The 55744-nt window shown below is 58.9% G+C and carries 58 protein-coding genes, 1 tRNA gene and 3 pseudogenes (1 of these 62 cut by a window edge); 23 read left to right on the top strand and 39 right to left on the bottom strand.

Features of this window, described 5'->3' with window-relative positions; genetic code table 11:
- Nucleotides 1-822 carry the 5' portion of a hydrogen peroxide-inducible genes activator gene (locus LC334_RS20065; protein WP_085802110.1) on the bottom strand. 111 nt of this gene lie to the left of the window's left edge, so 822 of the gene's 933 nt are visible here — the first part of the coding sequence; its start codon is at nucleotides 820-822; its stop codon lies off the left edge, out of view.
- A gap of 142 nt (nucleotides 823-964) precedes the next feature.
- Between LC334_RS20065 and LC334_RS20060 the strand changes: the two genes are divergently transcribed.
- The 3 genes from LC334_RS20060 to folP all read left to right on the top strand — a co-directional run bounded on the left by LC334_RS20060 (nucleotide 965) and on the right by folP (nucleotide 3633).
- Nucleotides 965-1195: a YdcH family protein gene (locus tag LC334_RS20060; protein ID WP_085802111.1), complete on the top strand. Its 231-nt coding sequence runs from the start codon at nucleotides 965-967 to the stop codon at nucleotides 1193-1195.
- Between the two features lie 420 nt (nucleotides 1196-1615).
- Nucleotides 1616-2545, top strand: coding sequence for a dihydroneopterin aldolase (locus LC334_RS20055; protein ID WP_085802159.1), 930 nt, complete (start codon nucleotides 1616-1618; stop codon nucleotides 2543-2545).
- Nucleotides 2546-2619: 74 nt separating this feature from the next.
- Nucleotides 2620-3633, top strand: a complete 1014-nt coding sequence (folP, locus tag LC334_RS20050) for a dihydropteroate synthase (protein ID WP_085802112.1) — start codon at nucleotides 2620-2622, stop codon at nucleotides 3631-3633.
- A gap of 314 nt (nucleotides 3634-3947) precedes the next feature.
- Here the strand turns inward: folP and LC334_RS20045 are convergent, their stop codons facing one another.
- Together LC334_RS20045 and ilvC are read right to left on the bottom strand one after the other, a co-directional pair.
- Nucleotides 3948-4865, bottom strand: a complete 918-nt coding sequence (locus tag LC334_RS20045) for a DMT family transporter (RefSeq protein ID WP_085802113.1) — start codon at nucleotides 4863-4865, stop codon at nucleotides 3948-3950.
- Between the two features lie 83 nt (nucleotides 4866-4948).
- The gene (ilvC, locus tag LC334_RS20040) at nucleotides 4949-5971 is read right to left on the bottom strand and encodes a ketol-acid reductoisomerase (RefSeq protein ID WP_085802114.1); all 1023 of its coding nucleotides are present in this window, start codon (nucleotides 5969-5971) and stop codon (nucleotides 4949-4951) included.
- A gap of 128 nt (nucleotides 5972-6099) precedes the next feature.
- Between ilvC and LC334_RS20035 the strand changes: the two genes are divergently transcribed.
- From LC334_RS20035 to LC334_RS20025, 3 genes are all read left to right on the top strand, one after another.
- Nucleotides 6100-6555 carry an Lrp/AsnC family transcriptional regulator gene (locus LC334_RS20035; RefSeq protein WP_085802115.1) on the top strand — a complete coding sequence of 152 codons (456 nt, stop codon included), beginning with the start codon at nucleotides 6100-6102 and terminating at the stop codon, nucleotides 6553-6555.
- Nucleotides 6552-7010 carry an Lrp/AsnC family transcriptional regulator gene (locus LC334_RS20030; protein ID WP_085802116.1) on the top strand — a complete coding sequence of 153 codons (459 nt, stop codon included), beginning with the start codon at nucleotides 6552-6554 and terminating at the stop codon, nucleotides 7008-7010. Before LC334_RS20035 ends, LC334_RS20030 begins: the two co-directional genes overlap by 4 nt.
- A gap of 99 nt (nucleotides 7011-7109) precedes the next feature.
- On the top strand, nucleotides 7110-8237 hold the full coding sequence (locus tag LC334_RS20025; protein ID WP_085802117.1) for an aminotransferase class V-fold PLP-dependent enzyme: 1128 nt from the start codon (nucleotides 7110-7112) through the stop codon (nucleotides 8235-8237).
- Nucleotides 8238-8240: 3 nt separating this feature from the next.
- Here LC334_RS20025 and LC334_RS20020 read toward each other — a convergent pair whose 3' ends face one another.
- The 3 genes from LC334_RS20020 to LC334_RS20010 form a co-directional block, all read right to left on the bottom strand.
- The gene (locus tag LC334_RS20020) at nucleotides 8241-8921 is read right to left on the bottom strand and encodes a M50 family metallopeptidase (RefSeq protein ID WP_085802118.1); all 681 of its coding nucleotides are present in this window, start codon (nucleotides 8919-8921) and stop codon (nucleotides 8241-8243) included.
- 3 nt (nucleotides 8922-8924) lie between these two features.
- Entirely contained in the window at nucleotides 8925-10124 is a 1200-nt protein-coding gene (locus LC334_RS20015) for a UbiH/UbiF family hydroxylase (RefSeq protein ID WP_176237768.1), read from the bottom strand.
- 61 nt (nucleotides 10125-10185) lie between these two features.
- Entirely contained in the window at nucleotides 10186-10830 is a 645-nt protein-coding gene (locus LC334_RS20010) for a pyrimidine 5'-nucleotidase (protein ID WP_085802119.1), read from the bottom strand.
- A gap of 109 nt (nucleotides 10831-10939) precedes the next feature.
- Between LC334_RS20010 and LC334_RS20005 the strand changes: the two genes are divergently transcribed.
- Entirely contained in the window at nucleotides 10940-11584 is a 645-nt protein-coding gene (locus LC334_RS20005) for a GntR family transcriptional regulator (protein WP_085802120.1), read from the top strand.
- 332 nt (nucleotides 11585-11916) lie between these two features.
- Here the strand turns inward: LC334_RS20005 and LC334_RS20000 are convergent.
- Nucleotides 11917-13191, bottom strand: a pseudogene (locus LC334_RS20000) (glycosyltransferase); the annotation flags it as partial.
- 364 nt (nucleotides 13192-13555) lie between these two features.
- Nucleotides 13556-14701 (bottom strand): glutamine-hydrolyzing carbamoyl-phosphate synthase small subunit, encoded by a 1146-nt coding sequence (gene carA / locus LC334_RS19995; RefSeq protein ID WP_085802121.1) that lies wholly within the window; start codon nucleotides 14699-14701, stop codon nucleotides 13556-13558.
- A gap of 184 nt (nucleotides 14702-14885) precedes the next feature.
- Here carA and LC334_RS19990 point away from each other — a divergent pair, with 184 nt between their 5' ends.
- The gene (locus tag LC334_RS19990; RefSeq protein WP_085802161.1) at nucleotides 14886-15344 is read left to right on the top strand and encodes a GatB/YqeY domain-containing protein; all 459 of its coding nucleotides are present in this window, start codon (nucleotides 14886-14888) and stop codon (nucleotides 15342-15344) included.
- A 76-nt stretch (nucleotides 15345-15420) separates the two neighbouring features.
- Here the strand turns inward: LC334_RS19990 and LC334_RS19985 are convergent, their stop codons facing one another.
- The 6 genes from LC334_RS19985 to LC334_RS19960 form a co-directional block, all read right to left on the bottom strand.
- Complete coding sequence (locus tag LC334_RS19985; RefSeq protein ID WP_085802122.1) at nucleotides 15421-15918, bottom strand: DUF2244 domain-containing protein; 498 nt, start codon at nucleotides 15916-15918, stop codon at nucleotides 15421-15423.
- A gap of 118 nt (nucleotides 15919-16036) precedes the next feature.
- Nucleotides 16037-16645 (bottom strand): cell wall hydrolase, encoded by a 609-nt coding sequence (locus tag LC334_RS19980; protein ID WP_085802162.1) that lies wholly within the window; start codon nucleotides 16643-16645, stop codon nucleotides 16037-16039.
- A gap of 165 nt (nucleotides 16646-16810) precedes the next feature.
- On the bottom strand, nucleotides 16811-19387 hold the full coding sequence (locus LC334_RS19975; RefSeq protein ID WP_176237769.1) for a putative PEP-binding protein: 2577 nt from the start codon (nucleotides 19385-19387) through the stop codon (nucleotides 16811-16813).
- 71 nt (nucleotides 19388-19458) lie between these two features.
- On the bottom strand, nucleotides 19459-21684 hold the full coding sequence (glyS, locus tag LC334_RS19970; RefSeq protein WP_085802123.1) for a glycine--tRNA ligase subunit beta: 2226 nt from the start codon (nucleotides 21682-21684) through the stop codon (nucleotides 19459-19461).
- 5 nt (nucleotides 21685-21689) lie between these two features.
- Nucleotides 21690-22217, bottom strand: coding sequence for a DUF6446 family protein (locus LC334_RS19965; RefSeq protein ID WP_223413095.1), 528 nt, complete (start codon nucleotides 22215-22217; stop codon nucleotides 21690-21692).
- Nucleotides 22214-23143 carry a glycine--tRNA ligase subunit alpha gene (locus LC334_RS19960; RefSeq protein WP_085802125.1) on the bottom strand — a complete coding sequence of 310 codons (930 nt, stop codon included), beginning with the start codon at nucleotides 23141-23143 and terminating at the stop codon, nucleotides 22214-22216. Before LC334_RS19960 ends, LC334_RS19965 begins: the two co-directional genes overlap by 4 nt.
- A gap of 166 nt (nucleotides 23144-23309) precedes the next feature.
- Here LC334_RS19960 and LC334_RS19955 point away from each other — a divergent pair, with 166 nt between their 5' ends.
- Nucleotides 23310-25076 carry a serine protease gene (locus tag LC334_RS19955; RefSeq protein ID WP_085802126.1) on the top strand — a complete coding sequence of 589 codons (1767 nt, stop codon included), beginning with the start codon at nucleotides 23310-23312 and terminating at the stop codon, nucleotides 25074-25076.
- A gap of 191 nt (nucleotides 25077-25267) precedes the next feature.
- Nucleotides 25268-25687: a hypothetical protein gene (locus LC334_RS19950; protein WP_085802127.1), complete on the top strand. Its 420-nt coding sequence runs from the start codon at nucleotides 25268-25270 to the stop codon at nucleotides 25685-25687.
- A gap of 14 nt (nucleotides 25688-25701) precedes the next feature.
- Here LC334_RS19950 and LC334_RS19945 read toward each other — a convergent pair whose 3' ends face one another.
- Entirely contained in the window at nucleotides 25702-26064 is a 363-nt protein-coding gene (locus LC334_RS19945; protein ID WP_139836515.1) for a hypothetical protein, read from the bottom strand.
- Between the two features lie 201 nt (nucleotides 26065-26265).
- The gene (locus LC334_RS19940) at nucleotides 26266-27228 is read right to left on the bottom strand and encodes an IS1595 family transposase (RefSeq protein ID WP_085802129.1); all 963 of its coding nucleotides are present in this window, start codon (nucleotides 27226-27228) and stop codon (nucleotides 26266-26268) included.
- A gap of 100 nt (nucleotides 27229-27328) precedes the next feature.
- Between LC334_RS19940 and LC334_RS19935 the strand changes: the two genes are divergently transcribed.
- A complete protein-coding gene (locus LC334_RS19935) occupies nucleotides 27329-27550 on the top strand; it encodes a DUF6471 domain-containing protein (RefSeq protein WP_085802130.1) in 222 nt (73 codons plus the stop codon).
- A complete protein-coding gene (locus LC334_RS19930; protein ID WP_223413094.1) occupies nucleotides 27511-28452 on the top strand; it encodes a hypothetical protein in 942 nt (313 codons plus the stop codon). The genes LC334_RS19935 and LC334_RS19930 overlap by 40 nt, the downstream gene beginning before the upstream one ends.
- Before the next feature lie 85 nt (nucleotides 28453-28537).
- Here LC334_RS19930 and LC334_RS19925 read toward each other — a convergent pair whose 3' ends face one another.
- The 7 genes from LC334_RS19925 to LC334_RS19895 all read right to left on the bottom strand — a co-directional run bounded on the left by LC334_RS19925 (nucleotide 28538) and on the right by LC334_RS19895 (nucleotide 35941).
- Entirely contained in the window at nucleotides 28538-29314 is a 777-nt protein-coding gene (locus tag LC334_RS19925) for a methyltransferase domain-containing protein (protein ID WP_085802132.1), read from the bottom strand.
- A 111-nt stretch (nucleotides 29315-29425) separates the two neighbouring features.
- Complete coding sequence (locus LC334_RS19920) at nucleotides 29426-30535, bottom strand: hypothetical protein (RefSeq protein WP_085802133.1); 1110 nt, start codon at nucleotides 30533-30535, stop codon at nucleotides 29426-29428.
- A gap of 83 nt (nucleotides 30536-30618) precedes the next feature.
- Entirely contained in the window at nucleotides 30619-31374 is a 756-nt protein-coding gene (locus tag LC334_RS19915; RefSeq protein WP_085802134.1) for an SDR family NAD(P)-dependent oxidoreductase, read from the bottom strand.
- Between the two features lie 3 nt (nucleotides 31375-31377).
- Entirely contained in the window at nucleotides 31378-32463 is a 1086-nt protein-coding gene (locus tag LC334_RS19910; protein WP_085802135.1) for an ABC transporter ATP-binding protein, read from the bottom strand.
- Nucleotides 32464-32558: 95 nt separating this feature from the next.
- The gene (locus LC334_RS19905; RefSeq protein ID WP_085802136.1) at nucleotides 32559-33926 is read right to left on the bottom strand and encodes an SLC5/6 family protein; all 1368 of its coding nucleotides are present in this window, start codon (nucleotides 33924-33926) and stop codon (nucleotides 32559-32561) included.
- 101 nt (nucleotides 33927-34027) lie between these two features.
- Nucleotides 34028-35155 (bottom strand): hypothetical protein, encoded by a 1128-nt coding sequence (locus LC334_RS19900; RefSeq protein ID WP_085802137.1) that lies wholly within the window; start codon nucleotides 35153-35155, stop codon nucleotides 34028-34030.
- Nucleotides 35156-35161: 6 nt separating this feature from the next.
- Entirely contained in the window at nucleotides 35162-35941 is a 780-nt protein-coding gene (locus LC334_RS19895; protein ID WP_085802138.1) for an SDR family oxidoreductase, read from the bottom strand.
- A 150-nt stretch (nucleotides 35942-36091) separates the two neighbouring features.
- Here LC334_RS19895 and LC334_RS19890 point away from each other — a divergent pair, with 150 nt between their 5' ends.
- The 5 genes from LC334_RS19890 (at nucleotide 36092) to LC334_RS19870 (ending at nucleotide 39875) form a co-directional block, all read left to right on the top strand.
- The gene (locus tag LC334_RS19890) at nucleotides 36092-37105 is read left to right on the top strand and encodes a Hint domain-containing protein (RefSeq protein ID WP_085802139.1); all 1014 of its coding nucleotides are present in this window, start codon (nucleotides 36092-36094) and stop codon (nucleotides 37103-37105) included.
- A 194-nt stretch (nucleotides 37106-37299) separates the two neighbouring features.
- Entirely contained in the window at nucleotides 37300-37524 is a 225-nt protein-coding gene (locus LC334_RS19885; RefSeq protein ID WP_085802140.1) for a twin-arginine translocase TatA/TatE family subunit, read from the top strand.
- 7 nt (nucleotides 37525-37531) lie between these two features.
- Nucleotides 37532-38137 (top strand): Sec-independent protein translocase protein TatB, encoded by a 606-nt coding sequence (tatB, locus tag LC334_RS19880; RefSeq protein WP_085802141.1) that lies wholly within the window; start codon nucleotides 37532-37534, stop codon nucleotides 38135-38137.
- Nucleotides 38134-39042, top strand: a complete 909-nt coding sequence (gene tatC / locus LC334_RS19875; RefSeq protein WP_085802142.1) for a twin-arginine translocase subunit TatC — start codon at nucleotides 38134-38136, stop codon at nucleotides 39040-39042. The genes tatB and tatC overlap by 4 nt, the downstream gene beginning before the upstream one ends.
- Before the next feature lie 38 nt (nucleotides 39043-39080).
- Nucleotides 39081-39875, top strand: a complete 795-nt coding sequence (locus LC334_RS19870) for an ATP-binding protein (RefSeq protein WP_085802164.1) — start codon at nucleotides 39081-39083, stop codon at nucleotides 39873-39875.
- Nucleotides 39876-40088: 213 nt separating this feature from the next.
- Here the strand turns inward: LC334_RS19870 and LC334_RS19865 are convergent, their stop codons facing one another.
- The 4 genes from LC334_RS19865 to LC334_RS19850 all read right to left on the bottom strand — a co-directional run bounded on the left by LC334_RS19865 (nucleotide 40089) and on the right by LC334_RS19850 (nucleotide 43508).
- Complete coding sequence (locus tag LC334_RS19865; RefSeq protein WP_085802143.1) at nucleotides 40089-41240, bottom strand: peptidoglycan DD-metalloendopeptidase family protein; 1152 nt, start codon at nucleotides 41238-41240, stop codon at nucleotides 40089-40091.
- A 64-nt stretch (nucleotides 41241-41304) separates the two neighbouring features.
- On the bottom strand, nucleotides 41305-41961 hold the full coding sequence (locus tag LC334_RS19860; RefSeq protein ID WP_085802144.1) for a protein-L-isoaspartate(D-aspartate) O-methyltransferase: 657 nt from the start codon (nucleotides 41959-41961) through the stop codon (nucleotides 41305-41307).
- The gene (surE, locus tag LC334_RS19855) at nucleotides 41958-42740 is read right to left on the bottom strand and encodes a 5'/3'-nucleotidase SurE (RefSeq protein ID WP_085802145.1); all 783 of its coding nucleotides are present in this window, start codon (nucleotides 42738-42740) and stop codon (nucleotides 41958-41960) included. Before surE ends, LC334_RS19860 begins: the two co-directional genes overlap by 4 nt.
- A 111-nt stretch (nucleotides 42741-42851) precedes the next feature.
- Nucleotides 42852-43508: an SDR family NAD(P)-dependent oxidoreductase gene (locus LC334_RS19850; RefSeq protein ID WP_085802146.1), complete on the bottom strand. Its 657-nt coding sequence runs from the start codon at nucleotides 43506-43508 to the stop codon at nucleotides 42852-42854.
- A 286-nt stretch (nucleotides 43509-43794) separates the two neighbouring features.
- Here LC334_RS19850 and LC334_RS19845 point away from each other — a divergent pair, with 286 nt between their 5' ends.
- On the top strand, nucleotides 43795-44256 hold the full coding sequence (locus LC334_RS19845; RefSeq protein WP_085802147.1) for a hypothetical protein: 462 nt from the start codon (nucleotides 43795-43797) through the stop codon (nucleotides 44254-44256).
- A 298-nt stretch (nucleotides 44257-44554) separates the two neighbouring features.
- Here the strand turns inward: LC334_RS19845 and LC334_RS23140 are convergent, their stop codons facing one another.
- A complete protein-coding gene (locus LC334_RS23140) occupies nucleotides 44555-44677 on the bottom strand; it encodes a hypothetical protein (RefSeq protein ID WP_263286586.1) in 123 nt (40 codons plus the stop codon).
- A gap of 272 nt (nucleotides 44678-44949) precedes the next feature.
- Nucleotides 44950-45366, bottom strand: coding sequence for a SufE family protein (locus LC334_RS19840; protein ID WP_085802149.1), 417 nt, complete (start codon nucleotides 45364-45366; stop codon nucleotides 44950-44952).
- Nucleotides 45367-45495: 129 nt separating this feature from the next.
- On the opposite strand from LC334_RS19840, the gene LC334_RS19835 reads away from it, so the two are divergent.
- On the top strand, nucleotides 45496-46008 hold the full coding sequence (locus tag LC334_RS19835) for a hypothetical protein (protein ID WP_085802165.1): 513 nt from the start codon (nucleotides 45496-45498) through the stop codon (nucleotides 46006-46008).
- A gap of 25 nt (nucleotides 46009-46033) precedes the next feature.
- On the opposite strand, the gene rnd is transcribed toward LC334_RS19835, so the two are convergent.
- From rnd to purM, 3 genes are all read right to left on the bottom strand, one after another.
- Nucleotides 46034-47191, bottom strand: coding sequence for a ribonuclease D (gene rnd, locus LC334_RS19830; RefSeq protein WP_085802150.1), 1158 nt, complete (start codon nucleotides 47189-47191; stop codon nucleotides 46034-46036).
- 82 nt (nucleotides 47192-47273) lie between these two features.
- Nucleotides 47274-47867 (bottom strand): phosphoribosylglycinamide formyltransferase, encoded by a 594-nt coding sequence (purN, locus tag LC334_RS19825; RefSeq protein ID WP_085802151.1) that lies wholly within the window; start codon nucleotides 47865-47867, stop codon nucleotides 47274-47276.
- Nucleotides 47864-48910: a phosphoribosylformylglycinamidine cyclo-ligase gene (purM, locus tag LC334_RS19820; RefSeq protein ID WP_085802166.1), complete on the bottom strand. Its 1047-nt coding sequence runs from the start codon at nucleotides 48908-48910 to the stop codon at nucleotides 47864-47866. Before purM ends, purN begins: the two co-directional genes overlap by 4 nt.
- Before the next feature lie 107 nt (nucleotides 48911-49017).
- Here purM and LC334_RS19815 point away from each other — a divergent pair.
- The 3 genes from LC334_RS19815 to LC334_RS19805 all read left to right on the top strand — a co-directional run bounded on the left by LC334_RS19815 (nucleotide 49018) and on the right by LC334_RS19805 (nucleotide 50700).
- A tRNA-Ile gene (locus tag LC334_RS19815) sits at nucleotides 49018-49094 on the top strand.
- 92 nt (nucleotides 49095-49186) lie between these two features.
- Complete coding sequence (locus LC334_RS19810; protein ID WP_085802152.1) at nucleotides 49187-49660, top strand: DUF6538 domain-containing protein; 474 nt, start codon at nucleotides 49187-49189, stop codon at nucleotides 49658-49660.
- A gap of 140 nt (nucleotides 49661-49800) precedes the next feature.
- Nucleotides 49801-50700: an HNH endonuclease gene (locus LC334_RS19805; RefSeq protein ID WP_176237770.1), complete on the top strand. Its 900-nt coding sequence runs from the start codon at nucleotides 49801-49803 to the stop codon at nucleotides 50698-50700.
- Nucleotides 50701-50893: 193 nt separating this feature from the next.
- Here LC334_RS19805 and LC334_RS19800 read toward each other — a convergent pair.
- From LC334_RS19800 to LC334_RS19770, 7 genes and pseudogenes are all read right to left on the bottom strand, one after another.
- A pseudogene (locus LC334_RS19800) lies at nucleotides 50894-51097 on the bottom strand (recombinase family protein); the annotation flags it as partial.
- A 299-nt stretch (nucleotides 51098-51396) separates the two neighbouring features.
- Nucleotides 51397-51846 (bottom strand): DUF3299 domain-containing protein, encoded by a 450-nt coding sequence (locus LC334_RS19795; RefSeq protein ID WP_223413092.1) that lies wholly within the window; start codon nucleotides 51844-51846, stop codon nucleotides 51397-51399.
- A 53-nt stretch (nucleotides 51847-51899) separates the two neighbouring features.
- Complete coding sequence (locus tag LC334_RS19790; protein ID WP_223413091.1) at nucleotides 51900-52370, bottom strand: DUF3299 domain-containing protein; 471 nt, start codon at nucleotides 52368-52370, stop codon at nucleotides 51900-51902.
- 50 nt (nucleotides 52371-52420) lie between these two features.
- Nucleotides 52421-53671 carry an ABC transporter permease gene (locus LC334_RS19785; RefSeq protein WP_085802156.1) on the bottom strand — a complete coding sequence of 417 codons (1251 nt, stop codon included), beginning with the start codon at nucleotides 53669-53671 and terminating at the stop codon, nucleotides 52421-52423.
- On the bottom strand, nucleotides 53668-54399 hold the full coding sequence (locus tag LC334_RS19780) for an ABC transporter ATP-binding protein (protein WP_085802157.1): 732 nt from the start codon (nucleotides 54397-54399) through the stop codon (nucleotides 53668-53670). The genes LC334_RS19785 and LC334_RS19780 overlap by 4 nt, the downstream gene beginning before the upstream one ends.
- The gene (zrgA, locus tag LC334_RS19775; protein ID WP_085802167.1) at nucleotides 54365-54991 is read right to left on the bottom strand and encodes a zinc uptake protein ZrgA; all 627 of its coding nucleotides are present in this window, start codon (nucleotides 54989-54991) and stop codon (nucleotides 54365-54367) included. The genes LC334_RS19780 and zrgA overlap by 35 nt, the downstream gene beginning before the upstream one ends.
- A gap of 31 nt (nucleotides 54992-55022) precedes the next feature.
- Nucleotides 55023-55409: a Fur family transcriptional regulator gene (locus tag LC334_RS19770; protein WP_085802158.1), complete on the bottom strand. Its 387-nt coding sequence runs from the start codon at nucleotides 55407-55409 to the stop codon at nucleotides 55023-55025.
- 183 nt (nucleotides 55410-55592) lie between these two features.
- Between LC334_RS19770 and LC334_RS19765 the strand changes: the two are divergent.
- A pseudogene (locus LC334_RS19765) lies at nucleotides 55593-55744 on the top strand (IS5/IS1182 family transposase); the annotation flags it as partial.

The raw sequence follows: 55744 nt of genomic DNA, 5'->3' as shown, positions 1-55744 counted from the left end.
GACCGAACGGGTAAAACGATCGCGCCGGAACCGAAGCACCGCCACATCGCCATGCTCCGCCGGGATTTCCGATAGCACATAAAGCGACGGCAGCAGGCACAGGCCCATATCCAGCGCCGTCATCTGCCGCAGCGCATCCAGGCTGGTGCCCTCATAATCCTGCCGCAGCGTCGCCCCCACCTCGTCGCACAGGCTCCGAATCTGCTCGTGCAGCACATATGCGCTGGACAGCGCCAGCATGTCCTGACCGGACAGATCCGCATCTTCGGCGGCATCGCACGACGCCAGCGGATGATCCTGCGCCACCACCAGCTTCAGTGGTTCGCGAAACAGGCGTTCCACCTCGACATCGCCGGAATTCACTGGCAGTTGCGTCAGGATCAGATCGTGACGCCCGGCCAGCAATTCATCGCGCAGGACCAGCGGCGCGGCATCCCGGATGATGATCTTAAGGCCGGGAAACTCCCGCCGCAGCCGCCGCACCACATAAGGCAGGATGTAGGGGCCCAGCGTCGGGGTCGAGCCCAGCCGGATCGTACCCCCGGCCCCGTGCCGCAGCGCCTGCGGCAGCGCCTCAAGCGCCGACACCTCGTCCAGCACCCGGCGGGCATTGGCCAGCACCTCGCGCCCCGCCGGGCTCAGCACCGCCCCGCGGCGCCCACGCTCGACCAGCTCCAGCCCCATCGTCGCCTCCAGGTTGACGATCTGCTGGCTCAGCGATGGCTGGCTGACCCCCAACCGCTCCGCCGCACGTCGGTAGTGCCGCGCCTCAGCCAGCGCCGCAAAACAGCGCAATTGGCGCAATGTGATCTCATCGGTCATCCCTGGCCTCCGTTCACTTGCACCTTAGATAGCTTTTTCCGATCAAAATTTCATCTTCAATAGGATTAAAAAATTCAAAATACCCCCGATATGTAAGGCACAGCGGCGCAATCCCGCGCCCCGCCAACCCAGGAGACTGCCGATGCCCGAGAGGAAAATCTCACACCGTTCCCTTGCCATGCGGATCGAGGCGCTGCGCCGCCGCCACCGCGAACTGGATGACAAGGTCTCACGCGAACAGGTGCGAAACTGGTGCGACCCCTCTCTGATCAAACGCCTCAAGCAGGAACGCCTGCACCTGCGCGACGCGATCCGGGGCGCCCAGGCGCTGTTGTCCCGCGCCGGATCACACCGCCGGCAAACGACCATCTGACCCGTCCATCAGCGAGGACGACACCGATGATATGGCCCTTTTACTTGGGTGTGATGTCCGGCCGCTTCTTTCAAAGCCGCGATATTGACGGCCTGGCTGAAGCGCTAACAGACCCGCCCGACCCGCCGCCCGGCAAGATGTAGCCCCCTCTTCCTCAAACCCGGGCTGCCGGCGCGGGCGCTGACACTTCTTGCGGACATTGCTCCGTCAGCCGGACGATCCGGCACCTCATGTCAGCGCCCGCGCATCCGCCTCACAACACGATCATGCCCCTTGTGCCCCCGGTCCGTCCGGCGGGTGCTCTTTGTCGTGCAATCGGCCAAAACAGCCGCAGACACCCCCGAACCTGTCGGAAATCTCCTTTTACGTGCCCCCCGGCCCATGTTAAGCCGCCAAGACACCCGGATTGGAGTGGGCAAGATGAGCAACGAAATCAGACTGGCGTTCGAGCACCCTGCCGAACGCGCCGATGCCACGGCCCCCGACGGACCGCTGGATCGCATTTCGTTGCGCGATCACATTGTTGAGGTCGAAATCGGCGCGTTTCAGGCCGAACGCGGCACCACACAGCGCATCTGCTTCAATGTCGTGGTCGAGGTGCGCCCGATCACCGGCGCCGTCGATGACGATGTGGACCGCATCCTGTCCTATGACCGGGTGACCGAGGCGATCGCCGCCGAGCTGGCCGAAGAACGCCTGAACCTGCTTGAAACCCTCGCGGGCCGCATCGCCGAACGTATTCTGCAGGAACCGCAGGCCGTGCGCACCTTCGTACGGATCGAAAAACTGGATCGCGGCCCTGGTGCGCTTGGGGTCGAGATCGTCCGCTCGGTCGATGATCTTGCAACCAAGCCGATAGCGCATCATGCCGATACGACCCCGCACCCGCATGTGGTGTTTCTGACCAATACCGCTATCCGATCGCCCAACCTGCCCCGCTGGATCGACCAACTTGAAGCCCGGGCCGAGCCGGTGATCCTTTGTGTGGGCCGCCCCGATGTCGACAGCCCCAAGACCGGCCACAAGATGACCCAGCGACGGGTTGATCTGCTGGCGATCGAACAAAACACCTGGGTGTTGGCCGGGCGCGATGATCGCTGCGTCGTGGTCGATACCCGGACCGAGCTCGACTGGGCGATGAAGAACGGTCAGATCAGTGTCTGGGCCCCGTCCAAGATCGTGCTGGATGCGGTTGACGGGCCGTCCGTGGGGCCCAACGATCCGGTGGCGCTGGCGGCGTGGTTCTCGGGCCATATCGACGCGTCCGACCTGCTGTTGATCGGTGAACATCCCCCCTCGCATTCTCCGGTTCCCGTGCTGGTGCAGGACATCGCGCAATCCGGGCTATGAGAAATACATCAGCGCCAATGTTGCCCGGCGACGCCGGGCAGCGCCTGGCCCTCTTCTATGATATCTACTAAGAAATGACCCGCTACTATCGCCCTGTCGCTCGCACTGATCATGTCCGACCCAATGGTGCCATGCCGCTCGCCGGCGGCTGGTGCTGGTTCGACATGGCCGAAGAAATCACCCGCGACGGAACCTCTCGCCTGATCCACGCGTCGAACCTGCCTGAAGATGTTCGAGACCGCCTGACCGCCCCGCGTGTGTCGATCTGCGGCCTCAGCTTCGATCAGCCCCGACTGATGGGCATCCTCAACGTCACGCCCGACAGTTTCTCGGATGGTGGCCGCCATAACGCGCCGGACCAGGCTATTGTCCATACCGGCGCCATGATCACGGCCGGGGCCGACTTGATCGACGTGGGCGGCGAGTCCACCCGCCCCGGGGCCGAACCCGTGCCCATAAATGATGAGATCAGCCGCACCGTCCCGGTTATCACGGCCATCCGTGCCGCACATGATGTGCCCATTTCAATCGATACCCGCAAAGCCGCCGTGGCGCAGGCAGCCCATGATGCCGGTGCTGCGCTGGTCAACGATGTGGCAGGGTTCACCTTTGACGCAGCCCTCGCGCCCTATTGTGCGGAACATACCCTGCCCGTCTGTGTCATGCATTCCCAGGGACGCCCCGAGACAATGCAGCACGATCCGCGCTACGATCACCCCGCGCTGGATATCTATGACTGGCTCTCGGAACGGGCCGAGGCGCTGATGGAGGCCGGCATCCCCCGCCATCAGATCATCGTCGATCCCGGCATCGGCTTCGGCAAGACCCGCGCCCATAATCTGGTGCTGCTGCAGAACCTCTCGCTCTTTCACGGGCTCGGCTGCCCGGTTTTGCTGGGCGCGTCGCGCAAACGGTTCATCGGTGATCTGAGCGGAGTTTCCGAGGCGTCAGAACGGGTTCCCGGCTCGCTGGCCGTGGCGTTGGCAGGCGTGGCCCAGGGCATGCAGATCCTGCGTATTCACGATGTGGCCGAAACCGCAGCGGCGATCAAGCTTTGGCGTGCGGCGACCGAGGGCGAAGCGGGATAATGTTAGTACGACGCACCTTGTCTTGATAGAGTTTGGCCTGAAGCTGCCCTTCAATCTTAATCTCCGCGCGGAATCAAGGCCCGTAGGGCCGCCGCGCGATCGCCAGACCGCCCGCAAGGGCTGGCGATTTGGAGAGGTGGCGCAACGCTCGGAAGTTCTTCGGATTTGGCTGGGATAAAGCGCATCCAACCTCCGTCGGATTGCCACCTCGCGGTCTGGCTACCGCGCGGCGCAGTACTTCTAAGGCGCAAGGTCCGTTCAGGGCCAACCTTGCCAATTAAACCCAACCTATTATCGGGGCGCGAAACCCGCCATCATCCCTTACCAAAAAGCCGCCGGAGCGCGCCCAGCTGGCTCAGCGCAACACCAGCCAAAATCAACGCACCACCGACAAGCAGGCTGGGCGGCAGAGGCTCGGCCAAGATGAGCGCACCCAGAAAGATTGACCAGAGCGGCACCTGATAGTTGACCAGGCTCAGAAAAACCGGCCCCGCATCACGAATGACCTGCGTCAGCACCAGCTGCGCCACGCCCGTTGGCAAAAGCCCAAGGTAAAGCAGCGCGAACAAGGCCTTCGCATCTAAACCGTCCGGCAAACCTTCGAGATACAGCGCCATCGGTAAGGTCACCACACTGCCCACGCATAATGCGCCCGCCGCCAGAGACAGCAAGTTGACCTTGGGACAAAGCCGTGTGGCGATGGCGCCCATCGAATAGCATGCGGCGGCGGCCACGCAAGCCAATCGCGCCAGTGATTCCAACTCGTTGCCGGTCGACACGAAAGCGGATTTACCGATCAGAACGATCACTCCGGTGGTGCCGATCGCGAAACCAATCAGCCGACGCAGCACCATGGTTTCCCCCGGGACGAACACATGCGCCAGCGGCAGCACAAAAAGCGGCACAATCGCCATGCAGACCCCGGCAAACCCCGACGCAACGGAAAGCTGCGCCCAGGACAAAAGCGAAAAAGGAATCGCGTTGGAAAAGAGCCCCATCACAAGAATGAACATCCAGATTTTCGCGCCGTTTTCCTGCCGAAGCGACGGCAAGCCTATGCCCCTGATCCTGCACAAGACCAAAAGCAGGATCGCCCCGAGCGTCAACCGCGTGGCCACCAGCGTATAGGGCCCCACCCCCGTGAGCGCGATGGTCACGAACATGAAGGACGCCCCCCAGATCACGCCGAGGATAATCAGCTTTAGCCAGTTAATGGGATTGATCGGGGTCATGTGCACCGCCTTGCCTTTGAAACGTAAAGACCCCAGCCGATGGCCGGGGTCAATCGAATTAGGGTAAATTTTTTACCGCCCGGTCAGTTCTTTTCCTGATCCACCAGCTTGCCAGCGGAAATCCACGGCATCATCGCCCGTAGCTTGCGGCCGACCTCTTCGATCTGATGCTCATCGTTCAGACGGCGCGTGCCTTTGAAGAACGGTTGCCCGACCGCATTTTCCTGCATGAAATCACGCACAAACGCGCCTTTCTGAATGTCGGTCAAGATGGCTTTCATCTCTTTCTTGGTCTGCTCATAGGGCAGCACCCGCGGGCCGCTGACATATTCGCCATATTCGGCGGTGTTCGAGATCGAATAGTTCATGTTGGCGATGCCGCCCTCGTAGATCAGATCGACGATCAGCTTCACCTCGTGCAGACATTCGAAATAGGCCATTTCCGGCGCATATCCCGCCTCAACCAGAGTTTCGAAACCGCAGCGGATCAGTTCGACCAGACCGCCACACAGAACTGCCTGCTCACCAAAGAGGTCGGTTTCGCATTCCTCGCGGAAGTTGGTTTCGATCACGCCCGAACGTCCACCGCCGATGGCCGAACAATAGCTCAGGCCAATTTCAAGCGCCTTGCCGGAGGCATCCGTGTCAACCGCCACCAGGCAGGGCACGCCGCCGCCTTTCACGTATTCGCCGCGCACGGTGTGGCCGGGACCTTTCGGCGCCATCATGATCACGTCGATGCCTTCCTTGGGTTCGATCAGGCCGAAATGCACGTTCAGACCGTGGGCAAAAGCAATCGCCGCACCGGGTTTGATATTGTCATGCACGTATTTCTTGTAGGTTTCGGCCTGCAATTCATCGGGCATGGTGAACATGATCAGGTCACACCAGGCCGCCGCCTCGGCGATACCCATCACCTTCAGGCCCTCGCCTTCGGCCTTCTTGGCACTGGCCGAACCTTCGCGTAGGGCAACGACAAGGTTTTTTACCCCTGAATCCCGCAGGTTAAGCGCGTGGGCGTGGCCTTGCGAGCCATAGCCCAGAATGGCCACCTTCTTGTCCTTGATCAGGTTGATATCGCAATCGCGGTCATAATAAACGCGCATGATTTTCTCCTTCAGAGTTTATCTGACACCAATCTACTTGCCTCCATGCGATTTTCCGGACAAAAACCATTTAAATTTAGCGTTTGCTGTATTATTCATTCTCTAAAATTCTATTTTGGTAAAAAAACATGCTAGATGACACCGATCGACGCATTCTCAGGCACTATCAGCACGATGCCTCGCTTGGTCCCGCCGAACTGGCGGAACTGGCCGGTGTGACGCCCGCCACCTGCGCAAGGCGGCTGGACCGGATGATCGGGGCCGGTTTCATCCTCGCCAATCGTGCAGTCATCGACTGGCGGGCCATGGGCTACGAGGTTGAGGTTTCGCTGCGCGTCACCCTTGACAAGACTCAGCCGCGCGCCTTTGACGAGTTTATGGCCGCCGCGCGTGACGTGGCGGATGTCATTGAAATTCAAACCTTTCTTGGCCGCGTCGATGTGCGCCTGTCGGTAATCGCCCGGGACATGGCGCATTACCAGCAGATCTATCGCAGTGCGATCCTGACCCTGCCCGATATCGCCGATATCGAAGCGCTGATGCATGTGGCGCGGATCAAATCGGACGAGGTGCTGCCGATATGATCGAACTGGATACCACCGACCGCCTGATCCTGCGTGCGCTGAGCCAGGACGCCACCCAGTCCGCCAGCGCCCTGGGCCGCAGCCTGGGCCTGTCGCAGCCCGCCACCTGGCGGCGCATCCGCCGTCTCCATGACAGTGGCGTGATCAAGGGCCAGCGGCTGGAACTGGACCGCGAAAGGCTGGGTTTCGGGGTGACGGTGTTCCTGGGGGTAAAGCTTGCCACCAAAGGCCGCGTCAGCCTTGAGGATTTCGAACGCGCCGTAACCGCCATCCCCGAGGTGCAGACGGTCGAGCATATTCTGGGCGTTTATGACTACCGCCTGCGCATCGTGGCTCGTGATATCTCAGACTTTGAACGAATTTTAAGACGAAGAATCATGATGTTACCTGGCGTAGGTGATGTTGAAGCCAACGTACTTCTCAGCGAAGAGCGTCGCCCCGGCCCGATCGGCTGAGCTGTCGAAAACCGGCGTGAAACTGGCGGCTTTTCAGGGTGCCCCCTGCGGCTCAGTCTGATATGCGGATGAAAACGCCTGCATCTAGGAGAAATCGCCATGACCGCCCTTCTTGACCACATCGACCCCGACGGATTGCTGGAATATTCGGTCGTGTTCACCGACCGGTCACTCAATCACATGTCCGCCAGTTTTCAGCAGGTGATGCGTGACATCTCGGACATGCTGAAGGCCGTCTATAATGCCGATGCGGTTGCCCTGATCCCCGGCGGTGGCAGCTACGGGATGGAGGCCGTCGCCCGCCAGTTCGGCGCCGATGCCCACGCGTTGATTGTCCGGAATGGCTGGTTTTCCTATCGCTGGACGCAAATCTTTGACGCCGGGCAGTTCACTGCTGACACTACCGTCTGTATGGCGCGTCAGACAGGTAATGGCGATGTCGAACCCTTTGCCCCTGCCCCGATTGAAGAGGTCACCGCCAAGATCCGCGAGGCCAAACCCGATGTCGTCTTTGCGCCGCATGTGGAAACCTCGGCCGGGCTGATCCTGCCCGATGATTACATGACCGCCCTGGCAGAAGCCGCGCATGAGGTAGGCGCGCTGATGGTACTGGATTGCATCGCCTCGGGCTGCGCTTGGATCGACATGAAGGCCACCGGCGTCGATGTGCTGATCTCTGCCCCGCAAAAGGGCTGGTCTGCCTCGCCATCGGCGGGTCTGGTGATGATGTCGGACCGTGCCGTCAAACGCATGGAAAACACGCAATCCAACAGCTTCGCGATAGATCTGAAAAAGTGGCATTCGATCATGCAGGCCTACGAAAATGGCGGACATGCCTATCACGCCACCATGCCCACCGACGCGCTGCGTGCCTTCCGCGATACGATGCTGGAAACCAAGGCCTACGGCTTTGAAAAACTGCGCGAGGCCCAATGGGAACTGGGCAATGGCGTACGTTCGATGCTCGCCAGTCGTGGGGTAAAGTCGGTCGCCGCCGAGGGTTTTGGCGCGCCGGGCGTCGTGGTCAGCTATACGGATGATCCCGACATCCAGACGGGCAAGAAATTCGCCGCCGAGGGCATGCAGATCGCCGCGGGCGTTCCGCTGCAATGCAACGAACCTGAAGGGTTCCGCACCTTCCGGCTAGGACTCTTTGGCCTTGATAAGCTCTATGATGTACCCGCCGCCCTGAAACGGCTCGAGGACGTCTTCGACAAGGTTCTCTGACGGTCAGAGGCCACGCAGCCGGATATTGCTGTCGCGGCCCAATCCTCGGCGCAGGGTCAGGACAATCACCACAAGGCTGATCGCCATCCACAACCCGCCCCAGAGCAGGGTCGCACCGCCGAATTCCTCGGCCAGCATGCGCGCGTCCGAGCGCAGATAAGACCGGATGATCGTATCGCTGTAGATGTCAATCGGCACATAGATCATGCTGGTGAGGCCGATCATCCTGAGGATCAGGTCATTGACGTCGCGAGGCAGAAAGCGGGCCGTGGCCAGCATAAGTACCCCGGTCGTCAGGGCAAACCCCACCGCATAGAGGTCGCGCACGTAGAATCCCGTGACCACCAGTAGCAGCGCGCCCAACCCGCCCAGCACGGTCCGGTCCCAATGGGTGCGCACGGCCAGCAGCACCAGCGCGACGCCAAAAAGCAAAGAGCCGGTATAGCCCGCATTCAGGGTCAGAAACCGGCTGCCCCCGCGCGAGATCACCATCCCGCCTTGATGCGGATTGATCGTCAGGCTTTCGACCGACCCGCCGGTCAGCAAGGCTGCGGCGACATGCGAAATCTCGTGCATGAACACGACGAGGATCTTGAGCGGCGTGACCATCGGCGTAAACCAGAACACCGCGATCAGTGCCGTCAACACGCCCAGTTGCCAATGCCCGCGGGCCGCTTTCAGCATCTCTCAGTGCACCCCGAGTCCAAGCTGCATCAGGGATTTGCGTACCGGTGCAAGGCCATAGATTGCGTTCAGCCCCATCGCGCGCGCATCGCGCAGGGGTTGGGCGCGCATCATCGAGGCGCGGTTAAGCAGATCGATCCCCGCTAACCGTGCCTGCACTTCCGCATGACGGCGGCGGTGGTAGGTTTCCAGCATATCCAGATCACCCAGCCGGTCGGGTGCCGCCTCTGCCAGTTCCAGCAGCACCCGCATGTCCCCCAGCGACATGTTCAACCCCTGCGCGCCGATGGGCGGCACCACATGCGCGGCCTCCGCCACCAGCGCCAGACGCTCGGCATAGAGTTTTGGGGCGATCTGGCTGATGATCGGCCAGACGGTTCGGCGCGAGACCAATCTCAGCGGCCCGAAAAGCAGACAGGAGCGCGCGTTCATCGCCGCCTCGAAGTCGGGCTCCGGCAGAGCGGCCAGGCGCTGCACCTCGGCACCTTCTTCCATCCAGACCACGGCAGAGCACGGCCGCCCCTCGTGATCCGGCAGTGGCACCAGCGTGAACGGCCCACCCGAGCGATGAACCTCGGTCGAGACATTGCCATGCGGGATCGCATGGGTGACCGCAAAGGCAAGCGCTTTTTGCCCATACCGGGTTGTTTTCACGTCAATTCCCGCCGCCTCGCGCATCGGCGAATGGCGTCCGTCAGCGGCAATCACCAGACGACAGCGCACGCGGCTGCCATCGCTCAGCCCGACCCGCGCCTCGCCCTCGCGGGTGAACAGGCTTACTGTGCCGGTCCCGGGCCGGAACTTCACATTGGGCAAATCCTCCAGCCGGGCAACCATTTCACGCCGGAGCAGCCAGTTGGGCAGGTTCCAGCCAAACGGTTTGTCGGAAATCTCCGCTGCATCGAATTCTTTGGTCAGGCGCGGCGCGACCTCCTCGCCCCCGGCATCGACGATCCGCATGACCTGAAGATCGGCGGCAAAGGGCACCAGACGCGTCCACAACCCGGCGCGCTCAAGCAGTGCCTGTGCGGGCTGCAAAAAGGCTGTTGTCCGCAGATCAGACCCGGATTGATCACGCTCGGTGATTGGCGGTGCCGGGTCGAGGCAGAGTACCGAGAACCCTTCCGCGCCAAAAACGCAGGCCGCCGTCAGGCCGGCGACACCCCCGCCCGAGACAACAATATCGTAATCGAAGCTGATCATCACACCTATCCCCTGCATCCGACATATCGCATCGGGCAGACGGTTTCCAAGCGGCAGCCTGTCACAGTAGTCGCCCCAGAAACCCGGTCAGGTCGGCCGTATGGTGATGGATATGGGCGTGATGCTCCGGCTCGGGCGCGACATGCACGGTCTGCATGCCCATCGCGTGAGGCGCTTTGAGGTTGCGCACCTCGTCCTCGAAAATGGCCGCGCCGCGCGGGTCTACCCCGTCGCGTGTGAAGATCCGCTCAAACGCTTCATGCTGCGGTTTGGGCAGAAAATCTGCATGTTCAACGCCGTAGACCGCATCAAAGACGCCCGTGAGACCGCGCCTGCAAATCACCCGCTCGGCGTAAGGCGCGCAGCCATTGGTGTAGACGATCTTGCGCCCTGGCAGCGCGCGGATGTGATCGCTCAACTGGGCGTCAGGCTCCAGATGATCGAGAGAGATTTCATGCACAGCCACCAGATAAGGATCGGGGTCGATGTCATGTTCTTGCATCAACCCCGCCAGCGTGGTGCCATGTTCACGCCAGTATTTGTTGCGTAAGCGATCCGCCTCGGCACGATTCACATTGAGTATCTGCATGACATATTGCGTCATCTTCACCTCAATCTGATCGAAGAGGCGCGCCTGTGGCGGATAGAGCGTATTGTCCAGGTCGAAAACCCAGGCGCCCACATGATCGAAATACTGTGCTGGCATGGCGGCAAACTAGGCTGCCGCGACAATGGGTGCAATCGCCAAGACTTGATTGCAGGGCCAAAGCATGGCTAGGGTCGCCCTAACATTGATCACAAGGGCCAATTGACCGATGAAAACGCCGCAGAAAGACGCCTATACGCTGATCCTCGAAGCGATCGACATGGGCACTTACAAACCTGGAGACCGCTTGGTTGAAAGCGATCTTGCAGATCAGTTCGGCGTTTCCCGCACCCCGATCCGCGAGGCGCTTCAGCGACTTGAGACTCAATCCTTGCTGACCCGGGACGGGCGCAGCCTGATCGTGTCGTCGCTGGATCATAATCAGCTGGCCGAACTCTACGTCGTGCGCGCCGAGCTTGAGGCGCTGGCCGCAAATCTGGCCGCCCGCCACGCCACTGATGAAGAGATACGCGTCTTGCAGGATATGGTCGAGGACGACCGCAAACTGATGGGTGATCCGACCAGACTGGCGCGCGCCAACCGGCGCTTTCACAAGCAGATTCATCTGGCCTCGCATAACCGTTTTCTGGTGCAGCAGCTTGGCCTTGTGCACCAGTCAATGGCCCTGATGGCGACGACCTCACTGGCGGCGGTAGGTCGCGATCAGGATGCGTTGGACGAACATCAGGCGATCGTGTCGGCCATCGCGGAACGCGATCCCGAAACGGCGGGAAGCGCGCTCAAGGCGCATATCTCAAAGGCGTTCGTGACGCGGCTCAAACTCGATTCCGGCGAGGTCGAGAGTATCGTCTGACGGCGGCGGTGCCACGGCGGCTGGTGATAGTCCGTGAGTGGTTTTATCCCAGAAAATGGTTTCAGAACAAGCTCGTAGAGCGCCTTGTAGGCCGCTATCGCACCGAGGGGCGAATAGAAATGCATCGTGGGCGCCCAGGCCATGAGGTGTTTGTGCTTTCGCCCGGATACGGCGGTTACATGGATCGCGATGTTCAGCACCTCGACCATCAGGAACATGCTGCCCAGCGCCACCAGTAACGAATGCGGCAAGTCCTGATCCAGCGGGTGCCCATACCCCAGAAGGACCAGCCAGAAAGACCACAGAAACGGCGCCAGCAGAAATTGCGAGAGCGCCGTGACAAAGTGGGCCTGAAATCCAAGGAATTTCCATGCGCCCAACTGCCGATAAAGAAGCGCGGGCCGCCGCATATGCACCAGATAGGTGGTCATATACCCTTTCAGCCAGCGTGAGCGCTGCTTGATCCAGGCCCAGGGATGGCAATTCGCCTCTTCCTCGGTCACGGTGTTGATCATCTCGGTCCGGTAGCCGTGCCGCGCCAGCCGGAAGCCCAGATCGGCATCTTCGGTCACGTTATGAGCGTCCCAACCGCCCAATTTTTCCAACGCGTCACGACGAAAATACAGGGTCGTGCCGCCCAGCGGGATAGCAAATCCCAACCGCGCCAACCCGGGCAGCATCATCCGGAACCAGGTCGCATACTCGATCGTAAAGCAACGCGCCAGCCAGTTCTGGCGCGGGTTGTAATAGTCCAAAACGCCCTGCAGGCAGACCAGATCATCCGGTGCGGTCTGAAAACGCCGGGCAACAATGGTAATCTGATCCGGATCGGGCGCGTCTTCAGCATCGAAAATACCAATGATATCCCCCTGGCAGAAATCCAGAGCGTAGTTCATGGCGCGTGGCTTAGTACGAGGTGCGCCATCGGGCACAATCACCGGGCGTATCCACGGCGGCAGGTCAATCTCGGCCAGCGTCTTGCGGGTGGTCTCATCCTCTTCTTCCATCACCAGAATTACATCCAGCAGGCATTTCGGATAAGTCAGCCGGGTCAGCCGCGCGATCAGCGCATGGGCGATCTCGGTCTCGCGGAAAAGCGGCACGAGGATCGAAACTTTCGGCAGGCGTTGATTGGGATTGCTGATTTCTTCGGCTACGTCGCGATTGGTCACGCTGGCAACAAAAGCCGAGGTCTTCAGCGCCGCCGCCACCAAAAGAGTAAACGCGGCCCACAGGACGAACCCTCCGAAAACGAGAGTGGGAAAGGCCAGCGTCAACCCTGTCAGCGCAAAGAGGCATGTCAGCGTGAAAGCCAACCGCCTGCCAAAAGTATGACCCCAGTTCCGGCAGCTTTCGATCACCGGCACGCGGGCCTGTGCTGCCTCGGTCAACGCCTCGCGGTGGCGGCAGGCGACGGTTTCCTGAATGGCGGCCCGCGAACCGACAACCAGTTGCGCGCTGGCAATCTCGAAGGGCAGATCCGAAAGCACCGCGCGGAATTCATCAGGGTTACTGACGGCGACCGTGGGGCGACCGCGTTCATCGGCAAACGGCAAAATCCCATATTTCAAAAGGCTTTTCGCCTCTAGCTCCGTGGCAAGCGGCATTGTCTGTTGCAATTCCTGCGGGCTGAGCGCGCGGCTTTTCAGGCGTTTGGCATGGGTACTGAGCAGATCGTCTTCCGAGGCCAACCCTTCGGCGCGCAAGATACGATCAAGTGACGTATCACAATGCCGCCCTACCAACTGAGCCAACGCCGCGTCCCGTTGGGATATCGCACCGGTCCTTACAAGATCACTTTCCAGAGAATTGCGCGACCCGGCAATCTTCAGCGGCTGCGTTTCCAACTGTCGCAGTTCTGAAATACCCATAGGCTACTCCTTACCGAATTCACCGGAGGGGAGTTTCTTTCACCTTGGTTAATGATGCGTAAACAACAGGTTAACGGAAGATTAAAAAGTCCGCACCAGCTCAGCTCATGGATTCTGCAAACCGTTCAAAGAGATAAAAACTGTCCTGCGGACCGGGGCTTGCCTCGGGGTGATGCTGCACCGAAAAGACCGGTCGGCCCTCTACCCTGATGCCGCAATTCGAACCGTCGAAAAGCGAAACATGGCTTTCGATCACGCCGTCCGGCAAGGTCTGACCGTCCACCGCGAACCCGTGGTTCATCGAGGTGATTTCGACCTTTCCGGTCTCAATCTCTTTCACCGGATGATTGGCACCGTGATGACCGTGGTTCATCTTGACCGTCTTGGCGCCAAGCGCCAGCGCAAGCATCTGGTGGCCCAGACAAATGCCGAAGACCGGTAGGCCTTTTTCCAGAATGCCCCGGATCATCGGCACGGCATATTCGCCGGTGGCGGCGGGATCGCCCGGACCGTTTGACAGGAAAACCCCGTCTGGATCATGCGCCAACACATCCTCTGCGGTGGCGGTGGCCGGCAGCACGGTCACCTCGCAACCCGCACTGGCCAGGCAGCGCAGGATATTGCGCTTGGCGCCGTAATCCACCGCGACGACCTTGTGCTTGGGGTCTTTCTGGCGGGAGTATCCGTCGGGCCATGCCCACCGCATTTCATCCCAGCGATAGGATTGCGCGCAGGTGACCTGCTTGGCAAGATCCATGCCTTCCAGCCCCGCAAAACCGCGCGCCATACTGACCAAAGCGGCCGTATCAAATTTACCCTCGGGATCGTGAGCAAGCGCCACATGCGGCGCGCCCTGATGCCGGATGGCACGGGTCAGGCGGCGGGTATCCACACCGCCGATTGCGATCCGGCCCCGGCGCGCTAACCACGCAGACAGGTCTTCCGTCGCCCGCCAGTTGCTTGGTTCCGTCGGGTCCCATTTCACCACCATGCCCGCGGCCACGGGATCGGCGGTCTCATCATCGTCGGGATTGACCCCGGTATTACCGATATGGGGGAAGGTGAAGGTCACAATCTGCCCGGCATACGACGGGTCGGTCATAATCTCCTGGTAACCGGTCATCGCGGTGTTGAAGCATAGTTCGGCAATGGTTTCTCCGGTATCGCCAAAGCCGCGACCGTAGAATATTGTTCCGTCCGCAAGAGCCAGGCAAGCGGTCGGATGAGGCTGCGGGGCATGCGCCATGACGGGGAATCTCCGGCTGTGCAAATTGTCGCGAACCTAAGGATGTGTCAGGTCAGGGTCAAGACCCAAGACACACCCCAAAAAGCCAATAAAATAAGGGTTAACACTTAACGACAAGTGGTTGCCTCTTTTTTCCGATTTATATAGGATGAGTATCTTGTGACCAACCAATGGGATGAATGGTATGGACATGCATGAACGGGTCAATACGGCCCTGAAACAAGCGATGAAGGACAAGGCGGCCGATCGCCTTACGACGTTGCGGCTGATCAACGCAGCTATCAAGGATCAGGAAATCGCATTGCGGGGTGCCGATGGTAACGGCCAGATCGGTGACGCGGAGATTCTGGCGATCCTCGGAAAAATGACCAAGCAGCGCAAGGAAAGCGCGCGCGCCTACGAAGAAGGCGGGCGTCTGGACTTGGCCGAGCGGGAACTGAGTGAGATCGAGGTGATCGAGGAGTTCCTGCCCCGGCAAATGGATGACGACGAGGTGGATGCCGCCATCGACAGGGTGATCAGCGACACCGGCGCAAGCTCGATCCGTGACATGGGCAAGATCATGGGAGAGCTCAAAGGTAAATATACCGGCCAGATGGATTTTGGTGCGGTTGGCCCGAAGGTGAAAGAGAAGCTCTGCTAAAGACTGAGCCATCTCAACAGGCGGCAAGGGGCATCGGCGCGGCAACCGATGTTCCGCAAGCCCTTTAAGCGCTGCCCTAAGACGCCTGTGCCGGTCGCAGCGCGTCGGTGATTTCTCCGTAAAGCGTTACGCGCTCCTCTTCGGACAGGAATGCGCCGATCTCAACCTCGCGGTCGCCGCCTTTAAGCGTGAGATAATGATCGACCGGGCCACCAGTCGAATGCATCAGAATGCGGGCCCAATACCGGTTACATTCCCATTCCTGTCTCTTGCCACCAGGATTTTGGCGCACCAGATGGACATGGGTTTCGCTGATCGTCAGCTCTTCATGCAGCCGGGCGTCACGGTAGGATTTTTCCAGGCCCCACCACAGTCCCGCCACCGCCAGCAACAGAAACGGCAACAACCCCCAGAGCACCACCGTCCCCAGCAATGGGTAAAGTGGAATGGTGATCAGGGCGAAGGTACCCAGGATAAAGGCCGCAAACCCGCGACGCGGCAGTGACCGGAATGGCCAGAGCGTCAGGCGCGTCTGTGGCACAGGATCGGAAATACGGGTCCATTCATAGGGCATGAGTTTACTTTAACGCAGTTCGGCGCCGGGGAAAGTGTGACCAGATGCCCGTTGACCCCGCTCAGACTAAAAAACGCCCGCACTGCGGCGGGCGCGTCTGGAAATATTTTCGCAGAAGTTAGTTCTGTGAAACGCGCGTCGGCGGACGATAGAAATGGTGCTGCCCGATTGACGTGGTACGTTCAAACTGACGCGACCAGCGCGGGCTGACCGCACGGGTATGGTAATAGGTCGCGCCGTCAGTCAGAACCCGAGGCCCTCCGCTGACCATCGCCTTGGCAACCTTGCCAACGCGTTTGAACGCGCGTGGCTCGTTGATGACCTCTTTGTAGCCGTCACAGGTATAGGTGAACTGACATTGGTATTTCTTGCCGGTTCCCTGATTGACCACGGCACATACGCTGTCGGGGAATTGCGGGCTGTCGACCCGGTTCAGGATCACCTCAGCCACGGCGAACTGGCCTTTCACGGTTTCGCCCCGTGCTTCGAAATAAAGTGCTTCGGCGAGGCACGCCCATTCTTCGTCGCCCTTCAGGGCAGGCTGCGCATCGACCCACTCGCGCGAATATCCGATCTGCGTGGCATTGAGCCGGGAATAAGTAGCAAGACGCTCCGCAACATAGAGGTTGGCGACCGGCTGCGCTTCAACCACACGCTGGCTTTTTGGAACGTCGGCGAACGCGACAGTTCCAATTGCCACAAAAATGACAAAGAAAATCCTAAACATCGGCCCCTCTCCATACGCTATTGGGTTTGCGCCCATCAGCATCCGGGCCAATTACCGAACTCTTAAGCCTGCGTCCACCCCGGCGCCGGGCGAAGAATCTCGGTAAAAAACTTTTGGAAAGATTTGATGCGTTGTGCTTACGCTATGTTGCGCGAAACCGGTTTTCTACGTCCCGATCTTGTTTTTGACCGCCAACTGTGCGGCAGCAAGTCGCGCCACAGGGACCCGGAACGGAGAGCACGAAACGTAGTCGAATCCGACATCCCGGCAGAAAGCGATTGATTCGGGATTGCCGCCGTGTTCACCACAAATCGACATAACCACATCCGGATTGACCGCGCGAGCACGATCCGCACCGATCCGCAACAACTCGCCCACGCCGTCGATATCAAGCGTATGAAACGGGTCTTCTGGATAGACCCTCTGGCGGACATAATCGGACATGAACCGCCCGGCATCGTCGCGCGACAGCCCATAGGTCATCTGAGTCAGGTCATTGGTGCCAAAGCTGAGGAACGACACCAACGGGGCGATTTCAGCGGCGCGCAAGGCGGCCCGTGGGGTTTCAACCATCACGCCCAGGCGGTAGGAAAAATCCTGGCCGGTTTCATTGCGCACGGCTGCGGCGGCGGAATCGATCCGGGTCTTGACGATCTCGACCTCGCGCCGGGCCGACACCAGCGGGATCATGATCTCGGGCACGATCGGATCCGGGCCTTTCTGGCTGGCCTCGACCGCAGCCTCGAAAATAGCACGCGCCTGCATGTCATAGATTTCGGGCACGGTGATGCCCAGACGCACACCACGCATACCCAACATGGGATTATATTCGCCTAACGCTTCCACGCGCCGAGTGACAGTTGACAGCGGCAGATCAAGTGCCTCGGCCAGTTGCAGATGGCCTGCGCGGTCGGTCGGCAGAAACTCATGCAAAGGCGGGTCGAACAGGCGAATGCAGACCGGCTTGCCGCGCATGATCCGGAAAAGCTCGATGAAATCGGCGCGCTGCATCGGCAGAAGCAGCTCCAGTGCTGCGGCCCGATCGGCGCTCGTATCGGCAAAGATCATCTCGCGCATGACGGTCAGGCGATCTTCGTCAAAGAACATGTGCTCGGTCCGGCAAAGCCCGATTCCCTGCGCCTTAAAGCTGTGGGCCAGATCGGCATCGGCAGGCGTATCGGCATTGGCGCGCACCGAAATGTCGCGGATATCATCCGCCCAGGTCATCAGCTTTTTCAGCGCATCATCGCGCGAGGATTCCAATAGCGGCGTTTCCCCGGCCAACACTTCACCATCGGTGCCATTCAGCGTCAGGAACTCTCCCTCTTTCACCACCCGGCCATCGGGAAATGTCAGCTGTTTCTTGCGGGGCTGGAAACGGATATCCGACGCCCCCACGACACATGGCAGGCCGATGCCGCGCCCGATCACGGCCGCGTGGCTGGTGATGCCGCCGCGCTCGGTCAGGACACCAACAGCGGCATGCATACCGCGCACATCCTCGGAACTGGTTTCGCGACGCACCAGAATGCAGGCCTCGCCGCGTGCATCATAGGCCTGTGCCTCGGCGGCGGAAAACACGATCGCGCCCGCAGCGGCCCCCGGACTGGCGGCAATGCCGCGGGCCAGCACATCGCGTTCAGCCTCGGGATCGACCTGTCGGTGCAGAAGTTCGTTGAGCGCGCGCGGCTCGACCCGCATCAGCGCCTCTTCATGTGCGATGATACCATCATCCGCCAGGGCCACGGCAATCGCGACAGCGGCACGCGCATTGCGGGCCACCCGCACGCCATCCAGCAGATAGACCTTGCCGCCTTCGATGGTGAACTCGGCCTGCATCTCTTCACGCAGCCGCGTCCGCATCAGGTCGGTATGTTTGCGCAATTCTTCGAACGCCTCCGGCGCCTGTTCTTCAAGCGACGCGCCACGCGGATCGCGCGTGAGATAGATCGCATCGCCATCGGCGGTCAGCGCCTCGCGACCCTGACTCTGCGACAGGTAGCGCCCGGTGATCTTGCGCACGCCGGTCTGGCTGTTGACAAGCTGCATCACGCCCGATCCGCATTCTCCCTTGCCCAGACCAAGCGCCAGCGCCTGCACGACAAGGCCCAGCCCGGCATCGGCGGGCGCGCCCTTGGCCTGACGCAAAAGCCGCGCGGTCGTGCCTTCCCAGGCGCGCGCCATCGAGCGCAGCACCTCGGCCAGTTGCACGGCGGGGTCTTGTGGAAATTCCTCGTCGGTTTCCTCGGCATAGGCATGAAGCGATTGTGGCAAACCCTGCACAGGATCTTCGCAGACATCATCGAACATGTCCGGATCAAGCCGGGCCACATGGATCGCGTAGGACTGGATGAAACGCAGATAAAGCGTGGCGGCGGATACTTTGCCGATCCGTCCCTGAAGTTCAGCGTAAAGCGCATCGTTCATGCCGATGTTGAGGATCGCGCCGGGACCGCCCCAATCGGGATCTTCCGAGGACGGGCGCACACACAACAGCGGCGCGGCGTCAAAATGCGCCAACAGCGCCTGCAGATCGGGCATATCCCCCGCCGCGATACCATGCACCGCCTTGAACGACAGCGCCACCGCGCGCGGCACCGGCAGATCAAGCCGGGCCAGCCGTTGCAGGCATTTCGCACGGCCGCCATGCGTTTCGGCCGCCATCGGCGCGTCGGGCGTGATCAGGGTGATATCGGGGTCATTATGCTGCACTGCGGCACCTTTATGCTGTTGATGCAGCATAAGGCGGTTGCCGCACAAGGCAAGCCCCGTGCGTTAACCTTTATTAATAAGGCCCCGGCGCTGTCGTGAGGTTATCCTTCGATCCGTGTCAGATCGGCGGCTTGCAGGCAAATCTGGCGGATACGGTTGAGCAGGTTGAGGCGGTTGCGGCGGATGATGTCATTATCGGTATTGACCTGCACGCCCTCGAAAAACCCATCAATCGGCGCGCGCAGAGCCGCCATAGCGGCCATAGCGCCCACGAAATCCTCGGCCTCCAGCGCCTTTGTAATCGCCGGTTCGCCCGCATCGAGCGCAACAAAAAGCGCCTTTTCCACGTCCGTCTCGGCAAATTTCACATCCGCGCCGTAGGAATATTCGACCCCGTCTTTCTCCTCGGCCTGGGTGAGAATGTTGTTGGCGCGCTTGAAGCCCTGCAACAGGTTCTCGCCATCCTCGGTCTTGAGGAAATCCGAAAGCGCCGTGGCGCGTTTGACCAGCAGGGTCAGATCGTCGTTCCCCTCGATCGCGATACAGGCGTCGATCACGTCATGTCGAATGCCCTGATCGCGGAGATAGACTTTGAGGCGGTCGTGGAAGAAGGAAAGAAGATCCAAGTTAAACGTCATAACTTCATCTAAGCTTGCTGAAAAGTCAGTTTTCTCCAACATGGAGCCAACACTTTCCATGAACCTTATGGCCCACCTTGGTTCTCCAGAGTTACCCGCAAAGTTTGCAATTTTACTCGCTTGGGTGAGAACTACGTTGTGTCTGCTTGTCGATAGAATGTAGCCAAAAGCATAAGTCATCGGGGCTGCAAGGTGTATTCTGACTGCGTTATCCAACACCAACCGAATAACGCCCAAAGCCGCCCGTCTGAGCGCAAACGGATCTTTGGACCCAGTGGGTTTTTCATTAATGGCCCAGAAACCGGTGAGCGTGTCGAGCTTGTCGGCCAGCGCCACGGCGACGGAGACCGGTTCGGTGGGCACGGCATCGGAGGGGCCGAGCGGGGAATAGTGCGCCTCGCAAGCGGCGGCGACCTCGGCGGGCAGTCCGGCAACTTCGGCGTAGTAGCGGCCCATCAGGCCTTGAAGCTCGGGGAATTCATATACCATCTCGGACGACAAATCGGCCTTGGCGACGCGGGCGGCCTGCTCGGCCAGATCGGCATCGGCGCCGACCACGGGCCCGATTTCGCGGGCAAGGGCTGCAATGCGGTCGATGCGCTCGGCCTGAGAGCCCAGTTTGTTGTGGAAGGTGACGTTTTTCAGAGACTCAAGCCACGGTTTCATCTGTTCGTCTCTTGCGACACGCAAGTCGTTTTCCCAGAAGAATTTTGCATCCGCCAGACGGGCCGAAAGAACCTTTTGGTTGCCCGCCAGAATGGTCGCGCCGTGATCAGCCGTCCGGGTATTGGCGACGGTGATGAAGCGTTCGATCTTGCCGGTCTTGGGGTTTTTGACCGAAAAGAACTTCTGATGCTCTTTCATCGAGGTTTGCAGCACTTCGGGCGGCAGGTCGAGGAATTCGGTATCAATCGTGCCCATCAGCACCACCGGGAATTCCACCAGCCCCGCGACCTCGGCCAGCAATCCCTTGTCCTCGACCACTTCCAGCCCGGCGGCAAAGGCCTGATTGGTGGCGTCCTGCCAGATATGATCCGCGCGCTCTGCCGGGTCGAGCACCACCGAGGCGCGCTTGAGTTTTGCGGCGTAATCGTCAAACGAGGTGACCGCGAAAGCATCAGGCGCCAGAAAACGATGCCCGCGCGTGGTCTGGCCCGCTTTGATGCCGTCAATTTCCAGCGGCACCACCTGCGCCTCACCCGCATCGTCGGTGAGGATGCAGAGGATCGAATGCAGAGGCCGGACCCAGCGGAGTGACCCAGCCCCCCACCGCATCGATTTGGGCCAGGGGAAGTTCCGGATTGTGGCCTCCAAAACCTCGGCCACAATATCGGCGGCAGCGCGGCCCGGTTTGGTGATGGTGGCGAAATAGACCTGGCCCTTTTTCTCGTCGCGCACTTCCAGATCGTCGCGCGATACCCCTGCCCCGCGCAGGAAACCTTCGATGGCTTTTTCCGGCGCATCTGTGCGCGGGCCTTTGCGCTCCTCCCTGATCGTCGGGCTTTCCGCCAACAGCCCCTCGACCGCCAGCATCAGGCGGCGCGGCGTGGAAAACGCAGCCGCCCCGGCATAGGTCAACCCGGCCTCAACCAGCCCGTCAGTCATGCGGGTTTTCAGATCCTCCGCTGCACGGGATTGCATGCGGGCCGGGATTTCCTCGGAGAAAAGTTCGATCAGAAGATCAGGCATAGTGGTCAGTACCCATTTGGAGGTTCGGGGCAGTTTTCAGGGGCGGGATTGCCGTCAAAGACAACCTCGCCACATTCGTTGATCTGGTGCCAGACATAGCCGCGGCCGTCATCGGTGACCGCAACAACCCGGTCGATGCCGTATTGGATGTCTTTCTCGCCCAGAAAGGCCAGCGCGGTGCCGTCTTCGATCTCGGCGCCCAGCGCCTCAGCATCAAAACAATCGAACCAGTCGGGGCCGGTCAGCGGCTCGGCGGCCTCGTAATACTCATAGGTCTCGGTCAGCATCGCAGTAGACATGGTGGTGGTAAAACAGGCGCGGTAGCGGATCGGCGAGCTGCTGGCGTCAATGGCGGTGAAATTGTCGTAGAGCACCGGCTCGGACTGGCCCGAGACCAGCGACACCATCTGCACGTCATCCGTGCCCGTGGCCGCGACCTCATCATAGAAGTGATAGACCTGAAGGTAATACATGGCCGCCCCGGCCACCAAGGCTGTAATCAAGATCACCCCCGCTAGGATTTTTCCGGTCACGCCGCCGCGCCCCCGGCTTCGGTCTGGACAAAGGCGTCGGCGCATTTCTTGGCAAGCGCGCGGACGCGGCCAATATAGGCCTGGCGTTCGGTAACCGAGATCACGCCGCGCGCGTCGAGCAGGTTGAAGATGTGCGACGCCTTGATGCATTGGTCATAAGCCGGATGCGCCATGATGATGCGTTTGCCGGTTTTCGGGTCGTCATGTTGCTGGCTCAGGATCGCCTCGCATTCGGCCTCGGCCTCCTCAAAGTGCCTGAGCAGCACCTCGGTATTGGCGACATCGAAATTCCAGCGGGAATATTCCTCCTCGGTCTGGCGGAACACATCGCCGTAACTTAGCGCAATCGGCGCATCAGGATCATTGAACGGCATATCCATCACGTGGTCGATGCCCAGCACGTACATGGCAAGACGTTCCAGCCCATAGGTCAGCTCCCCCGAGACCGGGTGGCAATCATGGCCGCCAACCTGCTGGAAATAGGTGTACTGGCTGACTTCCATGCCGTCGCACCAGACCTCCCAGCCCAGCCCCCAGGCGCCAAGCGTGGGGCTTTCCCAGTCATCCTCGACAAAGCGGATGTCGTGGACACCCATGTCGATGCCGATGGCCCTGAGTGAGCCAAGATAGAGTTCCTGCAAGTCCGGCGGGCTGGGTTTGATCAGCACCTGATACTGGTAGTAATGCTGCAACCGGTTCGGGTTTTCACCGTAGCGCCCGTCGGTAGGGCGGCGCGAGGGCTGAACATAGGCCGCAGCCCAGGGTTTTGACCCCAACGAGCGCAGGGTCGTCGCAGGGTGAAACGTGCCGGCACCGACCTCCATGTCATAGGGCTGCATCACGGCACAACCCTTGCCTGCCCAATAGGATTGAAGCCTCAGGATGATCTCCTGAAAACTGCGTGGTTTGTCGCTCTGCTCAGCCATGACTGCCCCTTGGGGTTTTGCCGTAGAATTGCGCCCTTACCTACGGTCCTGACGAGAGAGGGTCAATTGCGGCGCGCCGCATATTTTGGGTGCACCTGCCGGTGGATTTGATAAAAGGCGGTCAGCAAGTGGAACTGAACGATCCGTGCAGGGGCAAGAGTAGAGTATGAGGCGTATTTTTATCGCGGTGATTTTCGCCATTGGCGCGGCCGTACCTGCGGCATTCTCACAAGGACAAAACCTGGCTTGGGTGCAGATCGAAGCACAACCCAGCCTGACCCGGGCGCAGGCCAGCATCCGGCGTTATGCGGCGACCTTGCAGGATGTGAACGGGTTTACCATCCGTGGTGGCTGGTACGCGATCGCGCTTGGGCCTTATACCTCCGAGGACGCTGAGCGGGTTTTACAGGTCTACCGCGCCGAGCGGGTGATTCCGCGCGACAGTTATATCGCGCTCAGCAGCGACTATCAGCAGCAATTCTGGCCGGTAGGGGCGAATGTGCTGAACCGCCCCGCTTTGACCGTCCCAGAAAACGAAGCCGATACGCAGATCGCGCGAACCCAACCGGAGCCAGAAACTGAATCCGAGCCTGAAATTGCCCCCGCACCGGCAGATGAAACCCTGCGCGAAGCACGGGCCAGCGAACGCCTGCTCAGTCGCGAAGAACGCGCCGAGCTTCAGGAAGCGCTGAGATGGGCCGGGGTCTATGACGGCCGCATCGATGCCGCCTTTGGCCGCGGCACCCGCGCATCCATGTCGCGCTGGCAGGAGGCCAATAATTTCGAACCCACGGGCGTGCTGACGACCCTGCAGCGGGCCGAGCTTTTCCGCCAGTATAACGCCGTGCTGGAAGGTCTGGATATTCAGTTCGTGCGCGATGAAACGGTCGGCATCGAGATGAAACTGCCGACCGGCGTGGTGGAATTGGCCAAATACGAGCCTCCCTTCGCCCATTACAATGCCGTCGGCGATGTAGATGCCAAGGTGTTGCTGATCTCACAGGAGGGCAACGAAGCGACGCTTGCAGGGCTTTACGACATCATGCAGACGCTCGAAATCGTGCCCGAAACCGGGCCACGCATGCTGGATGGTGACGGCTTCACGCTGATCGGTGAAGGGGCGCTAAGCATTTCGCACACCCAGGTCTGGTTTAAGGACGGCCACATCAAGGGGTTCACCCTGGTCTGGCCCGCCGGTGACGAAGAGCGGCGCACCCGTCTTCTGGGCGAGATGCAGGCAAGTTTCACCCCGATCGGCGGCGTGCTGGACCCGGCGACGGGAAACAACGAAGATCAGAGCATCGATCTGGTGGCCGGGCTTGAGATCCGCAAGCCGCGCCTTACGCGCTCAGGCTTCTTCGTGGATCAGGCGGGCACCGTCGTGACCACAGCGGATGTGGTGGCAGGCTGCGGCAGGATCACCATTGATCAGGATTACGACGCACAGGTGGCCGCCAACAACACGTCGCTCGGGATCGCGGTATTGCGCCCGCGCGAAGATCTGGCGCCCCTCTCCGTGGCCCGGTTCCAGCAGGACACCCCACGCCTGCAATCCACGGTCGCAGTGGCTGGTTATTCCTATGGTGGCATTCTTGGCGCGCCCACGCTGACATTCGGCGAATTGGCCGATCTGCGCGGCCTGAACGGCGAAGCAGGCATGAAACGCCTCGCGCTCGCCCCGCTGGAGGGCGATGCCGGCGGACCGGTTGTCGACGCAGGTGGCGCGGTGCTGGGCATGCTTCTGCCCGAGCCCAAAAGTGGACGCAAACTGCCAGACGGAGTCAGTTTCGCTGCAGGAACTGATACGGTGCAAGAGGTGCTCGCTGAGGCGGGTATTGATGTGTCCACTACCTCGGAGTCCGGTCAACTCTCACCCGAAACCCTGTCCCGCGATGCCAGCGACATCACCGTACTGGTCAGCTGCTGGGAATGAGTTGTGTTTTGGGCAGGTGTCGGCAGGAAGCGGACAGATGGTTAGTTCGCAGCGCCTCGTGTCCACTTCCGCTTTTCGATGAAAGCGGAAGTACAGCGCTAATGTCCGCTCAGCGGACAAATCCGGCCTTATGTATCAAACGCACCAACATTCTATCTGAACAATCGGGCCGCGTGAATCCATAATAGGGCATGGAGCATACGATATTCGGACTGATCAAGAAACGCGGCGAGATAGCAGGCCAGCACAAGGCCGCTGTGAAGGCCGCAGATGCGCTTAAGGCCGATCTGGACGCCATAGACCGTGCACTGGTGCTGTGTGGCTATACGGACGATCCCAGGGGCATAGCGCCGCGTGGGAAGTACAAGCAGCTATTCGGGCGCAATGAGTTGAAGCTGACGATCATTACAATGCTTCGTAAAGAACCTGCGGATGATGAGACGATTGCGGCGCGGATCATTGCGTCCAAGGGCTGGGGCGATGATATTCACGCCGATGTGCTTAAGCGGGTGCGTCATGCAATCCAGAGGGCGCAGAAAGACGGGCATGTGGTGCAGGACTTTGGGCCGGATGGGTGTTTGTGGAAACTGGCCCCGAAGGGCCAGCCCTGAGTCGATGTGTCGCCTTATCTACGCCGCATATTCAGTCTAGGATTAACTGACTGCTTGTTGCAGGAAGGATTAAGGCCATGCCGCAAATCAGTTTCAATCCGCAGGCGCTCGGCACTACTGGTCGAGACGATGGCACCAATATGCGTCATGCCATTGCGAGCAGCACACCTGAGCCCATCGTGATTCCCGGCATTGACGTTAAGACGATCCTTGAAGGATTGTGTCTCGCCGACATAGAGGGCCTCAAACTGTCCGGTAATGAGCCGCCTACAGGCGACATAGACACCTGATATTGGATTGAACTGCGTTCCTACTGGAAACACATCGAAACGGTATTGAGAACCGGAATTTCCGGTCCAAGTCACAGTCGTATTCATCGCTTTTTCTCCTTGCGATGTGTTGGCCGACTTGACTTGTGATTCCACATATGGGTAAAAACCCAGTGAGAATTCTCAAACTTCCACCGGCCAACGGTGGTTTCATTTTCGCCTGAACCGCTCCAACGGTTCAGGCGTTTTTCTTTTACCGAATCATATGCCCTTGTGTCTAGTGCTCACCACACGATTTTGTGCCGAGGCTTATGCAGACCGCTGCCAGTAGCCCTTCCATTGGCGCGATACTGGCGCTGTCATTGAGTTAGAAACTACAATCTGCGCCAGTGTCCCGTTATCGGTCCGGCGGTTGTCTTCCAGCCATGCGGCATGGTTCGCATACTGGTAAAGGTACTGCGGGCTGACGTGATGATGCTGGCCCTGCACCATGCGGCGCAAGCGCGAGAAATAGCTTTCAACCCAATTGGTGTGCTTGCCGTGGTCGCTGTAAATCTCGGAGTGGTTCACGCGGTCGACGTGATAGCCCATGTGCAATTCATCCCAATGGCTGGCCTCATCCGCTGACATGGTGGACAGGCGCGATACGTTCTCGTTAGCCAAAGCAACCCCTTCTGCCTCAGACTGACCTACGAACGGCAGTGTGCGGCCCTCACGCTCACGCATAGCGATCACAACGCGGCGCTTGCCGGTCTGGTGACGCTTTAAGCGACGGTCCTTGCGGTCAGCCTTGGCGTTCTCCGGGCGGATATGACCGCCAAAATATGCGCCATCAATCTCAACATGGCCTTCCAGAACTTCACCAGTGTGGACTTCCAGTGCCATCGCTTCGCGCAGTTTGTGGGCCAGCACGAAGGCTGTCTTGTACTGGCAATCCAGATCACGCGACAACTGTACCATGCTCACACCCTTTGACGCGTTCACGACAATGCAGATCGCGGCCAGCAGGTCCACAAAGCCCATCTTGCGGCTGGCAAATATTGTGCCGCTGGTCACGCTGAACTGGTGGTGACACGCCTTACACTTGAACTTGCGGCGCGTGGTGATCTTGTACGCCTCATCAAAGCCGCAGCATGGGCAAACGGCCTCGCCATTGGTCTCAGGCCAGCGCATCTCACAAAACGTCTGATAGGCCGCCTCCTCGCCCGCCTTATAAACCGAGCGAAGACTAAGAGTGCGGGAAGCTGCTGAGAGAAGAAAGTGCTGGGCCATTTTATACTATATCCGTTATGTTCATAACAAAAATAGTAAGATGACATACTGATTTCAATAGGTTATATACTAAAAAAGATATATTTTTATTGGAGTCGATATGCCGGAGCAGAATGATTGGGAAAAACAGGCCGCAAACCTGTTGAAATCAGAGCTGAAGAGAAAGGGCGTGACTTATGCCCAACTCGTTGAAAGACTTGCTGATATTGGAATCAGTGAGAAAGAGGTGAACGTCGCCAATAAGCTATCCCGAGGGAAGTTTAGCGCAGCGTTTATGTTGGCATGTTTAAAGGCGATAGAGGTACAGGATTTAAGACTGTAACCGCCCTAGCAATATTGGCGATAGTTTCTTTAGCCACACTTTCTATCTACTCTCTAGGGCGGCATCACGGAGAAGCCATAGGCGAGAATGCCGCCAATACCGACACCTACGCCCGCCATACCGAGGAAGATATAGAAAAGTGCCTCGCCCTCCCTGAGGACGGCAGCAAATCTAAGTGCATACGTGAAGTAATAGAAGCCAACAACGAACACGAGCGCATGGAGGATGACCTTGTAGCCCAAACTGAAATGGCGCTTTGGGCGCTTGGTATGTTGGTTGTAACTTTTCTTGGTGTATTGGCTACTGGCGCCGGTGTTTATTACGTTCGCAGAACCCTCATCCAAGCCGATAAGACCAATATTGCCGCCTTGGGTGCGGCGAATGCCGCCAATGAAGCCAACGCTATGATGCGGCTGGAGAAGCGACCTTGGGTTGCTCTCATTCATGAGGTCGCGTGCGACGTTCACTTTGGGAAAGACAGCTTTCGCTTCACATGGAATTACAACTTTGAAAACAAGGGGCTTTCCCCAGCGTACGATGTTGTCCTTGAATGGAAGCCCATTAGAAAAGACTGGCGTAAGAGCATCGAAGATTTGGCTCAAGAATTTTCCAATGAGGCCATTTCCAGGCGGGGCTACTCTCAATCCCCAGTCCTGTTTCCGGGTGAAACTACCAACCTTCGCCGATTCAAGCACGTTGGCGTTGTCAACTACCTTGACGGAACCGGCTACATACAGGAAGCAGAGGCTCTGCTCTTGGTGTGTATTAGCTATCGGCTTGGTTTGGGGTCGAATGAAATGGGTGTTGAAACTCGCGTGTTTGCATTCGAAACACGCGATCAGCCCCTCGGACCCTTCACCGCACGGATGCTGGAATACAGCTTCGCCAGATACATTAAGTAGGGCTGCCAGTGCGATCACCTTAATCATCGCTCACACCTTGGTGCGTTTGATACATAAGGCCGGACAAATCTTCCGTTTAAAAAAGTCAGATTTTCCTTGCACTCACCACAAAATGAGTGACGGAGAAGAAGAAGCTACCCTCTGCGGCCAAGTTTCTCTGCTCCTCGGCCCATTTACTTGCTTCTTCTTGAGACAAGTAACTGTTGGCTACAGCATAATTCTCCATCAAAATCATCATCATGTTCGCAAGCCCGTCGGGTTTCAATTGATGGTCGCAGACGGTGATCGGATGGACGGACTCAACAGCGAATCCAGCATTCTTGAGAATTGGCGGCAAAAGTGCAGGCACGGTACGTTCAGCGAAGTGGTTGTCCCAAGCAGCCAACATACGCGCCATCCGCTCAGGTGAATTGCTAAACCAAACTAAGCTATCAAAGTGAATATCTCCCACAACCAGTTTTCCGTCTGGCTTGAGCGCACGACGTACTTCCTTCACCGCGCTGGAAATATCACTAATATATTCAAATACTTGCACAGAAACCGCTTTGTCGATCGTTGCGTCTGCCACTGGCAAATGGTTGGCTGAGCCTTCGACAATATCTACCCAGTCGAACTCCCGACATCGTCGTATTGCGGATTGCCTCATGTCGCCGCTTGGGTCAACACCGATTACCCGCCCTTTTGGGCCCACGGCACGTGCCAACTCAGCGGTGAGAAGCCCATTTCCGCTACCAACATCCAAAATGGATTCATCGGGGCTTGGCTTAAGAGCATCAAAGGAGGCTTGCCGTCTTCGCGTGACATCCGCGCCTTGATAGGCAGTATCTAAAAGCTGCGCCGTCTGCGCATCAAACTCCAGCATAGGTGCCTTATCCAACCCTCTTAGCGACAAAATACAGCGGATTTATCACACCCTCTGCAAATTGTCTCCTCTTGCCTCAGAGCCGACATGCCCACTCCACACTGCCAAACCTCAGACCGGTGCGAAACTTCCGGCGAAAGCGGTCAGCAAGGGCGAGCTTGTGGCGACCAGTGCCTGAATTGCCTCGGTCATACTGATCTGTAGCCCATGGCGCGCCTTCCACTTGTCCAGCCGCGTAACCGTCGGCACGTCGCTGTCAGAGGCTGCCTCGGGCCTGCTTTCCTCGACCATCATGCTTTCCATGGCGAGCTTGTCCGATCGCCGTGCGGCCAGATACATCACCGGCCCGAACCCGGTGACGATCAACAGCGTGTAAAAGACGCCGCTATAGAACAGCGTCGCCTTGATCGTATCGGCATAACCCGGATGCGCCTTGCTATCGACAAAGGGCAGCGGCCAATGCATCCATGCCATCGCCATGAACATGCCCGAACTCAGCATCAGCCCGGCCAGATAGAGAAACCGCCGCGCCGCCCGCTGATTGCGGCCGTGATCAAAGGCGCGCTCCTCGAGCGGCGTGCCAGAGGGCGGACAGGACAGAGACAGGATCATCCCCAGCACCAACGCCGCCACGCCAATCCCCGAAAGCAGTGAAGCGAAATCCAGTAACAACCGAAACAGCGCCATCGCCGGATTATCCGTGCACTTTCGGCCCAGAAGTAAGGTCTTTTCCGGTAGCGTACGATAATCGGCCACGCCATCATTCCAGGTCAGTTCCTGACAGCGCCGCACCGTGCCGCGCGACAGCACCTCGTCCATCACATCGGTGCCGACCTGATGATAGGCTCGCCAGCTCCAGATCGCCTCTTCCTGATGACCGACCACCGCGCTGAGCACCGGAAGCTGCACCGCGACCAGCGCTGCGAACGCCAACACCCTTGTCCACACCGTCAGTGGTCGCATCAACTCACCCAGGAACATTGCCACGGCTATGATCACCAGAACGGTGAAAAACAACAGCGCTCCCAGATATCGGTTGCGCCCTGCCGCCTCGAGATACCCCTTGCCGTCAATCAACAACTCGTCGGCGCTGACATCCAGCATCGGCACGCCAAGATTGGGCACCAGCCAATCGCTGAGGACAAAGATCAGGACAGGGGCCGCCAGGATCAGAAAACAGGCCGGGTGCACCCGTCGCTTTTCAGTCAGGAAATTACGCATGTCTAAATCCACTGGTCCGCAAAAATCGCGGTCAATGGGATCACTCTAGCACAACAACCTGAGCGCGTAAAATCAGGCTCTTATCATCCGCGTGGCAAAACGCCCGAGGCCATGAAACCACCATCAACATTCAGGATATGCCCGTTGATGAACGCCGCCTCATCCGAGGCCAGGTAACACACGGCCGATGCGACCTCTGCAGGCTCGGCATAGCGCTCGATCGGCGTTTGCGCATACCAGAGCTCGCGGTCCTTGGGGCCGTGCACCTGTTTGATCATCGGCGTATCGACCGGGATCGGTGCCACCGCATTCGCCGTCACGCCGCTGCCACCCAGTTCTGCCGCGAGAAGGCGTGTCAACATATCGACGCCGCCCTTGGAGCAGGAATAGGCACCGCGTCCGATATTGGCGATCTGGCCGTTGACCGAGCTTAGCGTGATGATCCGGCCCCAGCCCTTTTGCACCATCTGACGCCCCGCCAGCTGACAGCAATGGAAGGTGCCGGTCAGGTTCACGTCGATGATGCGCGAGAATTCCTGCGCGTCGAAATCCAGCAAGCGCGCTGCTTTTACGATCGCCGCACAGGTTACCAATATGTCCACCCCACCCTGCGCTTCCAGCGTGGCAAAGCCAGCCTCAACCGCCGCCCGGTCGGCCACGTCAAAGGCAATCCAGTCGATGCCATCGGGCAGGTCCGACACCGCACGTTCACAGGCTTCCGCGGATACATCCGTGATGGTAACCTTTGCACCTGCCTTCGCCAAACCCTCGGCACAGGCCATGCCGATACCGCCGGCCCCACCGGTCACCAATGCGCGTTTGCCTGTCAGATCGGTCATGACCTATCCCTTCACCGGAAAAACGAAACACCGGTCACGCCGGATCATCAGCCACAGGGGCTTACCGGGCTTGGGCAGGAACACGTTGGGGACGGTCGCCTTGAGGATCGAGCCGTCATGATCCATGCGGAATTCCATCAGGCTTTCGCTGCCCATGAACCGCGCCCGCTGCACGATGCCCCGTGCGGGCGTACCGTCCGCCGGTGTCGAATTGGGTCCGCGCCCATCCCGGTCAAAGTCGATCTTGATATGCTGTGGCCGGATAACGATCTCGACCTCATGGCCTTCCATAACGCCCGGCGCCAGGAATTGGCCAAAGGGCGTATCCACCAAAGACCCCTTAACATCACCTCGGATCACATTGATATCGCTGAAGAAAGAAACCGCGTCACGATCCATTGGCGCGTTGTAGATATTATAGGGCGCGCCCTGCTGTACGATCCGTCCGCCGCGCATCAGCGCGATCTCATCGGCCATGCGCATCGCCTCTTCCGGCTCGTGGGTGACCAGCAACACGGCGGTGTCCTGTTCGCGCAGGATTTCCAGCGTCTCATCGCGAATGCCATCACGCAACCGGTTATCCAGCCCCGAAAACGGCTCGTCCATCAGCATGATCCGGGGACGTGGTGCGAGCGCGCGCGCCAAAGCTACGCGCTGCTGTTCGCCGCCTGACAGCTCGTGCGGATAGGCATCGACATAGCTCTGCATGCCCACGCGCGCCAACAGGGTTTCAACCCGCTTGCCCTTCTCGACCTTGTCACCCTCAAGCCCGAACGCCACATTCTCACCCACGCGCAGATGCGGAAACAGCGCGAAGTCCTGAAACATCAGCCCGATATGCCGTCGTTCGGGCGGGATGCGAAAGACGGTGTCGCAAATCAGCTTGCCATCGACCCAGATCTCGCCGCTATCCTGCATCTCGACGCCCGCGATCATGCGCAACGTCGTCGATTTGCCGCACCCCGACGGCCCCAGCAGGCAGGTCACCTGCCCCGGCTGCACCGCGAGCGACACATCCTCGACCACCACGCGCCCGTCATAGCGGCGCGTGAGGTTCCTGATCTCTAGTCTTGGGGGGCTTGCGTCCACGGGGCCTCACGTTTTTCCGATCAAATTGATCAGACTTATACGCAGGCCAGATAGCAACCAAGCTGTCGCGAGGCAATAGAAACCACGATAACCGCTCACAGGGCCTTGCGTGATCCCAGCAGAACGGCGGTAAAGCCCACGACCAGCACGCCGACACAGATCACCAGCAACTGCTCGTATTTATGCGCCTCGGAGAGGATCGCGGTGAATACATCTTCCCGGGCGAAATAGGCGGCGGCTCCCATTATTGCCGCACCGAAGGCCACCATATACGACCACAACGCCACCTCGCGCCGCAGAACCAGACCCACCAACAGTACGGGCGTCAGGAACATGCTGGCGGTGCCGCTGACCGCAACCGCATCAAACAGCGTCTGATTACCCCAGAGCGTCAGCAGCGCCCCGGCAATCATGAAAACGATCATCGCAACCCGGCCGCCATTCAGGGTGCGGGGTGTCAGTTTCAGCTCGTCCACGACCAGCCGCGCAGCGCTTGCCAATGCTGAATCAAGCGTACTCAGCGCCGAAATCAGCAGCGACACCAGCAATGCCACGAAAAGCCAGGGCGGGAACATGCCCATCCATGTGCCAATCAGTTGCCCCTCGTATTCGGCGCCGATGATAGCTGCCTGAATGCCGAAAAAGCCGAAGGCGATGATGCAAAGGCCGGAAATCCAGAACGCATGCAGGAACGACCGTCGTGTCGTATCCCGGTCAGCGATGAAACCACGGTCCATCATCACCGGATCATGGGCGGGATATGAAAACACCTGTAGGAATGCGACCAGCAGCAGTACCTGCCCGTTCCACGACCCGCTAGTCCCTTGCGAGGTCAGAACCGCGCCCAGATCAAACCCCGGGCTGGTCACCAGCGCCCCGAAGGCCAACGCAAAAATCACCAGGAAAACCAGCATTTGCAACACATCGGTGCGCAGCGCCGCGCTCAGCCCGCCCCAGGCGCTGTAGGCAAGCCCAAGCACCGCCACCAGCAGGATGGAAGCCTCCCGCGCCAGCCCAACCTCGGGCAAGGCGGCGGCAAAGATCAGCCCGACAACCAACAGATTGGCGAAAACCTCCGACAGCAGCCGCAGCGCAATCACCACGTTGTAGCAGGTCACGCCCGCGACGCCGAACCGCGCACCCAGCCAATCCTGCACTGATCCGGCTCCGCCGTCGCGCAGCCGCCCAACGATGAAGCCACCGGTCAGGAACGAGCCATAATAGGCGGCGTAAGCCAAGGTGCCCCATATGCCGTAGAAATACCCCAGAATGGCGGCGTTCATCAGGGAGCGAGCGAAAATCCAGGTGGTCACCTGGCTCAGCACCAGCACCAGCAGACCCGGCGCCCGACCCGAGGCCCCGGCCCCGCCAAAGAACCCGTCTATCGTGGCGCGGCGCGGTGCGACGGCAAGGCTGGCCAGAATAACAAGGCTGAAAATCGCAATGATAGCGGCGGCTTGCATGAGGGATGTCCTGTTTCGCTCGATCGTTCGAACCGGCGTAGCAGTCACCCTGCAGTCTGGCCAGCCGGTGTTTCAAACACCGACGCGAATGTGATTAACGTTCAGGTTGCGGGCTGCAGATCGAATGCGACAGCTGCGACACACTGCCCATTTACCTGCAGTTCGATCTGATGCGGCCCGGGATGCAGTGTGAAGGTCGTGGCATTCCCTTTCAGCGTATGTTTCTTCAGGAAGGCCATCGGTTTACCGGCCTGCGAGCGACCCTGTTTCAACTTGAACACCTTCCGCCCTGCGCGCCGCCCCGGCCGGTGAAAATGCAGCACATAATCTACCAGCAGATTTGCGGGTTCCTGCGTCTCGACATTGGCCGTGAATTCAAGGATTTCACCAATGCGCACCGGCCCCGGTTTGATCACGATATGCGCCTTGACCTCGATGTCATCGCGATATCCCAACAACCGCAGCGCTTGCGGATCACCGGTCTTGACCAGCGTGCGCAATGCATGGCGGGTCAACCATTCCAGTTCGTTGGGGGATTGACGCCCCGCCTCGCGCCATGTTTTCAACCTGGAGACCACAGCGTCCGGGTCAATGTTTGCAATATCATTCAGATGGTTGGCGACCGATCTTACAACATATCGCGTCTGGTCCGCGTGCAAAGTATCAAGCAATGGCAAGGGCGCCATCGGATCAATCGTCACCTTCCCGGCCCAGGGCAGTTTCGGGCGTGTCCCCTCGGATACCAGCCGTCGTACATGATAGTTTTCATCCACCGCCCAGAGGGCAAGCCGTGTCAGCGTTTCAGCGGGCCAACGGTTCAGAAACGGGCGGATGTAAAACTCCATCGAAAACCGTTTGGTGGCGGCGTAAAGCAGGTCCAGCGCCCGCTCACGATGCTCTTCCAGCCCGTGACGAACGGCCAGAATACCGGGCACTGCATGGATGAACCGGCCGAAATCATCGTCGCTCAGACTTGGGTCCAGCTCAGGCACCATCGCCGCCTGTAACTGATCCGCCATCGTGGGGAAATCAGCCGCCAGCTGCGGCTCCAGACAATCGGCAATCCAGTCGAGCCGAGCCAGCAATTCACGCGGGGCAAGCCCGGCCATGACCGCCGCATGGAACCTTTCTGCATCAAATCCCGGCACGCCGACGGCGAACTCAGCCGCCAGATCGCCGATGGAAACTGCATTAAACAGCTGATCTTTCAGCGAAAACCCTTGCGCCACAGGTGATCACATCGTTGAATTGGTGGCGCCGCCATCCAAGAGGATATTCTGCCCGATCATGTAACCCGCATATTGCGAACACATGAAGGCGCAGGTGGCGCCGAATTCCTCGATCGTGCCGTAGCGACCGGCGGGGATGGTGGTATTGCGGTTGGCTTTGGCCTGCTCGACCGTGATCCCCTGCGCCTGAGCTGCCGTATTATCCAGCGAAACGGCCCTGTCAGTTGCATGAATTCCAGGCTGCAAGTTATTGATAACGACACCGGAACCGGCAACCTGACGGGATGTCCCGGCCACATAACCGGTCAGGCCCGCCCGGGCGGAATTGCTAAGCCCCAGCACCGGCACCGGCGCCTTGACGCTGACCGATGTGATATTGACCACCCGGCCCCAGCCACGTTCCATCATGCCCGGCAACAGGGCTTTCATCAACGCAATCGGCGTCAGCATGTTGGCATCCAGCGCCCTGATGAAGTCCTCGCGATCCCAGTCCGACCACAGCCCCGGCGGTGGTCCGCCCGCATTGGTCACCAGAATATCGACACCCTGCGCCGCCTCAAGCACCGCTTCCTGTCCCTCGGGCGTGGTCACATCCGTGGCCACCGTCGCCACCTCGACACCGAACTCTTCGCGGATCGCAGCGGCAGCGGCTTCAAGCGTCTCGCTGCCGCGCGCATTCATCACCAGGTCGACGCCTGCCTCGGCCAGTGCCCGGGCGCAACCCAGCCCCAAACCTTTGGACGAGGCACAGACAAGCGCTCTTTTTCCACGTATTCCCAGATCCATGATGCAACTCCTCCCTAATTCCCCCTGACGCATAGCATCCGATCCGCCACGATAGCCAGAGAAACACTGGCGCATTGACCCGATAAGGCCACAATCCTAGATTAGCCTGTCAGCCTCGGGCAGTAACCATATCGAGAACTATAATCAGAGATGAGCGATTCCGTGCCAGAGCCCACGCAATCCGTGCCGGTCTACCGGTCGGCGGACTTGAGCGTTGTCACCGGTGCCAATCTTGGCGATCCGATCTCGTTCGCCGATGAGCTGGATCTTGATGACACGTATGAGCTTCGCAGCAACAGCAAGCAATTCAGGCTTTCGCTGCAAAGCGACGGCAAGGGCGAACATGTGATCGCAGAGGATACCGCGATCGGTCGGCCCGGCGCCGTTTTGCATCTCGATAGCTGCCTGACGCTGATGTCGGGTAATGGAGCCACAACTGAAGTGCTTATTCTGGTCGAGGTGGATGCCAAAGGCGATGTCGAGGAGGTCTACGCGCTGCCTTTTGCACCGCTGACTTGCCGGGTAGGTTATGCGCTCGTCGGCATCAACCGCGACACCGCCAATGTCAAGTTCGCTGAAGCCGCCTGCGTCTCATTTTCACGGGGCACAAAGATCACGCTTGGCTCTGGCGCGCAAAGACGAATCGAGGATCTGAAAGTGGGCGATCCGGTGCTGACCCGAGACGACGGCGTCCAGAAAATCCGCTGGATCGGCCACGCCACCGTCCGCGCCACCGGCGATTTCGCTCCAATCCGGATCAAGGCAGGCACGCTGCACAACGAAGAAGATCTATTGGTCAGTCCCGATCACCGGCTGTTCATCTACCAGCGCTCGGACGCGCTTGGCGCCGGTCGGAACGAGGTGCTGGTCCGCGCCCGCCATCTGGTCAATGGCGACACGGTGGTGCGCGAAGATGGCGGATTTGTCGACTATTTCCAGTTGCTCTTCGACCAGCACCAGATCATCTATGCCGAGGGCATAGCCGCCGAGACATTACTGATCGACAACCGCACCAGACCGGTTCTGCCCCCCGAACTGGGCGAGAAACTGGCCCAATCCATGCACGATCACGAAGCCCGCGCGCATCTGGCCTTCGAGATTGGCGAAAGCCTTCTCAAGCACGCGGATATGGCGAAGTTTCTGAAACATGCCTCAACCCGCTAGACCGTGCGGGCGAGTGTTTGCAACCACCGATAGGAAAATCTGCAAAAAGTGGCTGATAGACGCAGGTTTTTTGTGACAGAAATTTCACCTTGCCGTGCATTGGTTCTTCCAACCTGCTCCCGAAGAGCTTAGATACAGTTGACGAAATTCCCGGGGCCGCCCAAAGATGGCCCCGAGTTAGGGAGAACAAAGACATGCTGAACAATATCGGCCTTCCGGGCCTTCTGCTGATTGCAGTCGTGGTGCTGGTGCTTTTCGGGCGCGGCAAGATCTCGTCGCTGATGGGTGAGGTTGGCAAGGGGATCACCTCGTTCAAAAAAGGCGTTGCCGAGGGCAACAAAGAGATCGACGACGCCACCGAAGATGCAGCTGATGCCGCCAAGGACGTGACCCCCGAAGACGATAAAGACAAGGCCTGAGCGCTAGATGTTCGACCTTGGCTGGACCGAGCTGCTGCTGATCGGCATCGTGGCGTTGATCGTCGTGGGGCCGAAAGACCTGCCGGGCATGTTCCGGGCGGTGGGCAATTTTGTCGGCAAGGCCAAGGGGATGGCGCGCGAATTCAGCCGCGCGATGAACGAGGCGGCAGATGATGCGGGCGTCAGCGATGTGACGAGCACGCTGAAGAAAGCCAGCAATCCAATGTCGAGCGCGATGGATGAGGTCAAAAAGGCCACCAGCTTTACCGAGCAGACCATGAACAGCGGCAAGCCCAAGGACGGTAAATCGACGCTGTCGCCTGAGCGTCAGGCGCAGGCCGAGGCGATCCGCAAAAAAACCGCTGAAAAGGCCACGGAACGCCTGTCGGCGGAAGCCGCCGAAAAAGCCGAAGCGGCAAAGCCCGCGGCGAAACCAGCGGCCAAGAAGGCACCGGCAAAGAAAGCCCCCGCAAAGAAGCCCGTTGCCAAGAAAGCCACGACAAAACCCGCAGCCGGCAAAAAGCCTGCGGCGAAGAAGGCTCCGGCAAAGACAGGGACCAAGACCGCCGCCAAGAAACCGGCGACAAGGAAATCCACTGAGGGCAAAGCATGAGCGATTCAGGCGAGATCGAAGACAGCTCAGCCCCGCTGATCGAGCATCTTGCGGAACTGCGCAACCGGCTCATTCACTCGGTCGTGGCCTTCATCATCGGCATGGTGATCTGTTTCACCGTGGCGACGCCGATCTTCAACTTTCTGACCTCACCGCTTTGCCAGGTATTGGCCGAAAGGGGTCAGGATTGCGACCTGATCTTCATCAGCCCGCAGGAAGGCTTTTTCGTCGCCATCAAGGTCTCATTGCTGGGCGGCTTCATGCTGGCGTTCCCCTATATCGCCAACCAGATGTGGCGGTTCGTGGCGCCGGGGCTCTATAAATCCGAAAAAGGCGCGTTTCTGCCGTTCCTGGTGGCCTCGCCGTTCATGTTCTTTCTCGGCGCGGCTTTCGCCTTCTACGTGGTCACGCCACTGGCCTATGATTTCTTCCTGGGGTTCCAGCAATTCGGCAATGAGGGCGAGGCCGTAGATGGCGGCCAGAATGCCGCGCCCCTGAGCGTGGTCTTTCAGGGTTCGGCCCAGGAATATCTCAACCTGACGATCAAGTTCATCGTCGCCTTCGGCATGTGTTTCCAATTGCCGGTGCTGCTGACACTGATGGGCAAGGCCGGGCTGGTCAGTTCCGAGGGTCTGCGCGCCGTACGCAAATACGCGGTGGTCGGCATTCTGGTTCTGGCCGCACTGGTAACGCCCCCGGACGTGATCACGCAGGTGATCCTGTTCGTCGTGGTCTACGGGCTTTACGAAGTGTCGATCCAACTGGTCAAACGCGTGGAGAAACAGCGCGAGGCGCGGATGCGGACCGAAGGCACCTGGTTCGAAGACGATGAAGAAGAGGCCGACGCCGATCTGGCTGATGAACTGGACGCCGAGGCGGGTGAGGCCAAGGGCGACAAACCGTGAGCGAGGCGCTGGAGCGGATCGCCAAAGCGCTGGAACGGATGAGCCCGGCGCCGCTTGATGCGCCTGATTTCACTGCGGCGGATGCCTTTGTCTGGCATGTCGATCCGGATCGCTTGCAGCCCGTCGACAAAGTCAATCGCGTGGATATGGGTCTGCTCGTTGGTGTTGACCGTTCGCGCGATACGCTGCTTGAAAATACCGTTCAGTTCGCAAGGGGGTTGCCTGCAAACAACGCGCTTTTATGGGGCGCGCGGGGTATGGGAAAATCCTCTCTGGTCAAGGCGGTGCATGCGGCCGTGCTGGCGCAGGGACATGAACTCAAGATCGTGGAATTGCAGCGCGAAGACCTGTCCAGTGTCGGGCGGCTTCTGAACCTGTTACGCGCCAGCGATCAGCGGTTTCTGCTCTTTTGCGACGATCTGAGCTTTTCCCATGACGATCAGCATTACAAATCGTTGAAGGCGGTGCTGGATGGCGGGATCGAAGGGCGACCAGAAAACGTGGTATTCTATGCCACCTCGAACCGCCGTCATCTGATGCCGCGCGATATGATCGAAAACGAGCGTTCGACCGCGATCAACCCCAGCGAAGCGGTTGAGGAAAAGGTGTCCCTGTCGGATCGCTTTGGTCTGTGGCTGGGTTTCCATCCCTGCGACCAGGATGAATATCTGGCGATGATCCGCGGGTATTGCGATGCCTACGGGGTCGAGATCGACAGCGAAACCCTACGCGCCGAGGCGATCGAATGGCAAGCCACGCGTGGCGCACGATCAGGCCGGGTGGCGTGGCAGTATTTCACCGATCTGGCCGGACGTCGAGGCGTGTCGATCTGAGCGGACACGACCGCTGGGAACCTGCCATTCCGTCTGCCGCCCGTCTCCCCGCGATGTCCGCCCCCGGCGGCTGCATTTGAAAAAGCAATGAGATCTGGGCGTGCCTTCACCGATCCAAAAATACTCCGGGGTTTGGGGTGAAACCCCAAGGCCTGCGTGGCCTGAGCGCAAAACTTAACTGCGTGAGCGCAGCGAACTCATTTTGGGAACAACTCAGCCCAGATAAGGTGCCGGATCGACACTGTCGAAACCTTCGCGAACCTCGAAATGCAGCGCTGCCGCGCCTTCGCGGCGGATCTCGGCCACTTTCTGACCCCTGGTGACCTGATCGCCCTTCTTGACGGCAACAGCGCCGACATTCGAATAGACGGTCAGCAGGTTGTCCTCGTGTTTGATGACGATAATCGGAACCCCATTGGTGTCTTCTGTGATCGCTGCGACAACGCCCGAGGCGGCCGCCTTGACCGGCGTGCCGGGATCGGCGGCGATGTCGATGCCGTCATTCTTGCCTTTCTGGTATTCGCGGATGATGTCACCGCGCACCGGGAATGCCATGCGGGATTGTTTCGTCGACGCGACGGTACGCGTGGCGCCAAGATCCGGCGCAGCGGTGCTTTTGACCGGTCGGGCGGCAGGTTTGGTGTCCTCGGTGGGAAGCGGTTTGGCAGCACTCGGCGGCGTCGGGGTCGGCGTGCCCTCCCCCGGGACAGACGTCGCATTCAGCGGTTGGGTGCTCTCGCCCGGAATGGCGACCGGGATCAACAGATATTGCCCCTCGCGCACGGCGAAATCACTGCCAAGGCCGTTCCAGTCCGCCAGGCTGCGGATCGAGACGTCGTAAAGCCGCGCGATGGTAAAAGCGGTCTCTCCACGTTTGACCTTGTGGCGAACAGGTTCGACACCGCTCTGACCGACGGGCTCCAGAGCCGAGGTCTGAACATCGCTGCTTTGCGCGTTATCGAGCGCCGTGCCGGCGATCGAGGTGATGTCGGCATTGCCCGGCTGGATCGGTCCGCCCAGGGGTTCGGCGACGCGCCCGGGCAGCGCCAGGATCTCGCCCTGGCGCAGGACATCTCCGGTCTGAATGCCGTTGTAATTGGCCAGTTGCGTGGGATCGGCACCAACACGGGCAGCGACGCTGGCTACGGTGTCGCCGCGCCGTGCCACGGCCACCTGATAGCCGGGATACGAGATAATGCCGCGGCCGTCGGGTTCGGGTCGGTTTGCGCTGGCGCTTCGGGCGGCAGCGGACGTATCGAGCGTTCTGTCGCCACGGAGATCGAAATCAAGCGTCTTGTTGCAGGCACTCAACATGGTCAGGGCTGTGCCCGCCAATATCATCACGGAATGGGTGCGGAAAGTCATGTACTCGTGTCCTCGTCATCTGCCCCTTGTGGCCGGAGCTTTGAATTACGTTTCTCTATTCGTGCTACGTGTCTTTGCCCAGGCCTTCGACCAGGGGCACGAAACGTACCGGCAGCAATTCATCGTATTCAAACCCCTGATCGGTACGGGTGACCCGGATCAGGTGTTGAACTGCGTCGGATTGCCCGACCGGCACCACCATAATACCCCCAATCTTGAGTTGCGCCAATAGGGGGCCCGGCGGGTCTTCGGCAGCGGCAGTTACAAGGATCCGGTCAAAGGGCGCCTGATCAGGCAGACCGAAACTGCCATCGCCGACAACCGGCGTGATGTTGACAAGATCCAGATCATTGAAAATTGCCGCCGCCTCACGCACCAGGCGCTTGTGGCGGTCTATCGTGTAGACGCGGCGCGCCAGCTGGCTGAGGATCGCGGCCTGATAACCCGAGCCGGTGCCGACCTCGAGGATCTTGTCACGCGGTTCGATCTTCAGGGCCTGGGTCATCAGCCCCACCACCGAGGGCTGGCTGATGGTTTGCCCGCAAGCGATCGGCAGCGGCATGTCTTCATAGGCACGCTCGGAAAAGAGGCCGCGGATAAACGGGCCACGGTCGATCTTTTCCATCGCCGAGAGGACGCGATTGTCGGTCACCCCGCGCGAGCGCAGCGCAAAGAGGAACTGCATCTTACGTTCGGCATTATTGTCGTCTTGGTCACTCATTCGATGGCTTTCAGCGGTGCCAGAGCATCATGCGCCGTCAGATCAGCCCGCATCGGCGTGACCGAGATATATCCCTGCAGGTTCACATCCGCATCCGAGCCCGGCATGGTCGGCTGCTGCTGCGGCGCACCGGTGACCCAGAGAAACCGGCGGCCCGAGGGGGACAGGTGCGGTTCAACTCCAAAGCCCATATCGCGGCGAAACCCCTGCGGTGCGGCGCGCAGACCTTTGACATCACCCGCAGGCACGGGCGGGAAGTTGATGTTGTAGAATATGCCGTAATCATCTTTGCTCCACACGCCCTTGTCGAGAAGCGTGCGCAAGGTTTGCAGCCCGTGGACGCGTGCGGCGTCAAACTGATCGTCCAGATCGCGATTGGCGGGGCCATAATACTGGCTGAGCGCAATCGCGGGGACCCCTTGCAGTGCCGCCTCCATTGCGGCCCCGACGGTGCCGGAATAGACAGCGTTCTCAGCCGAGTTGTTCCCCCGGTTGACGCCCGACAGGACCAGATCGGGCGGTGTAGTCTTCATCACATCATGAACGGCCACCAGCACGCAATCAGCGGGACTTCCCTGGGTGGCGTAGCGACGCTCGCCCATTTGCGTGACCATCATCGGCTGGGTGTAGGAGATGCAATGACCGACCCCGGATTGCTCAAACGCAGGGGCGACTGTCCAGACCTCGCCGTCCGGGCCAGCGAGCGCCGTGGCAATATCATGCATGACCTGCAACCCTGGGGCGTTGATGCCGTCGTCATTGGTAATGAGAATGCGCACGTTTGCCGCCCCTTTATGTCCTGAGCCTTAGTAGCGATGGCGATGCGGCGGGGCAAGCGCGGCAACACCCGACGCGCATGTCGGTCCTGCATGCAGGCAAGATCTGGGGGTTCATTTGCCGATGGCTTCGAGAAGACGGCGGGCCTCGGCGCGCGGTGCGGCCAGCGGGCCGCGATCTTCGCCCGGGAAGAACCGCGCACGGGTGGCCGTGGGCATCGGCTGCGGCGTCAGGATATGGACATGCGGCCCCGTGCGGACGGTTTCGGCCTGCCAACTGCGCGCCAGGGCGATCTGGGCGGATTTGCTGGCGCCGTATGCGCCGAAAAACTTCTCCCCCGCCTGCGGGTCGTCGAAAAAGAGCGCGCTGCCTTCCTCTCCCAGAAGTGGCGAGATAAACGGGATAAGCTGCCCGGTTGCGGTGACATTGCACGCCACCGATTTGGCCCAGTCCTTGGCATCAAGATAGGCGGCGGGCGTCAGCGGTGCGGCATGAACCGCCGCATGGGCCCAGATATCAAGCCCACCCCAGCGGTCATGGATCGACCGGCAAAGCTGCGCCATAGCGTCAGGGTTGGTCACATCCATCGGCGCCAAAGTAGCCTGGCCACCACTCGCCTGAATGCGATCGTCCAGCTCTTCCAGCGCACCGGTGGTGCGGCCCACCGCGACAACGTGGTGGGTTTTCGCCAGCTCCTCGGCCAGCGCGGCCCCGAGCCCACGAGAGGCGCCGGTGACAAGAGCGATCATCGGGAATTTCTTATCATCCATCCTGAGGCAAATCCCATCATGTGGCACATTAATCAAGGGCTTTGGGAGACTTTTTCCAACCCCGGCACGTCTCGTCTCTATCCTTCGCGGGGATTCGACCGGCGCGAGACATACGAACACGCAGGAATAATGGCTTACCTATCAAACCAGACGACAAAAAGAAAAAAAAAGAGGTTGCTTTGCGGACTTTGTCGCCGTTCGTAGGACTACGTCTCTGCGGTCTCGTCCTGTTAACTTACCGCAAAGGCTAGTATTGGCTAATAAGCAGGAGCAAGGAAGCTACCACATGGAAACAAGCTACTATCAGAAGGTTACGGAAGAACGCTACTATGATAGATTTGAAAGCACTCTAGTTAATCAAAAATGTTTGTCGATCGTGCGCCGAGAAAACGACTGGCTGATTGAGTTTTCGGAGGATGCATTTATCGAGTTGTACGTGCCTTGGCGCATAGTTTCCGGAGGACGAATTGTGTTTTCCGATGAGGACGATGGTCAATTATTCGGCCTTTCGGAACCAAAAAATGGCGAAGAAATTGCCAAGAGTTTTCTCCGAAGTAAAAAGATCAGTACAGTCACGACTGATCGAGAAACCGGCGATCTATCTCTGCTTTTTTCTGGCGGTTCGAGACTCGATGCTTTCAGTAATTCAGCAGGGTATGAGGCGTGGAGAGCACAATACAAATTTGAGCAAAGTACGCACAATTTCGTCGCGCTGGGTGGCGGTGAGATTGCATTCCTTAGCTCCTGAATCTGTCATCGTTTGATAATGTCCGCTGAGGGCTCGGAGCCGTAATCCAATTATACAAATCACAACTTCGATCGATCGTGTATCTCCTGCACCGCAGAAAAAAACCGCCGCACGTTCCGGCAAGAACGGCGGCGGTCAGGGAATGCGGGTTCCGTGGGGTCTGATCCTTCATCAGGGGATGAGGTAAGCCCTGAGACATGAGGACAGGCAGTTTGTCGTTTGCGTCGTATCTTGAGATGGGGACAGGTGATACGCGCACGGATCAGAAACGGAACATCGCAGGCAGAAACTCGTGAATTCAGGTAAGTCCAGGCAGGTAAAGCGCACCCACCAGCATCACCATCAAGGCTGCCGCACCAATAGCATCACCGAGCAGAGTGCTGCTGGACCGGATGGCGGCGGTTTTGAGCTGGTTTATCATGGCGGGCTCCTGTCTTTCTTGTTTCCTCTTTGTTCTCATTTCAGAAAGGTTTTGTAAAGAACTTTTTAAGAACATTCGTGAACAAAAGCGGTTTGCCTCTCAAACCCTTTTGAAAAATAACGGAATTTTAAGTCGGGATAATACTCGCGTTGGCCCAATACGTTGTTGTTCACTTAAGGCACACGTGAATCCGGAGAGAATTCACATCCGATCAGACGAAAAGCAATAGAGTTGGCCTTGAGTCGCCATCCGACCTGAGAGTGCCGAGCGGCTCAGCTCTGCGCTTCTTCGGCCGCCACCAGCCGGATACGTTCGATCATTGCGCGCAGCCCGTTTGACCGCTGCGCAGAAAGGTGATCGTTCAGCCCCAGGCGGGCCAGCTCACCACCAGCGTCAACGCTGGGCACCTCGGCAACCGGTAGGCCGTTATAAAGCGCGCGCAGCACCGATATCAGCCCGCGCACGATCATCGCGTCGCTGTCACCCTCGAAGGAAAACACACCAGACTCAATGCGCGGATGCAGCCAGACCTGACTGGCGCAGCCGTCGACCTTGGTAGATGGCACCTTGAGCGCGTCATCCAATGCCTGCATCGCCTTGCCGTGGTCAATGACATAGCGATAGCGATCTTCCCAATCTTCAAGGAAATCAAAATCGGCAACGATGTCTTCAAAGGCGGGTTGGGCCATGGGTGCGGGTCCGTTCAGCTGGTGCCAAACACCTAAGCGCGCTCTGGCCAAAGGTCCAGACCCACCTTCTGTCTTTTCAAGGCGCGCCTGATGAGGTAACCCGATGTGAGCAAGTAGAAGGCAGGTATGATGCGTAAGGTTGTGGCAATTCTGGTGATCTCGTCGATAGTATTGTCGGGCTGTTCGCGCCTGCGGGATTCGCGTCTGAACCCCGGCAACTGGTTTGGCGGTGGTCGCACGGCGCCAGTGGCTGGCACGACAGGCGCCGAGGCTAACCCGTTGATCCCCAAAACCACCCGCATACGCCGCAAGGATCGCAAGCAGATTTATCGGGGCACGCCGGTCGATCAGGTCACCAGCGTGATTGTCGAACCGACAACCGCGGGCGCCATCATCCGGGTCACCGGTGTCTCGTTGCAGCAAGGCGCCTTCGATGTCCGCCTGATCGCCGACAACAAGGGCGAGCCGGTCAACGGGGGTCTGACCTATCGCCTGATGGCGCTCCAACCCACCGACACCCCCCAGGGACAGGTCCGTCAGCGTACCCTTCATGCCGGGCAGTTTGTCTCGAACCATGATCTTGCTGTGACACAGACCATCCGCGTCATCGGCGCACGCAACGAGCGCGTCATCAAACCCTAAGACCGCAGTCGGGACTCAGCCCCGGTCAGAGATCAATGATCCTGATATCGTTGCCCTTCGCGGTCAGCGCCACCTTGCCATCACAAAGGCGTAGAGCATCCCGCCCGAAAACATCCGCCCGCCAGCCGCCAAGCGAGGGCACGTCCCGCATCCCGGCGGCGATCTGATCCAGTTCCGCCGCATTGGCGATCAGCTTGGGTGCTACACCGTAATCTTCGGTCTTGGCCTTGAGAAGCACACGCAGAAGATCCGCCAGCGCCGGGTTGACCTGCAGCTTTTCCTGCCGCGTGTCAGCTTTTGGATGATCCTTCGACGGGCACGCGAGCCCTGCCTTGACTGCTGCCAGAATACCTTCGGCAATGTCGCCTCGGCGGGCTTCCCGCAACAACAGGCGCGAGCGCCCCAGATCCTGCACCGTAGCAGGCTTGGTCGAGGCCAGTTCGACCAGCGCGTCATCCTTGTAGACCCGGTTTCGTGGGATGTTACGGGATTGGGCAAAGTTTTCGCGAAACTGTGCAAGCTCGCGCACGATGGCCAGAAAACGGCCCGAATTGTTGCGCGTCTTGACCCGCTTCCACGCCTCTTCCGGATGGGTGACATAGGTATCGGGATCGTTGAGGATCTGCATCTCCTCCGCCACCCATTTCTCTCGGTTGGTCTCGCGCAGCTTCGCGGCCAGAAATTCGTAAATCTCGCGCAGGTGGGTCACGTCGGCCAGAGCATAGGTTTTCTGCGCCTCGGTCAGCGGGCGGCGTGACCAGTCGGTAAAGCGCGAGGTCTTGTCAAGCTGCTGCTTGGCAATCTTGCGCACCAGCGTTTCATACCCCGCCTGCTCGCCAAAGCCACAGACCATCGCTGCCACCTGCGTGTCAAACAGCGGCGTCGGAATGACCCCTGCGTCGATGTAGAAAATCTCCAGGTCCTGGCGCGCGGCATGGAACACCTTGACCACCGATGTGTCGCGAAAAAGCGCGTAGAGCGGGTCAAGCGACAGACCCTCCACCAGCGGGTCGACCAGCACCGCATCGCCCGCGGCGTCTCCGGGCACCGCCAACTGCACCAGGCAAAGCTTGGAATAGTAGGTTCGTTCGCGCAGAAATTCTGTATCGACGGTGACATAATCATGCGCCGCGGCCTTTTGGCAGAACGCAGCCAGATCTTCGGTAGTGGTAATTGTTTTCATGTAGGTTCAGGTATCTTTCCCGGAGCGATAAAGTTCCGCTGGTATAGGGGAGCGGTGGGCAAATGGAAATGCCCTGAAACGCCTATGGTAAAGTGATCATCCGCCGGTCTCCCGCCGCGAAGCGGCGCAGCACCGCGGGGTAGAGGATATGTTCCAGTTCCAGCACCCGTGCCGCCAGTGTTTCAGCCGTCTCGCCCGCCTCGATCGCCACTTCTGCCTGGCCCAGTATCGGACCATCATCCAGCGCGGGCGTAACTTCGTGCACAGTGCATCCGGCTTTGGTATCGCCCGCCTGCAACGCACGCGCATGGGTATTGAGACCGCGATATTTAGGCAAAAGCGACGGGTGGATATTCAGCATCCGGCCCTGCCAGCGACTGACAAAACCTTCGGTCAGAACCCGCATGAACCCCGCAAGGCACAGGATATCGGGTCGTGCCTCCGTAAGACGGGCGTGCAGTATGTCCTCGAATGCAGCGCGATCCTCGCCATAAGGGCGGTGGTCCACCACCGCCGTGTCGACCCCGCGATCCGCCGCCTTCCGCAACCCGCCTGCGTCATGATTGTTCGAAAGAACCAGACAGGCCCGTGCCGGATGATCGCCGGTCATGCTCTCCACCAGCGACACCATGTTGGAGCCGCTGCCCGAGATCAGGATCGCCACGCGTTTGGTCAAGCCAGCGCCCCGGTATAGGTGACACCGGGCGTTGCGGTCACCTGACCCAGACGGCAGACGTTTTCGCCCTCGGCTTCCAGCAGCGATTGCAGCGCATCAGCGCGATCTTCGGCCACTGCCAGCACCATGCCGATACCGCAGTTGAAGGTCTTGAGCATCTCGGCCTCGGCCATGCCACCCTGCGCCGCAAGCCAGCCAAAGACCGGCGGCAACGCAAAGCTGTCCAGATCGATCGCAACGCCCATGCCCTCAGGCAGCACGCGCGGGATATTCTCGGTCAGGCCCCCGCCGGTGATATGGGCCAGCGCATGCACGCCCCCTGCCCTGACCACGCTGAGCGCCTGTTTCACATAAAGTCGTGTGGGCGTCAGCAGCGCCGCCCCCAGCGTGCCCTCCGCCCAGGGGCAGTCAGCCTCCCAGCCCAGTCCCGACATCTCGACCAGCTTGCGCACCAGGCTGTAGCCGTTCGAATGCACGCCGTCGCTGGCCAGACCCAAAAGCACATCGCCCGTCGTCACGCCCGCCGGCAGATCACTGCCGCGTTCCATCGCGCCGACCGCAAACCCCGCCAGATCAAAATCACCTTGCGAGTACATCCCCGGCATTTCGGCGGTTTCACCCCCGATCAAAGCCGCGCCTGATCGCACACAGCCCTCGGCGATGCCCTCGATGATCCGCGCAGCACTGTCGGTATCCAGCTTGCCGGTGGCGAAATAATCAAGGAAGAAAAGCGGTTCCGCCCCCTGACAGACCAGATCGTTGACGCACATCGCCACCAGATCAATGCCAACACCGTCGACATTGCCGGTGTCGATCGCGATGCGCAGCTTGGTCCCGACCCCATCGGTGGCAGCCACAAGGATCGGGTCATCATACCCGGCGCCCTTAAGATCAAACAGCGCGCCAAACCCGCCGAGACCCGCCATCACCCCGGGCCGCGTCGTGCGCTTCGCCGCCGGTCTGATCCGATCCACCAGCGCATTGCCCGCGTCGATATCGACACCGGCATCGGCATAGGTCACACCGTTCTTGTTCTGGCTCATGGGGCCCTCCATTTGCGCGTGCCCGCCAGTTAGACCAATCCCCCGCGCGGTGCAATCGCCAAAGCCTTGACGCGCTCCGCCGCGCTGGCTACGACGGGTCGCAGGTCGGGCCTGTAGCTCAATTGGTTAGAGCAGAGCGCTCATAACGCTTTGGTTGGGGGTTCGAGTCCCTCCGGGCCTACCAGACTATCCCATTGATATTAAATAAAACCCTTGCATTACAAGGGTTTTGCCTGTTTGAAGGTTACAACTTTGGTTACAAAATGGGTTTAAGTTATGGCGGGTAAGATCAGGAACATGGTGAACCGATCCGGGCGTTATCATGCGCGGCTGGTGGTTCCGAAAGACCTGCGCGGGATTGTGGGTAAGACTGAACTTCGCCAACCATTGGGCGGTGACTACCGGCAGGCATTGAGATTACTGCCCGGCGCGGTGGCCCAGCTTCAGCACCGGATTGCGACCGCCGAGCGCAAGGCGGGTGTTGCGCGCAACAATGCAGCGCCACGTTACCCCCTCGCCCCCGACCAAATAGCACTGAGCCATTACAACCAACGCCTCGCATTTGACGATGAACTGCGAAATGACCAACGTTATGCATCGACTGGCATCGACTACCTACTTGTGGACCGCTTGCGTGAAGCGGTTGCTGGCACCGCGTCCGATGAAGAACTGCAATCTTTGGTGGGCCACCAGATCGACCGATTTAGGGCCGCTGGTAACCTCGACGCAAAGCAAGGTTCCGATGGATGAGTGTGGAAATGGAAAAGACTATGCGCGGTGTAGTGGTTGATGAATTGTCACGACAGATGCGCCCGGGTAATATGATACCTAGAGCGCGATGAGCAGTTACTTGCGCATAAGATGTGATCTAGAGTTGGCAGGCAATTCCTTTGAAGTTTGATAAGAGACAACCTGACAAAACTCTCGCAACGATAAACGAGTGCATCTATTGCTCCGCCAAAGAAACGAGTCTGGCCAAGGAACACATCATTCCAAGATCGCTTGGTGGCAATTTGGTATTGAAGAATGCATCTTGTCTAGATTGTTCCAAAATCACTTCCAAGTGGGAAACTTCAGTTAGTGAAATCGCCTACAAGATTTTGCGGGCGTCTGCTGGCTTTCCTACTCGAAGACCAAAAAACACACCCAAAGAAGTGCAATTCGAAGTTTCAGGTTGTGGGAAACTGACAGCCATAAATGTAGCTCTCAAAGACGCTCCCATTACAGTTCTGCGCCCAAATTATGCTCTGCCACCATTCTTGAAAGAGCTGCCTCTCAAATCTAGCGACATGCATACAGTCGATGCTTTTCAGCTACCAGATCCAGACGAATTTACCAATCGCCGCGCCCGAATATTTTCATGGATGAGAAATCATGACCCTAAATCCGAAAGCCGAACATTAAAGGCAACGACCGAAAGCTTCAAGGTCGGAACGTTCGAACGCATGATAGTCAAAATTGGAATTGGTTTGATTTGGGCAGCCGACTCGGAATTCGCGAAAGCGCAGTCGATAGGAAAAGATTTGTTTCTAACCAAGGACGAAATGTATGACAGAGGGACCGACAAGAAGCGCTTCGTTCCAAAGAATGTCTTTTCGGTAGCGTCAACAGATGCATTGGAAAACGAAAGATATGCGGCCAGTGTCTTTTCGAAACAGGAAGGCGCAGAGTTAGCCCACTACGCTGCAATCAGAATTTTTCCACATATCGTGTTTCCGACATACCTATATCGATGTGGGGCAACCGGAGGAACAAGACTTTCCGCAAAATACTATTCATCCGAAAATTAGAATGTCCCTGGCAATTTCTTGGAGGCCCTTTTTGCGGTGTGTCCGTGGCAATTTCTTGCTTGTTATGTAATAGTAATAAAAACAAAGGTTTATAATCAGTCCAAGAAAATGCCACGGACACTTCTTCCAACACACTCTCAGGAAGACACCTCGCGCCTTCGGCGCTCGCCTGCGCGGCCTTCGGCCTTGCCGGGCGCTGCGCGCCCCGACCATTGTTCATACGCTCCGCTGTCACTTCCCGCTCGAACTGAGCAAAGGACAACAGAACGTTCAGCGTCAGCCGTCCCATGCTGGTTGTGGTATTGAACTGCTGGGTGACGGAGACAAACGACACGCCTGCAGCATCAAAGATTTGGACCATATGTGCAAAATCAGCCAGGGATCGCGTGAGGCGATCTGCCGCCGCAAAGGGATGCTGCGTAGGCGAAATCTGGATCTGCAAAAGGCGGCTGAGTCCACATACCGGAAGTTGGTGTCCTGCATTCCAAATGTCTTCTGTCCGACAAAAGTCGCCTTTCGCATATTCGAATGCAGATTGCGGCAGTGCAGAACCAAACGGGCTTTCGCTGCGGTTGCGCCAATGGCTGCTCCGAGAAAAGCTCGGGCGGTTCGTGAAGGCTAACAGGGCCCATCTCTTTGTTTTGAGAGTCTCTGAAGTGTGCCCGGCCAAGTCTTGGAATGATGGTCTGGTCTGAATTACCCGCGATACGGCGCAATCTTGTTAGCAGACAGTGCATAACCGATATCCGCGAGATGTGTGGAGATCGACGACACGCCAAACATGCCGGTGACGTGAACCGGTTCGTACAATCCTTCACTCGCATAAGGCTCTTTTGTCGTCACAAAAACCAATTGATTGGCAGGCGGTGGTGGGACGTGGACACAGGCACCGACAAACGGCACGAGGATGAAGGCGACAACGCCGGTGTCCCTTTGATCAATAGGCACAATGAACCCCGGCAGACGAATAATCTGTCCGTTCCAATCTGTTCTGACACCGCTTGACGCTGGTTGTTGGCTGGAGAGAGGCGCAGTTTCATGGTCGATAAATCCCTGCAGCACATTTGGCACGGCGGTTTCACCTTCGGGAAGAAGGTCAGTCCAACTCAGATCAACCACATCTTCAGCCTTTGCGACCTGCGGCATCAGCGTCGTCGCGGCCAGACCAGTCAGTATTGATCGCCGGTCAAGCGTGCGTTTCACCATACGTAGACTTTCATTTCATCGGCGGAGATGGAATAGCCCGTTTGACCGAGATTGGTTGACTGCAGCTGTGTCCGCATGGTTCCTGTCACCCAAACAGCGTCCCACAGCTGATCGCCTGGCCATGGTTTTTTAGCGTTCACCATAACAAGCTGATTTGCCGGGGGTGGTGGCGTGTGAATGCAAGCGCCAACATAAGGGACCAGCATGAAATCCTTCACGCCCTCGGCGCTCACGTCAAAGGGGATAATGAAGCCAGGCATTTTGATGTAGGCACCATTCAGAGACTCATTCAGCTTGGTGCCATTAGCATCGTAGATGGGGTTCCAGAGGTCGTTGGCCTCGTCCATCTCACCTTCGCCGATGATCTCGGAATATGGAACGCCCGGCGGAATAAGGTCATCCCACATGATTTCTCGGGGTGTACTGGCAAAAGCAGACGCAGGGGCAAAGGCAGTTGCAGTCATAAGCGACAGGGCAGACCTTCGGTTCAGCATTTGAGACCTCATTCTCAACATCACGTTTTCACCATCATACCATCTGCCAGGGACATTCTGTAGGCCCTGAAAGCCGGGACGAGGCTCACAATTGCGCCAGCACCGATGACCGCCAGAATGACCGCTGCTTCGCGCATCGTGGGGGCATCGATGGGCAGCCAAAGGCCGAAGGCACTGTCCAGAACGGGTTGAGCAATCATCAGGCCGACATAGAGGAGGGCCAGACCAAGCAGCGCGCCGATGGCCGCCATCAGCATCGCCTCGAGCACCAACAGGCTCAGGATGGTCATTGGTTTCGCCCCCATGGCGCGAAAGATTGCCATTTCGCGGCGGCGCTCGCTGAGGCTGGAAAAGATGGTCGCCATCATGCCAATCAATGCAGTCACGACCACCATCGTTGAGACGGCCAAGAGCGCAGTTTCCGCGATGCCAACGATACCCCAGAGCTCCTGCAAGGCGACGCCGGGCAGGATGGCCAGCAGTGGTTCCTCCGGGTATTCATTGATAGCGCGTTGAAGGGCGAAGGTCTGCAACGGGCTTTCGACGCCAACAAGCGCCGCTGTCACAGCCTTCGGTGTCAGCTCCATCTGGCGGATCACATCGGCAGGCGTCGATTGCCCGGGGATCTGAGCGCCGCTTTGCCAATCCACATGGATTGCCTCGATCGCTTCCAGGCTGACAATCACGGTTCGGTCTACCGGCGTGCCCGTTTTCGCCAGAATACCCGACACGCGGAACGGCTGGTCCTTGTGCTCGGTAAAAGAGGCGAGGCCGTGGGCAACAACAATGGGATCATCCACGCTATAGCCCAAAGTCGCGGCTACATCTGCGCCGATGACCGTATCGAAGATGTCATCCATGACAATACCTTCGACCATCTCAAGCGACCGGCCCTGCCGGTATTTGTAATGCTCAAAGAAGTCCTGCGTCGTACCCATGACACGGAACTGTCGGTGGCTGTCGCCCAGTGAGATCGGCACGATCCAGTCGACATCCGAGCGCGCAGCAATGTCCTGATAACTTTCCCAGGTCACATTGTTCGTCGCGTTGCCAATACGGAACACCGAATAGAGCAAGAGCTGCACCGACCCTGACCGGGCGCCGACGATCAGGTCCGTGCCTGAGATCGTATCGGCAAAGCTGGCCTTGGCACCTGTGCGGACCTTTTCGACACCAAGGTAGAGCGCGACCGAAAGGGCAATCGCTAGGATGGTCATCCCTACCGTGAGCGCGCGCGCAAAGAGGGATGCGATGGCAAGACGCAAGATCATGCGGCGGCCCGCTCGATCTGCGCGATGTCTTCCATGCGTATAACTCGGTCGAATCGTTCCCCCAATCGCGGATCGTGGCTGACCATAAGGAGCGAGGTGTTGTGGGCTGATGTTTGCTGGAAGAGCAGATCAAGAAAAGCCGCCTGGCTATTTGCATCAAGGGCCGATGTCGGTTCATCCGCGATAATGAGTGGCGGATGACCAATCAAGGCCCGCGCCACGGCCACCCGCTGCTGTTGGCCCACACTCAGCGCATTGGCCTTGGCGGCAAACACATCCTTTGGCAAACCAAGTTGCTCACACAAGGCTGCGGCTGCAGCCTTTGCGTCTCCCGCGCTTTTGCGCCGATCCGGGGCAAATCGGAGGGGCAGAAGGATGTTGTCGGCCACCGTTCCGAAAGGCAGAAGATTGAACTGCTGAAAGATTACCCCGATCTGTTCAGCGCGGAACCGGTCACGCGCCCCGCCGGACAGCGTCGTGATATCTGTTCCGGCGACCCGCACGGTCCCTTTATTGGGAAGGATGGTGCCGCAGATCAGCGACAACAGCGTGGATTTACCCGATCCGCTTTCGCCCAGGAGCAATACCGCTTCGCCCTTATCAACAGTGAAGTTGGACAAAGACAGAGCGAACCTTGTTCGGCCGGGCCAATGAAACCCGACTTCTGAGAGTTCAAGGACCGGCAGCGTCACCTTAAAAAAGGCTCCGCAGATCGAGTACCGGCGCATCACGTTGCACTTCAAACGCCTGCGCGCCAGAGCTGGTAATGATCTGCACCTCAAGCTCACGCGCGTTTTCAAAGGTATCGAAATAGGCGAAGCCGATTTCGGTCAAAGCCATCGGATTGGCGCAGGTAAGGGTATACTCAGCATGAAACTCTGTATGCCCGGCTTCGCCCGCATGTTCCTCGTGCTCTGCGTGATCATCGTGTTCAGCATGGTCATCATGTTCTTCGTGCTGACCATGGCCTGCATGGTCGTCATGATCCGCGTGCTCGCCGTGGGCCTCTTCGCTTTCGAGCCCTGCAATCGCTTGCGTTACCGAGCATTCAGCCTCAGCAGGCAGCACAAACAGATCAAGCGGTGCCGCAAGCGTGGCGACCGCTGCATCCACCGCCGCGCGATCTGCTTCGCTTTCGGCGGCATATTCGAAACCGACAATATCTGCTCCAGGGGCATTGAACTCCATGGCCACCGTTATGCCTTCGATAGCTATGTTCAGCACGCCTACGCCGTGTTCGTGGGCATCGAGCTGGCGGGTATCTTCTGCAAGTGCAGGGACGGCGGCGAGAATGGAAAGCAGGGAAAGTGTCTGTTTCATGATGTGTCCAATGCGACTGGTTTGGGTGAGGTCAGGCTGCGCAGATTCCGCATTGCCCATGGATTTCGACGATGTGACGCTCTGCACAGAATGCACTGTGGTCCGTGAGCTTGGTTAGCTTTGGCAACAGACCGCTGCCATCGTGCTCTTCGACCGATCCACATTCTTCACAAATCGCAAGAACCGGTACACTTTCGGCATGATTGCACCGACAGGGCACAAAGGCCTTGATGGATTCAAGCCGATGTGCGCGCCCTTGATCGGTTAGTGCCGACAAGGTGCGATAAACGGTTGGTGGCGCAATATCCGGTTCATGCGCCTGTAACTCTTCAAGTATCTGGTAGGCTGTCATCGGCTTTTCGCACGCATTAAGTACGCTTAAAACATCGTCCTGTCGCGCTGTGGCTGGTTTTCTCATGCTCGAACCTCCGGTACTTGAAGGTTTGTTATTTTATAAAGTAACAAATGACAAGATCAAGGAGGCAGACGTTCATGCAATCTACAGAAATTGGGAGTTTTGGCTTATTTCGTTGAAAAACTCTTCCTTGATTGAGGGGCATGTCGCTGATTCAATCTCTACATTGAGATGGGAGATTGAGCGATGTTGGGACCGAGGCAGGAAGCGCAGGCAGCGCTGTTCTACGCGTTCTCGCTGGAGGATCACGTCCCTCAAGAACATCTGTTGCGGTCGATTGATCGGTTCGTCGACTTGCACAGCATTCGCGCTCATCTTGCCGATTTCTATAGCCATAC

The sequence above is a fragment of the Roseovarius aestuarii genome (assembly GCF_019966515.1).
Lineage (GTDB): Bacteria > Pseudomonadota > Alphaproteobacteria > Rhodobacterales > Rhodobacteraceae > Roseovarius > Roseovarius aestuarii.
Note: the sequence above shows the minus strand (reverse complement) of the source record. Positions and strands in the feature narration are given on the sequence as shown.

Coding starts and splice junctions, on each gene's coding strand:
- LC334_RS19860 (WP_085802144.1), bottom strand. CDS start 41,961: ATGAGTGACCAAGACGACAATAATGCCGAACGTAAGATGCAGTTCCTC.
- LC334_RS20060 (WP_085802111.1), top strand. CDS start 965: ATGCCCGAGAGGAAAATCTCACACCGTTCCCTTGCCATGCGGATCGAG.
- LC334_RS19935 (WP_085802130.1), top strand. CDS start 27,329: ATGCCGGAGCAGAATGATTGGGAAAAACAGGCCGCAAACCTGTTGAAA.
- LC334_RS19945 (WP_139836515.1), bottom strand. CDS start 26,064: ATGAATACGACTGTGACTTGGACCGGAAATTCCGGTTCTCAATACCGT.
- glyS (WP_085802123.1), bottom strand. CDS start 21,684: ATGCCTGATCTTCTGATCGAACTTTTCTCCGAGGAAATCCCGGCCCGC.
- LC334_RS19890 (WP_085802139.1), top strand. CDS start 36,092: ATGAGCGATTCCGTGCCAGAGCCCACGCAATCCGTGCCGGTCTACCGG.
- LC334_RS19960 (WP_085802125.1), bottom strand. CDS start 23,143: ATGGCTGAGCAGAGCGACAAACCACGCAGTTTTCAGGAGATCATCCTG.
- LC334_RS19905 (WP_085802136.1), bottom strand. CDS start 33,926: ATGCAAGCCGCCGCTATCATTGCGATTTTCAGCCTTGTTATTCTGGCC.
- LC334_RS19810 (WP_085802152.1), top strand. CDS start 49,187: ATGGCGGGTAAGATCAGGAACATGGTGAACCGATCCGGGCGTTATCAT.
- LC334_RS19770 (WP_085802158.1), bottom strand. CDS start 55,409: ATGAGAAAACCAGCCACAGCGCGACAGGACGATGTTTTAAGCGTACTT.
- tatC (WP_085802142.1), top strand. CDS start 38,134: ATGAGCGATTCAGGCGAGATCGAAGACAGCTCAGCCCCGCTGATCGAG.
- rnd (WP_085802150.1), bottom strand. CDS start 47,191: ATGAAAACAATTACCACTACCGAAGATCTGGCTGCGTTCTGCCAAAAG.
- LC334_RS19840 (WP_085802149.1), bottom strand. CDS start 45,366: ATGGCCCAACCCGCCTTTGAAGACATCGTTGCCGATTTTGATTTCCTT.
- carA (WP_085802121.1), bottom strand. CDS start 14,701: ATGGCGCATGCCCCGCAGCCTCATCCGACCGCTTGCCTGGCTCTTGCG.
- LC334_RS19940 (WP_085802129.1), bottom strand. CDS start 27,228: ATGGCCCAGCACTTTCTTCTCTCAGCAGCTTCCCGCACTCTTAGTCTT.
- LC334_RS19990 (WP_085802161.1), top strand. CDS start 14,886: ATGGACATGCATGAACGGGTCAATACGGCCCTGAAACAAGCGATGAAG.
- LC334_RS19795 (WP_223413092.1), bottom strand. CDS start 51,846: ATGCCGCAGGTCGCAAAGGCTGAAGATGTGGTTGATCTGAGTTGGACT.
- LC334_RS23140 (WP_263286586.1), bottom strand. CDS start 44,677: ATGATAAACCAGCTCAAAACCGCCGCCATCCGGTCCAGCAGCACTCTG.
- LC334_RS19895 (WP_085802138.1), bottom strand. CDS start 35,941: ATGGATCTGGGAATACGTGGAAAAAGAGCGCTTGTCTGTGCCTCGTCC.
- LC334_RS20035 (WP_085802115.1), top strand. CDS start 6,100: ATGCTAGATGACACCGATCGACGCATTCTCAGGCACTATCAGCACGAT.
- LC334_RS19925 (WP_085802132.1), bottom strand. CDS start 29,314: ATGCTGGAGTTTGATGCGCAGACGGCGCAGCTTTTAGATACTGCCTAT.
- tatB (WP_085802141.1), top strand. CDS start 37,532: ATGTTCGACCTTGGCTGGACCGAGCTGCTGCTGATCGGCATCGTGGCG.
- LC334_RS19980 (WP_085802162.1), bottom strand. CDS start 16,645: ATGTTTAGGATTTTCTTTGTCATTTTTGTGGCAATTGGAACTGTCGCG.
- LC334_RS19950 (WP_085802127.1), top strand. CDS start 25,268: ATGGAGCATACGATATTCGGACTGATCAAGAAACGCGGCGAGATAGCA.
- LC334_RS19790 (WP_223413091.1), bottom strand. CDS start 52,370: ATGACTGCAACTGCCTTTGCCCCTGCGTCTGCTTTTGCCAGTACACCC.
- ilvC (WP_085802114.1), bottom strand. CDS start 5,971: ATGCGCGTTTATTATGACCGCGATTGCGATATCAACCTGATCAAGGAC.
- LC334_RS20010 (WP_085802119.1), bottom strand. CDS start 10,830: ATGCCAGCACAGTATTTCGATCATGTGGGCGCCTGGGTTTTCGACCTG.
- LC334_RS19985 (WP_085802122.1), bottom strand. CDS start 15,918: ATGCCCTATGAATGGACCCGTATTTCCGATCCTGTGCCACAGACGCGC.
- LC334_RS19920 (WP_085802133.1), bottom strand. CDS start 30,535: ATGCGTAATTTCCTGACTGAAAAGCGACGGGTGCACCCGGCCTGTTTT.
- LC334_RS19930 (WP_223413094.1), top strand. CDS start 27,511: ATGTTTAAAGGCGATAGAGGTACAGGATTTAAGACTGTAACCGCCCTA.
- LC334_RS20055 (WP_085802159.1), top strand. CDS start 1,616: ATGAGCAACGAAATCAGACTGGCGTTCGAGCACCCTGCCGAACGCGCC.
- zrgA (WP_085802167.1), bottom strand. CDS start 54,991: ATGAAACAGACACTTTCCCTGCTTTCCATTCTCGCCGCCGTCCCTGCA.
- LC334_RS19885 (WP_085802140.1), top strand. CDS start 37,300: ATGCTGAACAATATCGGCCTTCCGGGCCTTCTGCTGATTGCAGTCGTG.
- LC334_RS20020 (WP_085802118.1), bottom strand. CDS start 8,921: ATGCTGAAAGCGGCCCGCGGGCATTGGCAACTGGGCGTGTTGACGGCA.
- LC334_RS19975 (WP_176237769.1), bottom strand. CDS start 19,387: ATGCTGCATCAACAGCATAAAGGTGCCGCAGTGCAGCATAATGACCCC.
- purM (WP_085802166.1), bottom strand. CDS start 48,910: ATGAGCCAGAACAAGAACGGTGTGACCTATGCCGATGCCGGTGTCGAT.
- LC334_RS20030 (WP_085802116.1), top strand. CDS start 6,552: ATGATCGAACTGGATACCACCGACCGCCTGATCCTGCGTGCGCTGAGC.
- LC334_RS19845 (WP_085802147.1), top strand. CDS start 43,795: ATGGAAACAAGCTACTATCAGAAGGTTACGGAAGAACGCTACTATGAT.
- LC334_RS20045 (WP_085802113.1), bottom strand. CDS start 4,865: ATGACCCCGATCAATCCCATTAACTGGCTAAAGCTGATTATCCTCGGC.
- LC334_RS20015 (WP_176237768.1), bottom strand. CDS start 10,124: ATGATCAGCTTCGATTACGATATTGTTGTCTCGGGCGGGGGTGTCGCC.
- LC334_RS19780 (WP_085802157.1), bottom strand. CDS start 54,399: ATGCGCCGGTACTCGATCTGCGGAGCCTTTTTTAAGGTGACGCTGCCG.
- LC334_RS19870 (WP_085802164.1), top strand. CDS start 39,081: ATGAGCCCGGCGCCGCTTGATGCGCCTGATTTCACTGCGGCGGATGCC.
- LC334_RS19850 (WP_085802146.1), bottom strand. CDS start 43,508: ATGGATGATAAGAAATTCCCGATGATCGCTCTTGTCACCGGCGCCTCT.
- LC334_RS20025 (WP_085802117.1), top strand. CDS start 7,110: ATGACCGCCCTTCTTGACCACATCGACCCCGACGGATTGCTGGAATAT.
- LC334_RS20005 (WP_085802120.1), top strand. CDS start 10,940: ATGAAAACGCCGCAGAAAGACGCCTATACGCTGATCCTCGAAGCGATC.
- LC334_RS19915 (WP_085802134.1), bottom strand. CDS start 31,374: ATGACCGATCTGACAGGCAAACGCGCATTGGTGACCGGTGGGGCCGGC.
- LC334_RS19865 (WP_085802143.1), bottom strand. CDS start 41,240: ATGACTTTCCGCACCCATTCCGTGATGATATTGGCGGGCACAGCCCTG.
- LC334_RS19835 (WP_085802165.1), top strand. CDS start 45,496: ATGCGTAAGGTTGTGGCAATTCTGGTGATCTCGTCGATAGTATTGTCG.
- LC334_RS19785 (WP_085802156.1), bottom strand. CDS start 53,671: ATGATCTTGCGTCTTGCCATCGCATCCCTCTTTGCGCGCGCGCTCACG.
- LC334_RS19955 (WP_085802126.1), top strand. CDS start 23,310: ATGAGGCGTATTTTTATCGCGGTGATTTTCGCCATTGGCGCGGCCGTA.
- folP (WP_085802112.1), top strand. CDS start 2,620: ATGACCCGCTACTATCGCCCTGTCGCTCGCACTGATCATGTCCGACCC.